Source organism: Lutispora thermophila DSM 19022, assembly GCF_900142105.1.
GTDB lineage: Bacteria > Bacillota > Clostridia > Lutisporales > Lutisporaceae > Lutispora > Lutispora thermophila.
This window is the reverse complement of record NZ_FQZS01000013.1, coordinates 1-57,671: the sequence shown is the minus strand read 5'-3', so window position 1 is coordinate 57,671 and position 57,671 is coordinate 1. Positions and strand designations below refer to the sequence as shown.

The following is a 57,671-nucleotide window of genomic DNA, read 5'->3' as shown; positions in this document are numbered from 1 at the left end:
CAGGAATCGAAGATGCTGTGAATGTTAGTGACAGAGATGCAACCTTCACAGATCCGGACCAAGCAGTAGAATTTGTTGAAAGAACAGGTGTTGATTCATTGGCCATAGCTATAGGAACCAGCCATGGTGCTTACAAGTTCAAAGGCGAGCCAAAGCTTGACTTCGAAAGGCTTGAAAAAATAAGCGACATGCTTCCCGGTTTTCCATTGGTGCTTCATGGTGCATCTACTGTACTTCCGGAGTTTGTAGAACAATGCAATACATATGGAGGTAATGTAAAAGGAGCACAAGGCGTTCCTGAAGAAATGCTTTTGAAAGCAGGAAAATATGGAGTCTGCAAGATCAATATAGACACAGATTTGAGACTGGCAATGACTGCTTCCATAAGAAAATATCTGTATGAAAACCCAAGCGAATTCGATCTTCGCAAATATTTAAGCCCAGCAAGAGAAGCCATAAAGAATATGGTTAAGCATAAGATGAGGAATGTGTTAAATTGCAGCGGAAAAGCGTAGTATTTTGCTGTGCAGCCTAGGGTATTTCTTTACTGTCCTGTCGCATGCTACGTGTAACGTGCAGCGTGAGGTCAGGATATTCCTCTGGGGTCTTTTACAAGAACACTAGAAGACATAAAAACCCACCAAATAAGACTAAATTATGTATAAATTTAAAACTAAAATAAGCATACATGCATTTGCAAAACAATGTTCACTTGCATATATGCTTATTTTAGTATGTAAAAATATTTCAAACTGAACCCTTTAGTGTATTTTAGTGTAAGCTTAGTGTCCTTTAGTGTTCTAAAAAAGACCTTTCCGTGTTAATCTGTGGTTACCACCGTGTAAATCCGTGTTCTTAAAATGGCCCAGAAGGAATACCCAAACACTAGAGACCAGAGACTGACCTTATAGCAATACCCTAGGCCATGCAATTTGGCAACGCCTTCACAAATTCCAAAAATCCTGCGCTGTCAGATGAATAATCTGGAGCATAGGGACATTCCTTTTCTAATATGCAATCAGTAACCAAATACGTTGTTATACCAATTGATTTTGCTATCATGTCTTCCAACATATCATTGCCTACCATAAGACAATTCTCTGGTTTCTTGTTGTTCAACCTTAAAATATCTTCGTAAAACTTTGGGTTAGGCTTGCAGAACTTGCATATCTCAAAATTAGTTACATAACTGAAATCATTCAAAGTAAATCCTGCCCATTGAATCCTCTTGTCTATCGCAATCTTAGGAAACAATGGATTTGTAGCTATAATTACATCATAGCCTTTCGATTTCAGTATATTTACTGCCCTTACCATATTGTCCATTCTATATGTAGCATCTTTTACCATATCAAACTCTTTTTCGTAAAATTCATCAAAACCGGTCATAAATAAATCCTTTTGATCTTCTCGTATAAGCTGATTAAATTTGTGAAAAAACAAATCCTGATTTAATCTGACACCATCAGAGCTTTTGATCATGTAGACGGTAGCCTCCCAAACTTTTTTGTACAACTCTTCCGGTGAGCAATATTTTTTGAATTTTGATCCAAGGAGATGAAAATATCTGTCTTCAAACTCTTTATAATCCATCCCCAATAAGGTTCCATCTAAATCAAACAATACTGTATCTATCATATTCAATCTTTCCTCCATTTTAGCCTAATCTTATCATAATAATAGAATATTACTCCTGTAAAAATATAATCATAAAGTAAAAAAGCAGGTTGCATTACTATAATGATCCACATGATAGGGAAATCAACATGCACATTTATTGAAAAAAACTTGGCCCATATTATATAAACAAAACCTATTGACATATTAAAGAAAAGCAATTTCATCAATATCTCTATAACTGGCCTTCTTGTCTTTTCTATATAAAACTTTAGCATTGGGTAAAGTCCGAAAAACACAACATAAGGAATTATGCTTACAGTATTTCCAAACATAACAAAAGAAAGCAAAGATGTGGCTCCATATAGCATCCAGGCCTGTCTTATCCCCAACTCAACCAATATAAGCCCGGGAATCATTCCGGCCAAAAAGTACATGGTAAGCTTCATAGAAGGCAGATACAATGCAAAGTATAGGAAAATGAGACTAAGGCCAGTAAAAATTCCTCCCAGTGCAACTTTTCTCCCCAATTTAACCACCACCTTGCTATATGCAGCTTATCAGATCCCCACCCATGCACTCACAGCAGCAGTCAGAGCAAATAAGACATTCACATATACTGCATATATCAGTTCCTCCTGAACTATATCTTCTATTATAGCTATAATTTTGATATCTGTTATTAGCAAAGGCTATTCTGTTTAAGGCATCTCTGTATTCCATATTAGAAGGATCCATATTCACTGCAGTATTTATGCTATTTACAGCCTCATTATACCAACCTTTTCTCATATAAACGAGCCCTCTTAGATAGTACCATTCTGCATTTCTTGTGGATACCTTATTCAATAAGCTCTCTGCAGCTTGAATATTTCCATTCATTATATTCATTCTGATCTGTGAAAACAAGCTTGAATCATTTCCATAACTGCTATTACTGCTATATGAACTTCTATTATTACTGTATTGATGATTGCTATTTTGAGTTCCATTTTTCTCATATTGCTTCATCAAGTAATCATAGGCCTGATTTATCTCTTTTAACTTTTCTTCTGCTAAATCGGAAAGAGGGTTATCGCGATATTGATCAGGATGATATTTTTTTACAAGTTCCTTGTAAGCTTTTTTTATCTCATCAATTGAAGCGCCTTCTCTGACGCCCAGTACTTCATATGGGTTTCTCATTTGTACTGCAGCTCCTTCCTTCTAATACACTCTTTGTTTTCTTCTCCATTCCCAAGTATATTATGTTTTCTATTATGCTTTTATTGTTCATATCCAGCAATTCAAAGGCTGAAGCAGCCTGAGCCAATGCTTGAATCAGATTAAATCCAACTTCTTCTCTTATTTTACTTTTAAATACTTCTGTATCTTCTCCGCTATAGCTATATTGAAGAAGAAGTGGATTATAGTTCTTATTCTTAATATCTTTTTCTATATCATCAAAGGCATCTATAATATAAATCCACTTGCCAATATTATATGCCATCCACTCTACAGCTTTTTTATTATTAACATTATCCCACTGACATCCTAGGCTAATAATAGATTTCACAAGTTCTGCGAAAGGATCTGCTGCTTCATCCATCGAATTGCATTTCCTTTTCTCCAAATCATGTAGCCTTGCAAGGGATTCCTTTATTCTAAGTTCCGATTCCATATTATTTTTTAATGCTCTCTTATACACTGGGATTAATGCCATCTGTCCAATCTTAGACAGAATTTTCTTCTCATCTATCCAATGATCTTGAAGCTTATAATAGGTTAAAATAATATTCATATCAGCTGAAAAATCAACACTCTTGCTGTTTTTTACTAACCATTTCTTTTTTACGGGGTTGGCAATACAACTCTCCCTCTGTAAGCTAATGGATTCTTTATTAACAGAAGAAAGAAATATACCTAGAAAAACAGAATCATAGTTAAGTCCAAGCCTACATAATGGACCAAAGTTTTTGCCCATGGATTTGCATACTCCACAATAATAGGCTCGAAATAATTCATATTCTTTAATTTTCATTTCACCCTTATCGGGTACTACATATCCAAACATTGTTAATCCTGCCTATTATACCATTTGTCTGTTTATTTTACTAAGTCTTTACATTCATCTTGTTAAAATCTTTCATAATTATAACATAACTTAACATACTTTTCAGCAAAAAACAAACACAGGCCAACAACCATACTATAGAAGTATGGTTATTAGCCTGTTCTTTTCAAAATCAATAATTATTTATTACTACATAGTAAAACTTTCTATAATCTCCAGGAATCCTTTCTTAAAAGTATGATTTTAAGAATTCAGGAACATTATTAGGATTTCGGCTCATACTTACAATAAAATCAACTTCAAATTTCTTATTTAGATTTTCCAAATTTTCAACAAACTGTTTTAGACATTCCTCTTCAGCATCAGATATAACCTTTATTCCATCAATAAATATCGTTTCTATATCAAAATTCTGAGATATAACTCCGCACAAAAAACCATAAAAAGCCTTCAAATTCTCAATCTGAAAATCTCCAGCATTGATGAATCGAAGACTTCTATCCAAATCGTACATATGATTTTTATCTCTGTCGATGTACACAACATGCCCTTTTGAAGCTTTTGAAGCCTCATTTGCCATACTGATCATCATTTTTGTCTTCCCGGTGCCCTTCTCACCTACAATAAACTTAACCATTTTAATTACCCCCTAACATATTTTTTTTAGAGATTAATTAGAGCATACTATATTCTGAAGATTATTTCAATTCCTAATTTCCCTAAAAAACAAGTATTTCACAGATTAAATAATATAATCTCCCCATTATTCGTAAAATTAAGAATATGTGCATCATTTGTCAAAAATCAAAAAATAGTCAGGATTTTGCAAAAACTGTTATGTTTTCAGAGAAATTTCACTATTTACATTATTCATCAACTTTGAGATAATAAAAATAAATCAAAATTACCTCAGAAAGGAGTTAAAAGAATGTCCAACAATACAAAACAGAAAAGGGAGGCAACTCTACTTGAAGCAATTATTCCAGTTGTTCTCACTATCGCAATCCTAATGTATAATTTAATCATTGTTGGAGGAGACGTACACATTCCTCTGGTTTTGGGTGGTGCCATAACTGCAATAATTGCAATAGTAAGACTTGGATATACCTGGTCTGAACTTGAAGAAGGAGTTATAGCTACCATCGGAAGCACCATGCAAGCTATTATAATTCTCGCAATCATAGGTATGATCATTGGTACATGGATTCTCGGTGGTATAGTGCCAACTCTTATCTATTATGGTCTACAGGTATTATCACCTTCATTCTTCCTTATTGCATCTTTAATTCTCTGCAGTATAGTATCTCTTGCAACTGGAAGTTCCTGGACCACAGCTGGAACAATAGGTATTGCCCTTATGGGTGTTGCTGCAGGTCTCGGTATCCCCGCTCCTATGGCAGCCGGTGCAATAATATCCGGTGCATATTTCGGCGATAAAATGTCACCTCTTTCAGACACAACCAACTTGGCTCCTGCCATGGCTGGTGCAAATCTTTTCGATCATATCAGACACATGATTTATACAACAGGTGTTAGTTATATTATAGCAATCATAGGTTTTGGTATAATGGGTGCCAGATTCGCAGGCAGTGATCTTGATACATCTGCAATAACTGAATTGTTGGCACTAATGAAAGATAATTTTAATATCAGTCCTTTATTGATACTGGTTCCTGTATTGGTTATAGTTATGGTAGCTATGAAGGTTCCTGCTATACCAGGACTTTTAGCCGGTACAATACTTGGAGGTATCGCTGCAATCGTATTCCAAGGCAAGTCATTTGGAGATGTTTTAGATGCTATGCAAAATGGTGTAGTTTCCGAAACAGGAAATCAAATTCTTGATGAACTTTTAACTCGAGGCGGCTTGCAGAGCATGATGTGGACCATATCCCTCATACTTTGTGCTCTAACCTTCGGTGGAATACTGCAAAAATCAGGCATGCTTGATGTAATAGCTAAGAGAATCCTTGGATTTGCAAAGAGCACAGGTTCATTGGTTGTTGCTACCATTATGACTTGTTTCTTCGTAAACTTCCTGGCAGGTGACCAGTACCTGGCAATAGTATTACCTGGCAGCATGTACAAAGAAGAATTCCATAAGAGAGGTTTAGCACCAAGAAACCTTTCCAGATGCTTGGAGGACTGTGGTACCTTAACTTCAGCACTTATTCCATGGAATACATGCGGTGCTACAATGTCAACTTACTTAGGAGTTCCTACAGTTGAATATATCCCTTACTGCTTATTAAATCTTGTTAACCCTATTGTTTCTATAATATTCGGTTACACCGGCATTACAATGATGAAGCTGGAAGATGATCCATCTGCTCCTGAATACAAAGGGAACAAGAAAGCAACCGCTAATGCTTAATTAATTGCACAAAAAACTCCGCTGAAGAATCAGCGGAGTTTTTTTTATAATCTTTTTAATGCTTTCCGTTAAAAACATTTCAAGAAAGACTTCCTTGATTGTTATAAACGATTCCAAAGGAAGCCTTTCTTATTGTGTAGCAAATTAAAGGCTTAATTGTTATGAAATTGATTCCAACATAAGACTTTCTTAACTGTTGTAGAAAATATATACAAACATATATAGCACAATTGCGTGCATACTAATACCATGAGAGATAAGTTGTTACGATTTGCAGTATATGGCTTAATAGGCTGGTGCCTTGAAATTCTCTGGACCGGTTTAGGTTCCTTGATTCATGGCAATTTAATGCTTTACAGCTTCACCTATATGTGGATGTTTTTTATCTACGGTATGGGAATATTTCTTGAACCACTCCATAATAAAATAAGAAATTGGAATATATACATGAGAGGAGGAGTTTGGGTTCTAACCATTTTCGCCATTGAATACCTATGTGGCTGGGCTTTGGATAGCATATTGGGTCATTGCCCATGGGATTATGGTGAAGGAATACTCTCCATAAATGGCTACATAAGATTGGATTTCACTGTGGCGTGGTTTTTTACAGGTTTACTTTACGAAAAAGTACACGACTTCCTTACAATGCTTCAAAACATATCAAACAATAATTACATGTCTAAAAAAGAATAAAATAGTATGGGCTGTTTCAATAGCTGCTCATGCTATTTTATTCTTGTACAATTCATGGTATCCATAAATTCTTCAATAATTTTTATATGATCCCCTAGAATTATTATGTGATGATTAGCAATAGGATTCTTAAAAAAATAATCTACACTCTCATCCAGTTTTATTTTTAATTGGGTCCTGCACATTTTTGAGTTATTCAAGTTATCTAATATTTCTCCCCTAGACAGAAAATATTTATCTAAGCCTGATCCTCCACATTTAAATAAGGTAACAGTTCCCTTCTTAATTTGCCCTTGAATTCCAATACTTTTTAGCGATTCAAAATGACTTCTTATGATATATTTTTCTGTCAAGGATGTGGCTACCGTACAGTGAGCAAAAATAACCTCATTGGTTTCATGATCAATCAGCGATGGATTTGACATAAATGGATTTTCACCTGTTAAAAGCTTTGCAAGGTACATGGTAAATACTGACTGACTATCTCCTTCACATCCTGCTATAATGCCTTCATCATTAAGCAGAGATACAGCAAGGCAACCTGATATATTATGTCTATCTAGTATATCAAAGCATTTCAATGCCAAAGCATCTATTCTGTTTTTGCTATATACTTCCTTTACCGCTAAATATACTTTTGATGCATCCACAACCTCTTCCCTTGTAGGTTCCTCTATACCTGCTGAATTGTTCACAAACTTATCGGCTATTGTTACTGCTTCATCATACGATACGGTTTTCAACATATCTGATACTTCAGATAACTCAATATTCTTATAGTTTAAGCCCCATTTCTTTTTTACTTCAGAATAGTTTACATCACTTGAAATAAGCCATGAAGATGGAAATCCTACAATACCAATGCTAGACCTTCTTATTTTGTCACTAACGCTGACAATATGACTTAAGACTTCAATTCTTTTTTTAAGGTATTCAGGCTTACCATGAAGTATTTGAGATACACCACCTACACTCTTTATCCATGACTGTATTTCCAAAGAAGCACCTAAAGAATTATGAAGCCCGTCTGTTAGCAATAGTATAGGCTGAGGAAGTTCATCATAGATGCTTCTAAACATCTCTTCTGTTCCCCCTGAAGCTATGAACACCAAAGGAATATCCACATACTCTGCTTCAGCAGGAGTAATAAACCTTACAGAAAAATTCCTCTTTAAATAGCTTATAAGTTCATAATGGGAATTTTCTATCGAAGTTAGATCATGCAAAGCCGCTACTATGGTAACTAATCCTAATTCCATGCTAATCCCCCCTTTACATTCTTCAGTAATCTTTTATGCCTATTGAAAGCTAAATAATGATAATATTATAGGAAACACCATCGAGATGATTAGCAGTATGCTCAGTATCATAGCTATCTTCTTTTTCATTTCCTTATACCAACCTTTCCTATCTCGGTAATTGAATTTGGGGTTTCTCTCTGGATTCCCTATATAATATAAATTTATTTCCTATAACTTGCACTACTTCTGCTCCAATAGCAGAAGCCAAAGCATCAGCTGCTTCCCTCACTTTCAGGGGACAATTATCCAATATCTTGATTTTTATTAGCTCCCTTGACTCCAGGCAGGCATCTATTTCTTTTTCCATTGCTGAAGTTATACCTGATTTTCCTATTTGAAAAACATCTTCCAAGTTATTTGCTAAAGCTCTTAAATAAGCTCTTTGTCTACTATTTAACATAGTACCTCCTAATTAAATATATTTTAAAAGCAGACTTTCGTCTGCTATTATGCACATTTTATAATTCTATTTCTTTTTTTATTTTTCTTCGATGAGTTTCGTAATTAGGATCTCCTTTCTTCCATCCGCTTCTGCTCTTTTCTACATTCTGCACATAATTCTCATTTATAACTATTTGATTTTTTGCTATGCAGAAATATGTTGAAGTATTCTGTTTACAATTTTCACATTGTATGCAGTCCATGATTTTAAATTGACCTCCACTTGTTAATCATAATATTCAAATTCAAGACTACCCATCTTTACAGTGTCCCCATCTCTAATACCCATGTTTTTCAACTCATCGATAATACCCCTCTTTCTGATAACCCGCTGAAAGTACTTGACAGAATCGCTATCATCCATGTTTACTGAAGCTAAAAGTCTTTCCGCTAAAGGTCCTTCAATGATATAGATATCATTTTCTTTCTTAATTGTGAAATCTTTTACATCCGCATATTTATGATACAACAAATCCTTGTCTACTTCAACAATTTCTTCTTCATCTTCAATAGTTTCTAAAATGTTGTATACCTTATCTAACATTGGTTTAATGCCCATCTTGGTTGCACCGGAAACAGGAAACACATCATATCCTTCCTTTGATAGGATATTCTTTACCCTCTCAAAGTTTTCTTCCGAACCTGGTATATCCATCTTATTGCAGGCAACTATCTGAGGTTTTGAAGCAAGCTTTTCACTATATAGCTTTAATTCGTCATTAATCTTCCTGAAGTCTTCAATGGGATCTCTGCCTTCTATTCCTGAAACATCAATCACATGAATTATCACCTTAGTTCTTTCCACGTGTCGCAAGAAATCATGACCAAGTCCAACACCTTCATGAGCCCCTTCTATCAATCCTGGAATATCAGCCATGACAAAACTTCTGTCAGAATCCAGCTCAACTACACCAAGATTAGGCGATAGGGTAGTAAAATGGTAATTAGCGATTTTAGGTTTTGCTGATGTAACTACAGACAAAAGGGTGGATTTGCCAACATTAGGGAAACCAACCAAGCCTACATCGGCTATAAGCTTCAACTCGAGCTCAATCCAAATTTCTTCTCCTTTTTCACCTGGCTGTGCAAATCTTGGAGCCTGTCTGGTAGATGTGGCAAAATGAGCATTTCCCTTGCCTCCTCTTCCACCTCTAGCCACCAATAGTTCCTGCCCGTCATGTCTTAAATCGCCTAAAGCTCTTTTAGTCTCTTCATCATATACTATAGTTCCTACAGGCACTTTTATTATTAAATCCTCTCCGCTTTTACCGTAGCAATTATTTGCTCCACCCATCTGCCCATTTTCTGCCACATGCTTTCTTTTATATCTAAAATCCATTAATGTTCTCATGCTGCTATCTGCAACAAGTATTACATTACCACCGCTGCCTCCATCCCCACCATCCGGACCACCATTAGGTATGTATTTTTCTCTTCTAAAGGATACTCTGCCATCTCCACCGTCACCGGCCTTTACATATATCTTTGCCTTATCTACAAACACAATTCTCACCCCTTATTTCATTATATTTCAGCAGTTTACAGTACTGTCATGCTATATAGTTTCGAAAGCCTCCCAAAATAAAGTCTCGTCAATATTATGGACATATGTATGAGTTTTATCCTAAAGTTCAGAGAGCGCTTTTGCTTCTCTTAATCAAGATTTGCTTAAGAAAGCCATTAGGTCAAGTTAACATTAAGGTGGAATTAAGCTTTTCTATTATTTATAACAAAAAAGGTACAGCCTTGCTGCACCTATATAAATATCTGATTGATTAAGCTACAGGATATACGCTTACTTGCTTCTTATCCTTGCCCTTTCTTTCGAATTTTACAACACCATTTATCAAAGCAAATAATGTATCATCTTTACCTATTCCAACATTGTTACCAGGATGAATCTTGGTGCCTCTTTGTCTTACAATAATGCAACCAGCATTAACTGCCTGTCCGTCAGCTCTTTTTACACCTAATCTTTTGGATTCACTGTCACGGCCGTTTCTTGAGCTTCCTACTCCTTTTTTATGAGCAAACAATTGAAGATTTATGTCAAACATAAATTACACCTCCCTTTTAACTACAATCCTTATATAAGGTGAGTAATTTTTCGATATGTTTTCCAGCCCCATAACCATTGTATCCACTATTGCCGAAGCTTTAAGACTTACATCTCTATCTTCTATATGAGGTATGGAAAATCTCAATAATCCTTTGTCTATACAGTATTTTATGTCTAACTTAGCAACATTTATAAGGCCAAGTAGGGCTGTTTGAGTTAATGCTGATACTGCACTGCACACAATATCGCTGCCAAATTCGCTATAATCAGCATGTCCTGTAACTTCTAACCCTATTACCTTATCATCTTCCGACATGAAAATATTTACTGTAATCATATTTATTATGCATTGATCTTATCAATTTGAACTTTTGTATATGGTTGTCTGTGTCCCTGTTTTCTTCTGTAATCTTTCTTTGGTTTGTACTTGAAAACAATTATTTTCTTTGCTTTTCCGTTTTTAAGTACAGTTCCTTCAACGCTAGCTCCAGATATAACAGGAGTTCCTGTCTTGATTTCACCGTCTCCTCCTACTAAAAGAACCTCGTCGAACTTAACTTTTTCTCCCTCAGCATAAGGAAGCTTTTCTACAAAGATTACATCACCTTCAGTGACTCTGTATTGTTTTCCACCTGTTCTTATTATTGCATACATTAGGCATTGCACCTCCTTTAAAATAAGTCTCGCCGGACTCAAGGTAACATTTTAAAACCCGACCCGAGCGGATATGCCTACACCGTAATATTTTAACATAGGGGTTTTTCTTTGTCAAACAAAAGTATAATCAGGTTTTTAACCTCTTTCTCTAATAGCAATTATTTTAACCATTTTACCATTTATCTATAAATATTTTTGATTGCAAATAACATCTACCGGTCCCATTTTGTGCTTCCCTGTTATTGAACTTGTTTGATGATCCGAGGCTATTATTAATTTAATCCTCCCAATACTATTGTATATTTCATTTATAAACTCTCTGTCCAATCTCTCTATAAAAAGCACTTTTCCTAATATGTCTTTCCTATGAGAAACTTCGTCAGTTCCGTTTATATGTGCGATAACTACATCATGGGTTTCTATTTCCTTTATTACCATTCTTGCTTTTTCCTTTAAATCAGTATCTATATCACCAGTTGAGTTTTTAAGGTCAGGTATATGAACTTTCATTGCTTTTCCAATTCCCTTTACTATTTCCGCATTGCATATCAAGGAACATGTTTTCCCATGTAATTCTTCAAAAGAAGGCAGCTTTACAGCTTCAGAAACACCCCACGGATAAAACATATATTCATTATTGTTAACTACAAACTTATTGTCTTCAATAAACTTGAATAATTCTTCATTTTTCAAAAGATCTTTAGTTAAATCTTCAATACTCATACCCATATTCTCGTGGGGAGGTAAATCCGGTATTTCCATAATTTCTTCCGACCTTTTTAATATTAAAAGATTCCTGTAATCGCTTATATGATAAAATCTCAAATTTTCCACTGTCTTAATATTGTGAGAAATAAAAGCCATGTCACATCTCGAAAGACCTTCACCATTAAAGGATTGAAGTTTATTATCCATTATCTTCACTAGATTGCATCTCATGGCTACTTCATCTTCATTGACAATTATGTTAGAAGAAATAGCTTCTAAATATGCTCTGTTTCTAGGTATTATACTTTCCTCAACTCCCAACATAGACAAAATGCACGTCATACTGTCTGGATCTCTTTTATCAGGACAGAATACTTTTTTTATATGCACTCCTTGATCTTTAATTTTGTCTATAGTTGGTGTAAGAGCATACTCTAAAGGGGTTAAATTGCTTAATTCACTAATTCTCTCTTCACTCAAACCATCTAATATTATCAATATTGTTTTCTTATTATCGAAGTTAATCATAACTTTTTCCTATGCCTAACATTTTCCATAATATTTATCACTGAACTTTATGCAGTGCATATGCAAATTAGCCTACCGGTAATCAATCAGTGAGCTTTACTGCCAATCTGTTTTTATTTCATACTAACCATAAAAGGTAACATTTTATAATGTCATTGGCATGCATAATGTATTTTAATCATGTACTCTAAATTCATCTTTAGGTATGGTTTCATCAGGTATAATGTTTATGTCTTTATTATATTTTTCACTCAATGACTTTATTTCATCACCATAGGTACTCATAAACTCATAACCCAATTCCGGGTGTACATATATTTCTACTTTCCTGTTATCTCTATTGAACAATGCTTTATTTATCTCGAATTCAATTTTCTTGAATATGGTTTGCTTTGACAACACTTTTCCTGTCCCTGAGCAATAAGGGCATATTGACTGCATTATATTGGTTTTTGGTTGTACAACTTTTTTTCTTGTCATTTCCACTAAACCTAGATGGGTCATACCCAAAACATTGCTTCTGTTTTTATCTTTTTTCAAAGCATTCCGCAGTACTTCCAACACCAAATTTTCGTGTTCTTGGTCATTCATATCGATGAAATCGATTATTATTATGCCACCTATATCTCTTAATCTCAATTGCTTGGCTATTTCTTTTGCAGCTTCAATATTCGTTTTCAAAACCGTATCATGAAGATCCTTGCTCCCCACATACTTGCCCGTATTCACATCTATAGCAGTAAGAGCTTCTGTTTGGTCTATGACAATATAACCCCCGCTTTTTAACCATACTTTTTTTGAAATTATCTTCTCAATTTTTTCTTCTATTTTATAGTAATCGAATATCTCATAGCATTTATCAAAATAACTAACCCTTGGTTCTAGATCAGGTGAAGTCATGGATATAATCTCTAACGCTTTTTCATAATATTCCTTATTGTTTATGGTAAGTTTGTCTATTTCTTTGGTAAACATGTCTCTTACAATTCTAAAAAATAAGCTCATATCTTTATGTATAAGTTTTGGAGCAGATGTCTTATCACTTTTGCCAAGAATATTTGCCCAGAGTGTACTTAAAAACTCTATATCTGATTTTAGGTCAGATAGTGTGCAGCCTTCACCGGCTGTTCTGACAATAACACCCATATTTGTAGGCTTTACTTCAGCAGCTAAGGCTTTAAGCCTTTCTCTTTCTGCCTCATCTTCAATCCTTCTTGATACTCCGATATAATCTGCCGTGGGCATGAGAACTGCAAATCTACCTGGCAATGTAACGTGTGTTGTAGCTCTTGCGCCCTTACTGCCAATAGGATCTTTAATAATTTGTATAAGAACCTCCTGACCTGCCTTTAAATAATCTTCTATTCGTTGTGATCTGTTGCTTTCACTACCAACAGACGATACTGCATCATAACTGGATAAATCAGGAAGTACATCTTTCACATATAAAAATGCATTCTTGCCAGTACCAATGTCTATGAAGGCGGCTCCCATGCCTGGCAAAACATTTTCAACCAAACCCTTATAAATATTACCTACAATGCTTTGCCCTTCCTGACCTTCCATGTAAATCTCAACTAATTCATTATCTTCAAGGACAGCTACCCTTGTCTGTCCAAAACTGATATCCACAACTATTTCCTTGATAATAATCGCCACCTATCCTAAGAGAATGAATCGACCCTTTAGTTATTTTCTATCCACCAGCGATAATGGCACAAGTTCATGATCAATATTTGCGTAAAGCTCCACTCTTCTAATTTCCTTTATTTCAAAAATATCGCCCATAAATTTTCTCAGAGCTTCAAGCAAAAGATGCGGTTTTAAATTTGCTTTGCTGCCGCATGCTACGATACAATCTAGTGTTACATTTAGATTTTCTTGATGCAAAACATTAATTACTCTTATCATGGGTCTTATATCTACATCAGTGGTTTCAAAATTCTTCTTAGGCTGCTCCTTCGGCACAACTATGCTATTCTGAACCATAAAATCCGCAATCATTTTCTCTGCATCTATTAAATCCTTAAAAATAAGCTCTATGGAGTATCTTGCATCAGTAACCAATGCCATGGCACTCTTTGCCCTATCACGAAGTACCACTGCATCCACAATCTTAAGTCCCTGTGGCAGAGATTCGTTCAGTTTGCCCATTAAATCCTTTTCAGACATATCTTCATCCAAAACTATATCCAGATATTCTCCAATGCTTGTCACGCCAATACCAAGAGCAGATGCAAAGGACAAACTGGGATGGGGATTAAAACCTTCTGTATAATGAATGGGTACATGAGCCCTCCTCAATGCTCTCTGAAATGTCCTCATCAAATCCAGATGTGATATATATTTTGTCTCTGGCCCTTTTATGAACTTTAGTCTCATATTTATCATTTACATACCCCACCTTCCTGAAGCAAATTAATTCCACACCCCGTGCAAGCAATCCTGCAATCTCTGGTTGTCTCTCCTTTTAAGGCTTTTTTATATTCGCTCCTTAGATACTTCTTAGTAACTCCCACATCTATGTGATTCCACGGCAATACTTCTTCCAAATCTCTTCTCCTTATGGTGTAAAAATCAGGGTCAATTCCGCAATCTTCAAATGCTTTCAGCCATGCTTCATAATTAAAGTACTGATCCCAACTGTCAAATTTGCACCCTAGCTCCCAAGCTCTTATTAAAACCTTAGAAAGCCTTCTGTCTCCTCTGGCGAAAACTGCTTCAAGATAACTTAATTCAGGATCGTGCCAGTTGTATGTCAAACCTTTTCTTCTTAGCAATTGCTGGAGATGCTTCTGTTTCTCTCTCATGGATTCTATAGTATCCTGAGGTTCCCATTGGAAAGGTGTAAAAGGTTTTGGTACAAAACAGGATGTGCTTATAGTAACATTTATCCCCTTACCTCTCTGCCCCTTTGGTACTCGGTAATATCTGTCCAAAACTTTATTACCCAAATCTGCAATTCCCTCAACATCTTCCATTGTTTCTGTGGGCAAACCGATCATAAAATACAGCTTAACACCGCTATAGCCTGAATCAAAAGCTGCACCAACAGAATTTATCAAATCTTCTTCAGTTACATTTTTATTTATTACATCTCTCAATCTTTGAGTTCCTGCTTCAGGTGCAAAAGTAAGACCGCTTTTTCTTACTTTTTGCACATCCTGCAACAGCTTCAAAGATACAGAATCAATTCTCAAGGAAGGCAATGAAAGACCAATTCTGTCCTTTTCATACTTTGACATCAGCTTTTCAACCAATTGATTGAGCTTGGAATAATCTCCTGTTGATAGAGATGACAGAGATATTTCTTCATATCCTGAACTCTCAATTAATTTCTCTGCTATTGCTTCTAATTCTTCTAATGTTCTTTCTCTGACAGGTCTGTAAATCATACCTGCCTGACAGAATCTGCAACCTCTTGTACAACCTCTGAATATCTCAAGCATTATCCTGTCATGTACAATATCTATATAAGGGACAATAACTTTATCAGGAAAGTAAGCTTTGTTTAGATCTTTAACAACTCTTTTTTTAATTTTTGCAGGTACCCCATCCCTGTTAGGCTTTATGGATTCTATTGTATTATCTGGGTTATAGGTTACATCATAAAAGGCAGGCACATAAACCCCTGGTATCTTTGATACCATATCAAGAAGCTCTTCTCTCTTAAGCCCTTGAGATTTCCACTGTCTGTAGACTTCCATAACCTCAGGCATTTGCTCTTCGCCTTCTCCAAGCATGAAAAAGTCTACTATCTCTGCCAAAGGCTCAGGATTATATGCACAAGGACCTCCTGCCACTACAAAGGGATCTCCCTCTCCTCTTTGGCTTGACAACTTGGGTATATCTGCTAAATCCAACATATTGATAATATTGGTATAACTCATTTCATACTGTAAAGTGAAACCTACAAAATCAAAATTCTTAATGTAATCTCTTGATTCTAAAGCAAAAAGTTTAATTCCTTCTTCCCTCATGACTTTTTCCATGTCTGGCCAAGGTGCAAATACTCTCTCGCAATATATATCACTTTGATCATTTAGCAAATGATATAATATTTTCATACCTAGATGGGACATTCCTACTTCATAAGAATCAGGAAAGCAAAAAGCAAATCTGATGTTTATATTCTTCGGGTCCTTATGAACACTATTCCATTCTGTTCCAATATATCTTCCGGGTTTCTCCACCTTAGGGAGAAGTTTTTCATAAATATAGTCCTTTATATTTAAATCCAAAATTAATCCTCCTGTTTTTCTTTAGTTTAGTTTTTTCATTATTAAAGTTCATCAATGAATCACTTTACTATATCCTTTATTTTACCATAGTATCCGTATTTCAGAAAGCCATCCATTATGTCTGCTTCACAAAGTTCCTTTAGCAACTCACCCTTTTCATCGTACACCATTACTTTGCAAATATTTCCAGGACTGAACTGATCAACAATGCTTCTAATGTAAGTTTCCTTCGAAGCATTTAATTGTGTTACATGCAAGTTATGAATCTTCTTCATTTTTTTATTATTTCTATTTAATAAATATATATAAGAGCAGTTTTTTTCTTCCTTAAGAGCGCCAATAAATATAAAGAATCCTGCAAACATATAGCTTAAGGCGGTTTGCCCATTAAGCATCAGCTTTATATTATATAGAATAATCAGGATTGAAAGCATTTTCCCCGATCTTGTCATTATTTTGGTAGCATATTTGTAACTATATCTTGATAATAACAGATTCCTTACTACGCTTCCTCCATCCAAAGGCAGTGCTGGAATGAGATTGAACAGCAAAAGAGCCATATTATACTTTATTATTGTGCTGCTAAAGGATCACTGCTTGCCAAAAAAATAAAAAGACATTGCTATCAGCATGCTTGTAATAGGTCCTGCTAAGGCAACAAAAAGCTCTATTTTCCCTCCATATTTCGATATATTCTCTGCATAAGCTATGCCTCCAAATGGATAAAGCTGTATCTCCAACACTTTTATATTAAAAAACTTTGCTACTATGCTATGTCCCAACTCATGAAGCAGCACGCTGAAAAAAATAATTATAGCGTTTTGCCAAAAACTAAAATATATGCTAATAAATAAAAAAAGGATAAAAGATATATTTATTTTTATCCTCACAATAAGAACCTCCCATTTAGTCAGGGATTATCTATTTTATCTAATGGATTTACCGGTTCACCATTTTCCCAAATTTCAAAATGCAGGTGGACTCCAGAAGCTAAGCCTGAATCACCCACTTCTGCAATGATATCTCCTTGTTTAATCTTTTGATTCTGCTGCGCAATAATTTTTGAGCAATGAGCATACAGAGTTCTATATTCTCCATTAACAATCCATATGTATTTCCCCAATGTAGGATCCTCTCCCACCTCAGTAACTATACCTGACATAGAAGCCTTTATTTTATCCCCGTATTGGCCTGAAATATCTATTCCATTATGTGTTCTAACAGTATTGAATACAGGATGTACTCTTTGTCCAAACTGAGAGGTTATTTCACCTTCTACGGGCATTATAAACATGCTACTGTCGCTGACAGGCAGAGTAGGAGTTTCATTCTCAAACTCATTGTCTTCCTGCAATAGCTTTGTACCTTCTATAACATCCATAACACTTTGAAGATCAACCTTCCAATTTATAACTTTCTTAATGCTTGAGGTAAAGTTCTTTGCTATATTTATGTTTATGCTGTTAATGAGCAGAACAACGGCCAATATGATAAGCGAGATAAAAATCTGGAAGAGCAACTTGTCAAAATAGTTTCTATCCTTTCCAAACCGAGGCAGGAAAATATCTCCCATCTTTCTGTATTCATTTATGTACCTTGGTCTTGGTAGATTTTCATCGTTGAAGTTAAATCTGTCGTTATCCATATTATCCTCCTCCATTGTTTTTTCTCTAATATATATGGGTCAAGGAGGATAATTATGCCTCTATCTAATATTTTCTTTCATCTTCTTTATAGGAATATTAGCCACTAAGGCAGGTATGGTAGAATTATCGTTTTCCCTCTTTGTACGTGTCAATTTAATCTCTAGTCCTGTCTCATCAATTTCAATATAATCCGTTAAAACATCCATTATTTCACCTTTTATCATTTCCAGAAATTGAGGAGACACATTGGCTCTGTCATGTATTAAAAGGAGTTGAAGCCTTTCTTTAGCTATGTCTTTGCTGTTGCTGCTTTCTCCTTTATTGAAAAGCTTGAACAAGTCCATTTATACTCCTCCATTCTATTTCTTTCTAAAACCAAAAACCTTTGCCAGCTTAGCCATGAATCCTTCATCCGTATCCAGATTCATAAATGGCACATTTTCTCCCAATATTCTCTTCACTATATTCTTATAGGCTTGTCCTGCCAGTGATTTGCTTTCTGATATTGCCGGCTCTCCACGATTGGTTGATACAACAATATACTCATCATCAGGGATTACTCCGAGAAGATCAATGGCAAGTATATCAACCATATCATCAATATTCATCATATCTCCTCTTCTTACCATATCAATTTTTACCCTGTTTATGATGAGTTGTGGATTTCTAAGTCCATTTGCTTCCAAAAGCCCTATAATCCTGTCCGCATCTCTTACTGCTGATACTTCGGGTGTTGTCACAACAATGGATCTATTTGCACCTACTATAGCGTTCTTAAAACCTTGCTCTATTCCTGCTGGACAATCTACCAGTACAAAATCATATTCTTCTGCTAATTCTTTAGTAAGCTTTAACATTTGCTCTGGTTTTACGGCATTTTTATCCTTAGTTTGAGCAGCAGGCATTAGATAAAGATTTGGATATCTTTTGTCTTTTATTAGAGCTTGCTTAATTCTGCATATCCCTTCAACTACATCAACAAGATCATATACTATCCTGTTTTCCAAGCCCATAACAACATCCAGATTTCTCAATCCAATATCTGCATCCAGGAGAACTACGCTTTTGCCTTCCAAAGCCAAGCCAGTTCCAAGGTTTGCTGTTGTAGTTGTTTTTCCAACACCACCCTTACCCGAAGTTATTACTATTACTTCGCCCATATTATTACCTCCATTGCTAATTAATTATTTCTTGACCAGATAAGGTTCCACAATAATCATACCTTGCTTGACTACTGCCATCTCAGGTACCTCTGATTTATATTTTTTTTCATCCGGTGGTCTGTTAATAATATCTCCGATTCTTAATTGCATAGGTTCCATTTTATATGCCGCTATGTATGTACTATAATCCCCTTGTGTCCCCGAATGAGCTGTACCTCTCATATTTCCCATCACAATAATGCTTCCCGTAGCTTCTAAATAGGCACCTGGATTTACATCTCCCAACACCACTATGTTTCCATCGAATTTAATCAGCTGTCCTGATCTTATAGTTCCTTTTATGAAAAGAGCCTTTTCCTCGTCTCCTAAAGGCTGCTTGACAGGCTCAGGAATTGGTTGGTCTTTTTGATCTTCCTTGGGAAATACGTCATTCCTACATAGACTTTCATAATCTCCTAAAAATTGCATTCCGTATTGATTTTGCAATATATCAACCAGTTCTTCATATTCTCCGGGAGTTAAGCTTTTTCCCTTAAAATTCACTATCTTTGCTCCTTCAAAGAAGCGCTTGGACGGTTTAATTTTATTCTCCAGTTCATGGACTATATCATCAAAGATCATTTCTTCTTTAAGTACTATATACAACCCCTCTTTAGTTCCTTTAAATACTATTGCATCGTCTTTCATCAGTATACCCCCATGAAGTTAACTATCTTATATATTTTCTTCAAATATTTTGTAATTCCTTCTTTTTCTTACGATATTTCGTATATTATTGGTTGTGTGGTCTAGGGGATTACTTTTGCGTCCTGGTTCGTGGCGCGGGGAATGCGGTGTTAGGGTATGTCTCTGGGTTTATTTTTAAGAACACTAAAAAACACAAAAGTCCACTAAAATAATAATATATAGTTATTTAAGGTTTTATAGCCAAACTAAGGGATATATAATATCGCATAAGGTATTAACTTTTGTAACTCTAATGCTCATCTAAAAGAAAATCCTAACGGCGCAAAAACGGGCATCCACGACCTACGCTCCGCATATTTGCGCCTAGCGCAGCCTCCATGCTGCTCTTACGAATTCTCTATTTTAGATTTCACGAAGAGTCACTGACAAAGTTAATAAATATGTTCTTTTATATATCCCTTAGATTTCAGTGTAGTTTACTCCGATGTGTAGCCTGTGGTATTCCTTTCCTGTCCTTTGGCATGCTACGAGTTACGAGAGTTCGAGTATTCCTCTTGGGTTTGCTTTCTTAGAGTATACTCCCGGAATAACAACTTTTATATCTTAAAAAGCTTTACTTACTAAAGAATAAGCATATGTGCAATTCTTTTATATTAATTTGCACATATGCTTATTTAATTACTGAGAGCCTATTAGTATTTAAAAAAGAATACCCTCCGTGTTAATCCTTGATTACAGCCGTGCTAATCTGTGTTCCTCAATAAGCCCCTATAGAAATACCTTAGGCAACGCGACCATCCTATGGTTGTAGTTCATTATAGGGTACAACATAGTCCTGAACATCTTCTGAAGCTAAATATTCTTCTATTATTGCTCGGGCAATCGGAGCTGCGCCGCTTCCAAATCCTCCTTGGAATACAACTGCTACCACAGCTATCTGTGGGTTTTCATAAGGAGCAAATCCTACAAACCATGAATGGTCATTATAATCAACATACAGTTTAGGATTGTTTACAGGATCAGGTCTGTATTTACCTGCTTCTGCGGTACCGGTTTTGCCAGCTACAAGTATTTTGCTATCTGCAAAGGTACTCCTTGCAGTTCCTCCTGATTCAGTAGTAACAGCCAACATTCCTCTTTTGATTGCTTCTAAGTCAGCAGGATCAATGTCCAGCTTTTGAACCACTTCCGGTTTCTTCTCTAGCTTAACAGTTCCGTCATAAGCTATGACCTTGCTTACAATATGAGGTTTATATCTTGTACCACCATTAGCTATGGTTGCTACATAACAAGCAAGCTGGAGCGGGGTCACATTATTTAAACCCTGGCCTATAGCTGCATTCAGCACATCACCTGGACGATACTTGCTTTCTGTCACATACCAGATTATCTTATCAATATGCCTGTCTTCAGTAACCCCCAGCTCTCTTATACGACCCCTCATTTCCTTGTAGAATAAATAATTTGTTTGACCTTCAGCAGGCTTTTCGTAAATCATAGCTTTTATCTTGTTCTTCGCCTCTTCATCTTGCAGCTTTACAGTATATGTTAAATAGCTATCTATATATCCTTCATATAATTTCTGCTTATGTTTAGGACCTTCCACCATTCCTTTCGCCTCAAATGGAAGTTCTATTCCTGTATATTGGCCAAAACCATATAATTCTGCATACTTTTCAAACAGTTCTCCCCCAAGTCTTCTTCCTGTTTCAAAAAAGTAATTATTACAAGATACCTTTATGGCCTTTAGGAGATTAGTAGCTCCATGTACCGCTCCATGGGAATCTGAAGGTGAAACACCCGCTACTCCTGTATATCTGCCTCTGCATATTATGGATTCATTAATACCTATTTTATTTTCTGTAAGTCCCGCTGTAGCTGTCAGCATTTTAAATGTTGATCCAGGTGGTAGGGGATAGGATATAGCATTATTTATCAATGGCTTTGGTGCATATCTGTCATCAGTGGCAGGCTGTAATGAAGCCCAATCTTTACTGCTTATTCCTGAAGCAAATAAATTGGGATCAAACTTGGGTTCGCTTGCCATAGCAAGTATTTCCCCGGTATTGACATCTATAGCTACTACAGCACCAGAATATGTCTGTGGATAAGGCTTTTTATTTCTAACATCATTTATGGTATTTTTTAGGGATTCCTCTGCCACTTTCTGAAGCTTTGATGCAATAGTTAATACAACAGTATCTCCTGGCATAGGCTCAACTTCAGCAATTGTATCTATAAGAGTACCTTTTGCATCTACTTCTATCTGCATTGAGCCATCAGTACCTTTTAAATACTCTTCCATACTATACTCTATACCCGATTTGCCTATCATATCCTGAGGGGTATAGCCCTTCTCCATTAACTCTTCCAGGTCTGAACTTATCTTTCCCAAGTATCCTAATATGTGTGACGCAAAATCTCCATTTGGATAATAACGCAAGGGCTTACTCATTATCTGAACTCCAGGTAAATATATTTTATTTTCTTCAATCATGGCTCTAGTCTCATCACTTATGTTTGTTGCAATTTCTATTGGTTCATAAGCAGGATATTTATTCTGCTTCAACAAGTATTTTACAGCCATAATCTTTCTGGCTTGTTCCACAGAATATGTAGCCAAATCAATCTTATATTTTTCTGCAAGTTTGTTGAATACATCCCATGCTGTATCATCTTCTGTAAACCCATTTTTAACTTTCCACTTTTTTTCTTCTTTCTTATAACTGTATTCATATTCATCAATTTTAAAAGGAAGTTCAACCTCATATTGGTTTTGAAGAGTGGAATAAGCTTCAATATCTATAGTATCTTTTGGAATATTATAGTCTTCTCTCAACTTTCTAAAAGCTTCTTCAGGTGTTGCATCAACAGGAATATTATATTTTTGCTTCCATTGCATTTCTTCATCTTCATAACTAAATCTAATTGGATTCATCAAAATAGGGATCTCATCTTTATACTTATCGCCATTTTGCTCAAGTATGTTTACCACTGCCAAAGCAATGTCATTAACTGTTTCATCAGGCACATTAGTTTTAAGGATGCTTAAAGAATAGCTTTGCTTATTTCCTGCCAAAAGCTTACCATATCTGTCAACTATTTTACCTCTATTTGCTGTTATATTGATGTTTCTTGTTCTAACTGTTTCAGATCTCTGCTTGTAGTAGTCTCCTTTTACTATCTGTAAATCTGCCAACTTAAATATCATCAATGCAAATATAAAGAATGTAATAAGCTTTATTATATTTAACCTGTCTTTAAAATACTTCTTTAACATCCTCTAACCACCTAAATCAGTAAATTTTATTATCCATAAATTTCTTTTCATCCAATTTAAATATTAGCCTATAGACTATTGGGCCTAATATGGCATTATATATGCTTTGAGGAATGATTATATTAAGCAGTGCATGAGTATAAGAAATCTCTGTTCTAGTAAAATACGTTATAATAAAAAATATATGTTGATATACTAAAACAGCTACAAAATTAAAAACAATCGAAGGTATATAACTGTCTTTAAATACATCATCATTAGATTGTCCAATCAGGTATCCCGTTAACATATATGAAAGACCATGGATGCCTATTGCATTACCATAAAATATATCCTGAAGCAATCCAGAAGCAAGACCAATAAAAGCTCCATAGGCACTTCCTCTCATAATTGCATAGGACGTTATCAAAAAAATTGTGAAGTCTGGTTTGATTCCAAAGACTCTTGTATATTGAAAAAGTGTAGATTCCAATATGAAATTTGTAAAAATAATAATCGCTATTACTAATATTCTCACAGTTTATCTCCTGCCAATTAAATATATAATCTCAATAACGGACGCCCAAAGGGCGCCCAATCATTCTAGTCAACCACATCAATTTTTTTAATAACAAATACTTCTTCTAATCTCTTAAAATCAACTGAAGTTTTGATCTTAACTATCTTTTGCAGCTTTCTTTCTTGTTTTTCAACACTTTCAACTTTGCCAACATACAAACCTTCCTCGAATGTACTGAAGTTAGAGGTGATTATATCATCACCCTTTACTATGTCCGATTCAAGAGGCATTATTGCAATCAATTCTGAATCTACGCTTCCAGAAACTATTCCAGTATCCCTGGTTCTATTAACTATAATACTGACAGAACTTCTTTCGTCAATAATCGCCATTACCTTAGAATAATTTGATCCTACTTCTATAACACGTCCTACTAATCCTTGTCCGGTTATTACGCTGTCATTTACTTCTACTCCATGTTTAGAACCTTTATCAATGGTAAAAATATCAAACCAATTACCCGGATCTTTCCCTGTTATGTTGGCACCTATATATTTATATTGAGGATTATTATTCTTAAATTCCAGTAAAGTTCTCAATCTGTTATTCTCTAATGCCATTTGATAAAGCTTTCTATTTTCTTCTCTCAGCTTAGTAATTTCTTCCTTGAGAGCCTTGTTTTCTGCTTTCATATTCTTAAGCTCAAAAAGCGTGCTGAAAGTATTTTTAAAAAACTCACCTGTTTTATAAAATATTTTCTGCACAGGAGTAATAGTACTTCCAATTATGGATTCAAAAGCTGTAGGTCTTGTCCTACCTTCGGCCGTCAAAGATACTGTAATTACAAGAATAAATACAGTAATTACAGTAATTACAGCCAGCTTGTTTTTTAAAAACCTCATGCGGTTCACACCCCAAAGCTATCATTTATGTTTAATACCATATAGTGAGTTGTTTATCTGCTCATATTGCTCCAAAGCTTTTCCTGCTCCCAAAACAACACAATCCAAAGGTGATTCTGCAATCTGAACAGGCATTCCGGTTTCTTTTCTTAAAAGAGCATCAATACCTCTTAAATTTGCTCCACCACCAGAAACCATTATTCCTCTATCCATTATATCAGAAGCTAACTCCGGCGGAGTCTTCTCAAGAGTGGCTTTAACCCCTTCAATAATTACACCTACAGGTTCTTTCAAAGCTTCCAATACTTCTGATGATGTTATGGTAATGGTTTTGGGAAGGCCTGTCACCAAGTCTCTTCCTCTTACTTCCATTGTCTGTTCCATTTCCATTGGGTAAGCAGAACCAATGCTTATTTTTATTTGCTCGGCAGTCCTTAGGCCAATAGCGAGATTATAGTTTCTTTTTACATAATTAACTATAGCTTCATCAAACTTATCCCCTGCAGATCTTATGGATTTGCTTGTTACAATACCACCTAAAGAAATTACAGCTATTTCTGTAGTTCCTCCACCAATATTCACTATCATGCTGCCGGTAGGTTCTCCGACAGGAAGCCCCGCTCCTATAGCAGCAGCCATAGGCTCTTCAATCACTTTCGCCACCTTTGCACCTGCCTGAAGAGCTGCTTCTTCTACTGCTCTCTTTTCCACTTCAGTAATACCCGAAGGCACGCTTACCAAAACTCTTGGTTTACCTATGGAAACATTTTTTGACACCTGTCTAATAAAATATTTTAACATACTCTGTGTAATATGAAAATCTGCAATTACACCATCTTTCATAGGCCTTATTGCCACAATATGCCCTGGTGTTCTTCCAATCATCTCTTTGGCCTCTTCACCTACTGCCTTTACAGTATTATTTTCTGTATTTATGGCCACAACTGAGGGTTCTCTTACAACAATGCCCTTACCTTTTAAATATACAAGTGTATTGGCTGTTCCTAAATCTATTGCTATATCCTTTGAAAAAGCATTAAATAAACCCATATTTTTCCTCCTTGGTCAGAAAAGATTTTTTTCCTTTAGACTAACATATACTCCATTGCCTATTATTATATGATCATAAAGTTCTATTCCAAGTATCTTACCTGCTTCACATATTCTTTTTGTCAAATCCACATCATCCTTGCTAGGTTGAGGATCACCGCTGGGATGATTATGCGCGAGTATTATTGCTGCACTGGATTTTTTTACGGCTGGGATGAAAATTTCTCTAGGATGAGCTAAAGAAGCAGTTAGACTTCCGATGGAAATTTCCTCGATGCTTATAACTTTACATTTTATATTCAACAATATTACTTTCATATGCTCCTTATTTAGATATCTCATTTCTTCCATGAGTATGTCTGCTGCATCCTTGGGACATCTTATATATGTATCATTCTCTGCACCATATTGAGATATCCTTCTTCCCAGTTCTGCGGCTGCCATAAGCTGCGTAGCTTTAGCTAATCCAATACCATCTATCTGGCTCAATTCTTCTACTGTAGTATTTGCAAGAAATTTTAACCCGTTATACTGAGATAGAATCCTATATGCTAAAGATAATGCACTTTGATTTTTTATTCCAGTCCTTAGTATTATTGCCAATAATTCCGCATTTGATAATGATTTAGGCCCCTTTTTGAACATTTTTTCTCTGGGGCGTTCACTCTCAGGCAGTTTTGATATTGTAACATTATTATTTACATAATCTATCACAAGATCAACTCCCCTTTGTGCATGCAGTTTTATTAACCGATTCACATTTTAGCTTTCTTGCTATATAAAAGCTTTAATCCAAACTTCTCCAATATTGTTGAAAGCTTATATACCGGAAGTCCAACCACATTGAAATAACATCCATCTATTTTTTCCACCAATAAGGAACCTAATCCTTGAATAGCATAAGCGCCAGCCTTATCACCAGGCTCTCCCGAATCTATATAAGCTTTTATTTCATCTTGAGACAATACTTTAAATTTCACCAGCGTTTCTTCATAGTCTGTAATAGCTATCATTTCAGGCGTCTTTATTACAGAAATTCCTGTTATTACACTGTGAGTTGTACCACTAAGCCTTGTCAGCATGACAGCTGCATCATCCTTATCTTTGGGCTTGCCCATTATTTCATCCTTATATACTATGGTATCTGCTCCTATTACAAGAGCTTCTTCATTAATATTTTTTGCAATACTCCTGGCCTTATTATGGGCAAATAACATTACCATTTTATAAGGATCTGATTCTACTTCCTTTTCATCATAATCCGATGGCTTAACTTCATATTCAACACCAAGCTGAGAAAGTATTTCCCTTCTTCTCGGCGAGTTTGAAGCAAGAATAATCCTCATATGTCTCCACCTACAATCTTCTATATACTATTATAGAAATTATTATTCCCAGTATCGAAAACATATTTATATTGAATGACAAACCGAAAGTTATTTTAAGTATTCTTAAATCATAGGTATGGGGAGTTACTCCTAAATTATATCCATATTTTAAAATAGGTATAAAATTCCCTAAAACTTCGCCTATGAATCCACCGACAATAATGCCGCATAACAGCACTAATAACAATACCCAACCATTTCCTCTTGTATTTCTCATCATAAATAACACCCCTTAGACAGACCTTTAAATTTTGATGTGTGCACATCAAAGAAGGTCTTTTATATTATACGGCATTATTCTATAAATTTGGTCAAAATCCTCCATTTCAGTTTATCACTATTGCATTATAACTTCAATGATATTATGAATATTACATAATGATGGAAAAGGTGGATACGAAAATCGCATCCACCTTTTCCATCACATATATTATCGCATTTCTATGGATTTTTTGGGGCACTTTACTGCACATTGAGCGCAACCTGTGCACTTATCTTCCAGAACTTTATGTTTCTGTTTGAGTTCTCCTTCTATAGCTTCAAATTTGCAATTCTTTTTGCATATAGTACATCCTATGCATAGTTCATCATTTATATATGCCTTTTTTCTTTTGCTAAAATCTGCATATATAGCCTTTGTGGGACATACTTCTGCACAAACCATACAATTTGTACATTTGCTGTAATCTATCTTAGCCAGGTTATTATCAAAGGTCATAGCTTCAAACTGGCAAGCTTTTACGCATTTTTGACATCCTATGCATCCAACCTTGCACACTTCAACAACTGCTTTACCTTTTTCAGTATTCTTGCACAAGACTCTTACCTGCTTAGACACAGGTACTAATTCGATTATGTGCTTAGGGCATGCTTCTATGCATTTCTTGCAGGCAGTACACTTTTCTTCATCAACAACTGCCACTCCATTTACCACATGTATGGCATCAAACGGGCATACTCTTTCACAGGTTCCAAGTCCTGTACAGCCAAATCTGCAGCTTTTGCTTCCTCCTGCCAGCATCTCTGCTGCTTTGCAATCCTGTATACCCTGATATTCATATTTCTGTTTTGCGTTATCGCAATCGCCTCCGCAGATGACTCTTGCTACCATTCTTTCAGTTTCCTCTGCGGTTACTCCCATTATTTCAGCTACCTTTTTTGCTAATTCAGCTCCTCCAACTGGGCAAGCGTTTACAGGAGCTTCACCTTTTGCTATAGCATCTGCCAGGGCATCACAACCTGCAAATCCACAACCACCGCAGTTTGCTCCGGGCAAAACAGCTCTTACTTCACCTACTTTAGGATCTGTTTCTACTGCAAATTTCTTTGAAGCATATGCGAGAACTACACCGAAGAATATTGCCAATCCTCCAAGAGTAGCTACTGGCCATAATATCTCATTTATCAAGGCAATTCACCTCTTTCTAAAGTTTACCTTATTACAGCAAGCCGCTGAAACCTAAAAATGCAATAGACATTAAGCTCGCAGTAATAAGAGCTATAGGAAATCCCTCCAAAGCCTTAGGATAAGGAGCTGTTTCAAGTCTTTCTCTTATGCCCGCAAAAAGAACGATTGCCAGAGTGAAACCCAATGCTCCTCCAATACCGTTAATCAATGTTTCAACTAAATTATAATTGCTATCAATGTTTAATATAGCGACACCCAATACAGCGCAGTTTGTTGTTATCAATGGAAGATAAACACCCAATGCCTGATATAATGTAGGGCTGGTCTTTTTTATTACCATCTCAACGAACTGTACTAGACCTGCAATAACAAGAATAAACGCTATGGTCTGCATGTATGCGATACCCAATGTATCCAATATTAATCTTTGCACTATCCAAGTCATTACAGAAGCCAACGCCATAACGAATGTAACTGCAAGACCCATTCCGACCGCAGTTTCAACTTTCTTTGAAACACCTAAAAATGGGCATATTCCTAAGAATCTGGAAAGGACAAAGTTGTTAACAAATATGGCACTTAAAAGTATTACTACTAATTTCATATTCTTGTCCCCCCTACGCTTTCTTAGCAGTTAATTTGTTCACAAGAGCGATAGTCAAACCAAATACAAGGAATCCACCTGGTGGAAGTATGAGAATCAAAGCAGGTTCGTATGAAGCTCCGAATATGGGCATTCCCAAGAATGTTCCGGCTCCAAATATTTCTCTTACTGAGCTTATGAGTAATAAAGCCAGAGTAAAACCAATTCCCATTCCTAGTCCATCCATTATTGAATTCAACGGTGGATTCTTGGATGCAAAAGATTCTGCTCTTGCAAGTATGATACAGTTAACAACTATCAAAGGAATAAATATTCCTAACGCACTGTCAAGAGCTGGAGAATAAGCTTTTATAAGCATTTGCACCGCAGTAACAAATGTAGCAATGACTACAACGTAAATAGGTATTCTTACTTCACTGGGCACAATCTTGTTTATCAATGATATGATAAGGTTGGATCCTATCAAAACAGCAGTTGCTGCTATTCCCATTCCTAGACCATTAAATACAGCAGTTGTTACAGCCAAAGTAGGACAAGTTCCTAATACCAGTCTTAATGTGGGATTTTCTTTAACAATACCATTAGTAAGATCTTTCAATAACTTCATTTTTTCACCTCCAAAATACTTAATTGCCTGATAATTCTTTTGCTAAATTAAGTGCCTGATTTACACCTTTAGTCACAGCATTTGATGTAATAGTAGCACCTGCAATGGCAACTATTTCATTATCTTTTGGAGTGCCATTTTTTATTACGCCAACACCGTCATTCCAGTTTTTGCCTACATACTGAGCTTGAAATTCTGGCTTAGTTGAGTTTTGACCTAATCCTGGTGTTTCACTGTTATTTCCTACATTAATACCAGTTACTTTACCTTCTATGTCAACTCCTACCATTACTTCTATCTCTCCACCATAACCTTTTGGAGCAGTTTTTATTGCATAGCCGATAACATTACCATCTGCCTTTGCTTCATAAACCTCTCTTATGGTATCATAGTCATCTTTTGCTAAAATCTCTGTAATCTCTTGTCCATCAAGCATTATAAACTCTTGGGCTTGAGAAAGTACGCTTTTTCGTGCATTTTCATTTGCTATAGCTGTTTGCTCTGCTATTTTATCAGCTGTAATATAGTTTGTGACTCCCAATACTACTGCTGCTACCATACAAACTATTAGAAGAACTCCTGTAAGCCTTACATAATCACGCACTTCTCTTCACCTCCCCAAACTTCTTCGGCATGGTATATCTATCGATTAAAGGAGTAGCAACATTCATCAGAAGTATTGAATAGGATACTCCTTCAGGATATGCACCATAAAATCTGATTAAAGCAGTAAGAATACCTGCTCCTAATCCCATTATAATCTGTCCTTTTGTTGTCATAGGACTTGTTGAGTAATCAGTTGCCATGAAAATAGCACCTAAAAATAATCCCCCGGCAAACATATGATAAACAGCAATATACGGATTAAAGCCACCAAGAATGAAAGAAAGAATTGCAACTGTTCCAATATATGTTACAGGTATTGTAATAGTTATAACACCTCTATAAACCAAATATATTCCGCCTATAAGCAATGCTAATGCAGATGTTTCTCCGATACATCCAGCAACATTGCCTAAAAATAAATCCATTATTGATGGCACAGTTGGAGCTGTTGCTGTCGCCGCTGTTGCCCCTGACATGCCATTTAGCATACCTGCCTGCAACGCAGCTAATGGTGTTGCGCTGCTTACTGCATCAGTTCCAGGTGTTAAGAATGCTGATGATGTCATTCTTACAGGCCATGATGCCAATAACATGGCTCTTGCGGCCAATGCAGGGTTAATAAAATTATGTCCCAAACCTCCAAAGCAATGTTTTGCTACAGCAATAGCAAATATGGCACCGATTGCTACCATACACAAAGGAGCTGTCGAGGGCACATTAAATGCCAACAAAATACCTGTTACAACTGCACTTAAATCATTTATAGTTACAGGTCTTTTCATTATTTTCTGCATTACAAACTCAGTTGCCACTGCAAAAACAACAGAAACTATAGTTACTATTAATGATCTAATTCCAAAATAATATATTCCTGCAAACAGTGCAGGCAATAATGCAATGATTACATCAAGCATTATTCTTTGAGTGGTCTCTCCTGATCTAATGTGAGGAGACGAAGTTACTCTAAACATAGTGCTATCCAACATAATACCTCCCATCACTTGGACTGCGCTTTTTTACGCTGTGCGGTAATCTCTCTCTTTGCAACCCTGATAGAATCAACCAAAGGCCTTTTTGCAGGGCAAATAAAAGAGCATGAGCCACACTCAATGCAGTCCATGGCATTCATTTCTTCCGCCTTATCAAACCTATCTAATAAGGAATAACTACTTATAAGCAACGGCATAAGGTTTATGGGACATACATTTACACATTTACCGCATCTAATGCAATTTGAGGGTTCAGGTAATTTTGCTTCTTCTTCAGTTAAAATCAATATACCGGATGTTCCTTTGATTACAGGGATATCAACTGAATACTGTGCAATACCCATCATAGGACCGCCAGCTATTACTTTCCCCACATTACCGCTAAATCCACCGCATTGCTCGATTACTTCTCTAAAGGATGTCCCAATTTTAACTAGCAGATTTTGAGGATTCTTTACGCCTTTTCCTGTTACAGTAACAATTCTCTGCACTAAAGGCATTCCCGTGTTTATTGCTTCCGCTATTGCAGCAGCAGTTCCAACATTGTTTACAACCACCCCTACATCTGCAGGCAATCCTCCGGAAGGCACTTCTCTTCCAGTACATGCATATATCAGTTGTTTCTCTGCACCTTGAGGATATTTGGTTTTAAGAGCTACAACTTCTATGCTCTTTTCATCTTTAGCCGCATTATAAACTGCTTCCAATGCATCAGGCTTATTATTTTCAATGCCTATAAATCCTTTGGAAACATTTAAAGCCTTCATTAAAGCCTTCAATCCGTAAACAACTGCTTGCGGATTTTCCACCATAAGTCTGTGGTCAGACGTCAAATAAGGTTCACATTCGGCACCATTTAGTATTACTGTATCCACAGTTTTTCCAGGAGGTAAAGCCAGTTTTACATGAGTTGGGAAAGTAGCTCCTCCCATACCCACAATTCCTGAATCTTTTATTATCTCCTTAATCTCATCTGCAGACAAAGTTTCAAGACTGCCCTTGGATTTAACAGTCTCTGATAATGTGTCCTGCATATCATTTTGAATAACTACACAGTTTACCTTTGCTCCGCCTGAATAAAGCCTGGGCTCTATTGCAATAACTTTTCCAGATACACTTGAATGTACAGGAGATGAAACAAATCCTTTTGGTTCACCAATTTTTTGCCCAACCTTCACTTCATCACCAACTTTAACAATTGGCTCGCAAGGTGCACCTATATGCTGCTGCATTGGTATAACAACAACTTCCGGTGATTTAGCCTTTACAACGGCTAATTTTTCCGTTGCTTCCTTGCTGTGTGGCGGATGAGTTCCTCCCTTAAAGGAAAGTGTTCTTATATTCATATTACTCACCCCTTATATTAATAACAATATTCTCACACCTGGTAGAATTATATGAGTTCCCCAGGATTCTAGAAGACATAATTCATAAGCTTGTATCAACTTTGCATACAATCATGGCTTCTAAGTTTATTGGTAATAAAATGCAATTTAAATGCAAAAAAATACTTTACTCACAAATAGCTACAATTCGACATTGCATTATAAAAACCTTTTCCATGATTGAAAAACACAATGTTTATTATTTAACAATGTGCATGCCTTTTAAAAGTTTCATTTTTCTTTATATTACAGTTTATAATTATAATGCTTTATCAATATAAATTCAATGTTTGTATTTTGGTAACTGCAAAGCAAAAAGCCGAAAAAAACCTAATTGGCTTTCTCGGCTCTCTCTATAATCTTTTTCTACCCTAATATGAAATTTTATCCTCTTGAAATTGCTTTAAATGGACACTTCTCTAAACAAGCCCCACACTTTATGCACTTACCTTGGTCGATAACATATGGAGTCTTAGGTTTACCTGATATTGCTGATACAGGGCATTGTTTTGCACATATACCGCAAGCTTTACATTTATCTTCAGCAATTATATATTGCAGTAAAGCTTGACATGCACCAGCTGGACATTTTTTATCTCTTATATGAGCCTCATACTCATCTCTGAAATATTGCAATGTGGACAATACTGGATTTGGTGCTGTCTGTCCCAACGCACAAAGGGCAGAAGCTTTGATATTCTTTGCAAGAGTTTCCAATCTCTCAATATCGCCTTCTTGACCTTTGCCTTTTGTAATTCTATCTAATATTTCCAGCATCCTCTTGGTTCCTTCTCTGCAAGGCGTGCACTTACCGCAGGATTCATCAACAGTAAATTCTAAGAAAAATTTGGCTATATCAACCATGCAGTTGTCCTCATCCATAACTATAAGTCCGCCAGAACCCATCATTGATCCAAGAGCTGTAAGAGTCTCATAATCAATGGGTACGTCGATCTTATCAGCAGGTATGCATCCACCTGACGGTCCACCTGTTTGAGCTGCTTTGAAGGCCTTTCCGTTCGGGCAGCCACCGCCTATTTCGTAAATTATTTCTCTCATGGTAGTTCCCATTGGTATCTCTACCAAACCTGTGTGATTGATCTTACCACCCAATGCAAATACTTTTGTACCCTTGGACTTTTCTGTTCCCATGGAAGCAAACCATTCGGGTCCGTTATTAATAATTGGGCATATATTTGCATAGGTTTCAACATTATTTAGCAAAGTAGGTTTTCCGAACAATCCTTTATTTGCTGGGAATGGTGGTCTTGGTCTCGGCATTCCTCTCTGGCCTTCTATAGAAGCTAACAGTGCAGTTTCTTCACCGCATACAAAGGCACCTGCTCCAAGTCTTAGTTCTATATCAAAATCAAACCCGGTTCCTAATATGTTCTTTCCTAACAATCCATACTCCCTTGCCTGATTAATAGCTATGCTAAGTCTTTTAACAGCTATTGGATATTCCGCTCTAACATATATGTAACCTTGGCTACCGCCTACAGCATAGCCTGCTATTGCCATTGCCTCCAATACTGAATGGGGATCTCCTTCCAAAATGCTTCTATCCATGAAGGCTCCTGGGTCACCTTCGTCTGCATTACAGCATACATATTTCATATCGCCTTGCGCTTTTGCAGTAAATTCCCATTTTAAACCTGTGGGGAATCCGGCACCGCCTCTTCCTCTTAAACCGGATCTTTTAACTATATCAATAACTTCCTCAGGTTTCAACTCGGTTAAGCATCTTGCCAATGCCTTGTAACCATCGAAGGCAATATATTCATCTATATTTTCTGGGTTGATGATACCACAATTCCTCAATGCAACTCTAACTTGCTTTTTATAGAAGTTTACCTGGTTTAAAGATTTAATTCTGTCCTCTTCAATAGTCTCAGCATACAGTAGTCTCTTTACAACTCTGCCTTTTACAAGATGTTCCTTGACGATCTCTTCTACATCTTCTGGTTTCACCAAACTGTAAAAAGCGGCTTCAGGATATACAATTACTATTGGTCCAAGGGCACATAGACCGAAGCATCCAGTTCTCTCAACTATTACTTCCTCATCTATACCATGAAGCTTTAACTGTTTTTCAAACTCCTGTGCTATTTGCTCTGAACTGGAAGATGTGCAGCCGGTTCCTCTGCATATCATGATATGGGAGCGATACATTTTCATTCCATAATACCTCCTAACTGTTTACTGGCCATTAAAAATATCTATTCTTCTGCACCTATAGTATAATCCTGTACTACTTTACCCTGCATAACATGCTCATTTACAACTCTCTTGGCCTTTGAAGGATTCATTTTTACATAAGTAACCTTTTCTTCTCCCGGCCTATACACTTCTACTATTGGTTCCAGTTTGCACATTCCAATGCATCCGGTCTGAGCTACAATAACATCTGATAAGTCATTCTTTTCTACTTCTTCCATAATTGCCAATAAAACAGGTCTGGCACCGGCAGCTATACCGCATGTAGCCATGCCTACAACTATTCTGGTACCCGATTGATCCTTTCTTAGGTTAATTGTATCTAATGTCCTTTTTCTGATTTCTTCTAAATCTTTTAATGTCTTCATATATTCGCACCTCCATATATACTATTGAAACCTTCCTTTAAATAATCCCTTATCCACGATAAAACCTGGGGCTCGTTAATTGGTACTTCACCTAAAACTTTCCTAACTTCTCTAGTGTCAAACCGCATTTCTCTTTCGTCTATAATATGCAAGTAAGTAATGTCTATATGAGGATTGCCCATAATCAAGGTCAGTATCGTATCAATCATATTCCCCAGGGGTGCTCGATCAATATGACTATGTTTAAACCAGCAAATAACCTTGGTACCTTTGCCAATCTCCGACTCTATTCTCAAGTCTCCTCCACAGCGAGTACAAGCTTCGTAAAGCAAAGGAATACCTAGACCAACTTTTCTTGTCTTTCTCCCTGTTACAAAAGGATCCTTTACTCTTTCAGTCATTTCCTCTTCCATTCCCCGGCCATTATCGGCGACTTCAATAATTAATTTATCTATCGCTAAGTTTTCGACAATTTTTATATCAATCAAATTAGCATCTGCTGCAATGGAATTTTGCACAATATCAAGTATATGGAGAGATAATTCTTTCATAACAGAATCCTTTTATCGATACTTTTTCAATATATCAGGTATATCATCAGGAACAAGCTTACCGTATACATCTTCACCTATCATCATGACAGGTGCAAGACCACAGCATCCGAGACATCTGGTAGCCTCGAGAGTAAATTTGCCATCCTCCGTTGTTCCTCCAGGTTCAACATTTAGTTCTTTCTGGAGTCTTTCGAATACTAATTGAGCATTTTTAACATAACAAGCCGTTCCCAAGCATACTCCTATTGTATATTCTCCTCTAGGTTTGAGGGTAAATCTTGAGTAAAATGTCGCTACGCCATAAATTTCTGCCAAGGGAATATTTAATTCCATTGATATTTTCTTTTGAGCTTCTTCAGGAAGATATCCAAAAAGCTCCTGAGTCTCATGTAGAACAGGCATTAAGCTACCTTGCTGGCCCTTATGATTTGCAATAATCTCGTCCAGCTTTTTCATTTTCTCTCTCATTCCAAGCTCGTTCATTAAAGAGTTCCCTCCCTAAAATACATTCTGAATATTGACAAAAATATGTCAATTATTAACCTTATTTGTTATTGTAACATAACTAATTATTTTTTTTAACTATATTTTCAATTTATTATAAATTTTTTTAATTTGGGCATAATATATTAATTAAGTTTGTAAAGCTCAAATATTCCATTTCCAGAAAATATTCTCTTTCGCTAATATCCCATAGGTAATGTGCATCTGAAGATACAATATAGTTGTACTTTTTTAAAAAGGGGTACTTGCTGATAATAGATTCAGGACTATCTTTTTTTGAAAATTCGACAGTTTTCACGTTTAATGAATTAGGTATAAATCCAAGATTTGAAGTCATGCTATATGCAGGTCTGTCTACATGAGCCGGTATGCATATTCCTCCTAACCCCCTGGTAAGTATAAAAACATCATTAACTGACAAGGAACATGAAGATATTAATAGTTTTTCTATCTTGCCAATAATCTCATCATTTGAGTTCATTATTAATTGTCTTCCGAAAACTTCCTCCTTATTGGGTATGTCCGGCAAGCAATTATATATGATTTCATCTAGTTTTAGAGCATTCTGTAAATTTTTAAAAAAGCATACTATATGTACTTCCTCTTTTGTCTGGACTTCTATGCCAGGTATTACCATAAGTCCATTCCTTTTACCTACTTCCAAAACTGCTGGCAAATTTTTTGCACTATTGTGATCTGTAACTGCGATAATATCTAATCCCTTTAACAATGCCATGTTAACTATATTATTAGGAGTCATATCTTCGTCTCCGCAGGGAGATAAAACTGAATGAATATGCAAATCATAGGCAAATTTCATATCAACTACCAATTCCTATATCAATTAAATCCTTTGCTACCATAAAAGAGCTTTTTTCTGACACAAGTAAGGGTATACCTTCTTCAATAGCTTTTTTGATCGTATCTTCCTCTACTTCTGCATCTTCTGATATTATAATTGATGAAAGCTCCAATAAAGTAGCAACTGCAATAATGTTTGTATGAGTCTGAATTGTAACCCAGACATCCCCTGCGTGAGCATGAGCCATAACCCAGCTTAATAAATCGCATATATATACTCCCTTGACCTCCTTGTCCATACCGCACTCACCTGTTAGCGATCTTAGGTTTAATCTTGCACAGATTTCTTTTACAGTCATACTCATGCACTCCTTCTACACATTTTTTCGTTTAAATCCGTATATAGTTTTTATCATGCAGACGGCTTTTTTATTTTCGCCTTTCACTATATCTTCCGCAAAGGCTCTGCATGTGGGAGACCCACATATTCCGCAATCCAATCCAGGAAGGTTTTTTAGTATTTCTGTTACAAGTTCCATCTTCTGAATTGACTTAGTTAAATCTTTATCCAAAATCATAACTGATTTCGGTTCTATTTCCTCAGTCAATCTAATAAATCCATCTTCATACATCTTAATATACTTATCCAAATCTTCTCTGGCACGCTTTCTATCTCCTATTTTCCTTGCGTACCTCATAATTCGATTCTTGGCAACAAAAGAATTCTGAATTACTAAAGGACCTCCTACACAACCTTCTGTACATGCAGAACATTCTATGAACTCAACATCCTCTAATTTGCCTAGTTCTACTTCTTCCAATACCTTAATGACATCATGGATACCATCAACATCAAGGTAGTTCTCTATTCCTAATGAAGCTGCTTGACCACCTGTTATAGACCATAATAAAGATTCCCTGGTGCTGTTGCTTATACATAGATTTTCGTTTTCTCCCAAGTTCCTAACTATTTCTCCATATATGTCCTTTATAGAAATGGCACCATCTATGTACGATTCCTTAATTCCTATAGGATTTCTGATGCTGGTAACTCTGGCTGTGCATGGTGTGATGAAGAAAACGCCAATGTCTTTAATGTTAAGCCCAGTTTTCTGCGATACTTCTGTCTTTGCAATTCTGGCAGTAATTTCTATGGGTGTTTCTATATCAATAATATTGGGAATGAGATCAGGAAATCTTATTTGTATAAGTCTTAAAATTGCAGGACAACTTGAATTGATTAGCGGGAATCTAATACCAGGCTTTTTCAGCAAATATTCCTTGATCAAATCAATAGATATATCTGCCCCCAGAGTGCCCTCTATTACTTCATCGAATCCTATTCTTTTTATGGATGTTAAGATATGATCTATACTTATATTGGAAGGAAATTGTCCGTATATTGTCAATGAAGGTATTGCTATATTATATTTAAATCTCTTCAACATGTTCAAATCATCTGTTATAGCACTTTTTGCATGATTGGGACATATCTTTATACATTCACCGCAGTCTATACATCTATCGGATATTATCTTAGCCTTCCCATCACGCACTCTTATGGCTTCAGTAGGACAAACTTTAAGGCAACTAGTGCATCCTATGCACCTGTCTTCTCTTAAGATAACTGAATGATTGTACTCATTATTCATTTAATCACCATCTTTCAGCATCATTTTCATAACAATTTTTGTGCCTTTTCCAACGACGCTTTCAATAATAAAATCATCAGAGCATTTTTTCATGTTTGGCAATCCCATTCCTGCACCAAAGCCCATCTCTCTGATTCTATCAGGTGCAGTAGAATATCCTTCTTTCATAGCCAGTTCAATGTCTTCAATACCCGGTCCATTATCTTCAGCTGTAATAATTATAGATTCAGGGTCAATGGTTATGCTGATAACACCTCCCAATGAGTGTATTACCAAGTTCATTTCTGCCTCATATGCTCCAATTGCTACTCTTCTTATTATACCTGAATCCATGCCAAGTTGTCTCAGGATTTTCTTGATTTTGCTTGAAGCCTCCCCAGCTCTTTCAAAGTCATCTTTCGCCACTGGAAACTCATATGATATATTTCCCATATGTATCTCTCCTACACCTTACTTGCTTCTATTCCTCTCAATCCACAACTATATAATATGCCAGAAGCTGTAAAAAGAGTATACTTTGTTGTAAGGATTATGATGGAACTTTCTCTAGCCAGGTCTATTACATCTTTATCAGGCACTTTTCCCCTCACAAAAATTATAGCATTTATATCTGCCATCTCTGCGGTTCTTATTACCTGTGAGTTTACCAATCCCGTCAGAAGAATTGTTCCAGTTTTCACAAATGCTAAGACATCACTCATCAAATCAGATCCAAAGGCATATAATATTTCATTTTCCAATAAATCTTCACCACATAGAACTTCTGCTTGCAAAACATCTCTTATATCCTTGATTTTCATTAACTTTCCTCCTTTTAAATATCATAAATGCATCTTTTGTATATCATATGAGAATGTATATATGTAATGTTAAAAAAGTAACAAATATCCTTAAATAATAACTCCTCTAAAGCTATTAGGGGAGTTGCTTAAACTTCTTTTCTTAATATAATGAAATCTTCATAGCAATCATTAAAATCTATATAATTTTCAATGGTCCTTATATGTTTGAAACCTGCTTTTATCCAAAAATTGATACCTTTATCATTTTTAGATATAACACCAGCATTAAATTTCTTTACATCATAGGTTTTGTTCATAAATGATATAAACGCATTTATGGTTTTATATCCTATTCCTTCATTTCTGTAGTCCTTCTTAATTATAAATGAAGTAATCCATGCTTCATCACTATGATCATAATCGATTCTTCCTTTTAGGACTCCGATCAAATTGCCAACAGAATTAGAAAAAATACCTACGAAAAACTCATGACTACTAATTAATACCTCTAAATATTTTTCCTCCATGTCATCTAAGGACAATCTGTTGCTTATTCCTGTAGCTAACATCGAATCGTCTGTTTCATTATATAATTCCAAAACCAAATTTAGTTCATCTTTTTTATATCTCTAAAAGTAAAATTCTCATACTCCATATTTAATGCTAGCATAATATCACCTTATCTGTTTTGTAGCCTATAATAACGCTATTATTCTATATTCAACTATTTATATTCTACATCAGGTATAAAAATCCTTTATTATGAAATATAATAAAGGATTCACATCAAAATTATAAACATGATAGCTATATGGATGATGCAATTAGTTAACCTATAACTCATTGTTAACAGTATATTACATAATTCTACTTTAGGTGAATCATCACTTTGTCTACTAGCGGTTTCAATACCAAATATAATAAATAACCCAAAAGTCCACCCATGGTATTTGTAATTAAATCTGTTATATCTGCTGAACGAAAACCATTAATCAGCGGTTGGATCAATTCAATACTCAAGCTAAACAAAAAAGTACAACATAAGCAATATATCATATTCTGCTTTTTTACAATAGGCAATAAAAATCCAAAGGGCATCATCATAATTACATTAAGTACAATCTGACGAACAGAATCCCCTCTACCTGCGAAATAATCATCAAAAGGTATCATATTCATAGGTTTATATGGATGATTAAAAATAAATGGTAGAGATGCAATTATCGGCATTAAAGTCACATATAGAACTAATGATATGTAGATATACATAAGCGTGTTAGCAAACAACTTGTCTTTACCTCTTGCCCTCCATTTGTTAAAAAAGACAAACGCATATAACATTGCCAGTGCTATAAAATCTATAATTAATTTCAAACTCTTCATCATAATTACACCTCAGAAAATACATATATCATTGCTTCATATCTTCAGTAAATGTGGATTTATATTCCTCCTACACAAATATAAATACATCACCATTATATCATACTTAGATAATATTTCTCCTTTAGCTGTGTTATGTATAAAGCAATTATCTCAAAAATCAAAAAGAGACACAAAAGTGTCTCTGCATTTCACTAGATAATCCAAAATACCGCTACTTCAATTTTGACACCTATCTCTCCGATAGGTGGGTGTCCGCAACAATGTTTCTATCGCCTTAAATGCCATCTAAGGGTCTCACAATAAAGTACATATCCACATTGTATATAAAACTCCCGTTCTTGTGCTGTAGGTTCAAAACAGAAGATTGGCGAATATCCCAGATCAATATGAGCTTTTATGGTGCGAGAGACGGGACTTGAACCCGTACGGTGTAACCACACGCCCCTCAAACGTGCGCGTCTGCCAGTTCCGCCACTCTCGCAATTCAATTATCAACAACTACATGGATTATTATATAATCTACATGGAACTATGTCAATAACATTTTATTGAAATTACTTTATGATTTAGGGATATACCAATGATTGATAGTTCTGAACAGATTCTCACTATCTGCAATTATTTCTCCCCTTACTTTGTTTCTCATTACTAAAGCATACTTTTTATAAAAAAGACTGATAATTGGCAGATCATCTTTAATTATCCTTTGAATCTCCTGATAATTTACATATTTATTTTCAGTACTCAAAGTTTTTTTCGACTGCTCCAGCAATAAATCCATCCTTGGATTTACATAGCCCCCGTAGTTCATCCCCCTGCTGATTTGAGAACTATGGAAGAAATTATACAAGTCTATTTCCGGCGAGAAATTTATTCCTACCAAAGCCATGTCATAGTCCTTTTTGTTTATTCTTCCCATAAGATTTTCAAAGTTCATAATTTCCACATCAATTACAAAACCAATATCTTCAAGATTATTCTTAATATCTTCTGCTGCTTTGACCCTGTAATCATTTTCTGAATTTGTAATAAGCCTCAATCTAAGCTGTTGCTTTTTCCCTTCAACTTCTCTTTCAAATATTTTGGTATCTTCATTAAGGGCAAATCCTGCATTGTTTATAGAATACTGAGCTTCAGCCTTATTATACATATATTTATCTTCGTCTTCACTGTATAACCATGAACCATGTCTTATTGGAGTATCAGTTACTACTGCATTTCCCAATAAATGCTTTTCGGTTATGGATGTTCTGTTTATACCATACATTAGAGCTCTTCTTACATTTTTATCCGACAATATCGGATTATTGAAGTTCAACGATATAAACTCATAATCTGTTGATACATATTCATAAGTATTGACATCTCTAGATTCTTTATATTTTTCCCAATCATAAGAAGAAGTATTTATCATGTCAATTTGCCCAGTCTCAAATGCAGAGTCGAATGAATCTATGTCTTTAATAAAATTTACTCGTATTTTTGATATATAGGGCATCGAGGATTGGATATTATACTCATTTGGCTCTAGTTCCATATATTTAAGCCTATTGTACTCAACGACTTTATATGGCCCTGTTCCAACAGGCATAGAGCCTGTACTATGCCTTGCAACTATAGGAAATGTAAGTGCATCCAAAGAATTATATGGAAACCCTCCAAATTTCATTTCAATCGTATAGTCATCTAAAGCTTTATAGGAAGTAATGTTCTCAAGCTTGGATTTATAAATTGAAACCCCTGCCCTTTTTATAGTATCAAGTGTATAAACTACATCATCCGAAGTCAGATACTCTCCATCGCTCCACCGTATGTTATGTTTAAGTTTTATAATAACTTTATCTCCTGCATCATTCATATTTATGCTATCTGCAAGCACAAGCACAGGTTTCAACGTCTCATCATACTCCACAAGTCCATTAAACAGAAGCTTGGAAACATCCGTATAGCTTTTGCTGTTTACTAGTAGCGGATTAAGACTCTTAGGTTCTATGCAGCCTATGTTAATTACTCCCCCTTGTGTAGGCTTTTCATCTTCTATTACTATATCAGTATCTATTTGCATCTCAGGTTCAGAACATGATACTGCAAGTATAGCAATAATTATCAATAAAGCTAACGGTATGATTTTATGTTTCATAAATACTTCTCCTCAGTATGCTATTTAAACCTAATCAACTTTTCATTCTCCACCCTTCCTGGAATTCTACCTCTTTTTGCAACAGGCTTCCCTTCAACTTCTTTGATATCCATTGTCATGTCAATGGCGGAAGCTCCTGATATGTAACTGCCTATTCCAAAAGCATCTGCACCAGCTTCGCTTAATGCTCTAATTTTCTCAGGATAAAGTCCACCAGATACAAATATTTTTACATAGTTAAATCCTTCAAGGTCAAGTCTTGCTCTCACTTCTCTCACCAATTCAGGGGTCACTCCACCTCTTTCGCTGGGTGTATCCAACCTGATGGCATAAAGATTCTTTCCAAGGGCCCTTGCTACTCTAATTGCTTCTTCCGGCTCATCCTTAAATGTGTCAATAAGCACTGTTCTCTTATGTTCTACCGGCATAGTCTTATCATAAGCAATTGCAACAGGCAATGTATCTCCGGCTATCAAGAATGATGCATGAGGTAAAGTTCCTGAAGCTTCAATGCCTAACAGCTTAGCTGCCAATACATTGCTTGCACCGCTGGCACCCCCAATGACAGCAGCTCTTTCCATTACAGGAGCCACTGAAGGATGAACATGCCTTGATCCGAACACAATAAATGGTTTACCTTGACATGCTTCCTTGCATTCCCTGGCTGCTGTTGCCCAACCACAGGAGCTGGCAAGAATACCTAATAATATAGTTTCATAAATAGCAAACTCTCTATAGGGTCCAATAATTCTCATTACAGTTTCCTTAGCATTGAAACTTTCTCCTTCTTGAAGTGCCCAAATCTCTAAGTCTTTATTTTTCAGAACATTGAAAGCCTCTTGAATGCCTGCAAAAACGCCCGGTTTTCTTGCAAATATTTCTGCAGTCACTATTTTATCTGCTATTCCCATAGAATCTAATATATCGATGGTTCTAACAAAATATATGTCTGTAGTATATCCATCCAGTATTTCTTGCTCATTGGCAGAATAAAGCTGCCTGTTGGCATCCAATTTAATTTTTTTGACATCTGCTAAACTTCTTATTTCAGCCAATCAAATTCATTCCTTTCATTCGTTAATTAGATATGCTATATATTCTCTTATATATATTATAGGCTTTACTAATCTTTTTAATATAGGTACTGGTTTCTTCAAAGGGAATATATTTCAGCGAAACTCCGTCTTCGCTGCATCTTTCATCCTTTAACCATTTATTTACATTCCCTAACCCTCCATTATAAGCAGCTAAAGCCAATTGGATATTACCATCATAGTATTTTAAGAGGTAATTCAAATACCAGCATCCCATTTTTATATTCATTTCCGGTTGGTATAGCATCTCTTCTTCAAAATCATTTATTCCAAGCTTCTCTCCTATCCACTTACCTGTGGATGCTTTTATCTGCATCAAGCCTAATGCTCCTTTATTAGATCTGGCTAAAGTATCGAAATTACTTTCAACTTTGATTATAGCAGCAATTAAATATATATCCAGTCCATATTCAACGGCATATTTGCTTATAGTATCTTCATACTTCATGGGATAAAGGGTTCTTATCAGTTTGGGGATCACTCCGCTTAATATGTATATCATAATAATTATAACTGTTACTACAATTAAAAATCTTCCTCTTCTTCTAATGATCAACAATTTCTCCCCTTTTGACATTCACTAACTATTTTAGTCCATTGCTTCTTCACTTCTTCTTCTAATTCTTCAAAAGTTCCCTTATTATCTATTATTACATCTGCAAATTGTGCTTTTTTTTCATCGCTGTATTGAGCCATTATCCTGTTATTAGCCTCTTCATAGGAATAATGATCTCTTTCCATAAGCCTATGAAGTTGGATATTTTTATCAACTTTTACCAGCCATACAATATCACATATTGAATGCAAACCCATTTCAATAAGTATAGCCGCATCTACAACCATAATCTCTATGCCCTTTGACTTGCATTCTGATATAATATCCTTTACTCTATCAATTATATGTGGATGCGTAATAGAATTCAACTTATTTAACTTATCTCTGTCGGAAAAAACAATATGCCCTAAAGCTTTTCTGTTTATTTGCCCATCAGGCAGCAATATATCTTTTCCAAAATAATCAACTATTTCATTATATGCTTTTTCTCCTTTCTCCACAACATCTCTACCTATTTCATCTACATCTATTATATAAGCCCCTAGTTTTTTCAACAATGAAGACACTGTGCTTTTCCCACTGGCTATGCCTCCTGTCAATCCAATAACCACGCTAACCTCCTCCAAAATACGTTGTATTATTTTGTCTCATACCAACTCATGCCTACATTTATGTCAACAATAAGCGGTACTTTCAAATCAAAAGCCGTTTCCATTTTTTCCTTAACGATTTTTTTCACTTCTTCAACTTCATCTTTGTGTGCTTCCACAATCAACTCGTCATGCACCTGCAATATAAGCTTGGATTTCATCTTTCTGTTTTTGAGTTCTTTATATACTCTCACCATTGCGATTTTTATAATATCTGCAGCACTACCTTGTATAGGAGTGTTCATCGCTATTCTTTCTCCAAAGCTTCTCTGCACCGCATTAGCGGATGAAAGTTCAGGTATGTATCTTATTCTGTTTAGTATTGTTGTTACATATCCTTTTTCTTTGCCTTCCTTAACAATATCATCCATATATTTTTTTACCATGGGATATCTGGCAAAATAGTTGTCGATATACAATTTCGCTTCCTTTTTCGGTATTTTAAGGTCCCTGGCAAGCCCAAAGTCGCTTATGCCATATACAATACCAAAATTAACTGCCTTTGCCCTGCTCCTCATCAAAGGACTCACCAATTCTTTATCAACTCCAAAAACTTCAGAGGCAGTTCTGGTATGTATATCCTCATTGTATATGAAAGATTGAATAAGGCTTTCATCTCCTGAAATATGAGCCAGAACTCTTAATTCTATTTGTGAATAATCGGCATCAACTAAAACATAGTCTTCATTTTTAGGAACAAATACCTTCCTGATTTCTCTGCCGTTCTCTGTTTTAACCGGAATGTTCTGAAGGTTTGGTTCTGTACTGCTGAGCCTCCCGGTAGCAGTTACTGTCTGATTGAACTTAGAATGTACCTTTCCAGTCTTTTCATTGATTATATTTATAAAACCATCTACATAGGTGGACTTTATCTTCAGTAATTGCCTGTATTCCAATATCTTATCTATGATGGGATGTTTGTCTGAAAGTTTTTCTAACACCTCCACATCTGTTGAGTATCCTGTTTTTGTCTTCTTCACAGGAGGTAATGAAAGCTTTTCAAATAGTATTACACTCAACTGCTTTGTTGAGTTGATATTAAATTCCTCTCCTGCAAGCTCATATATTTCCTGTGTCAGTTTATCAATTCTTTCTGAGTATAAGGCAGAAAGTTCACGAAGTCTATCTTTGTCTACCTTAAAACCTTCATGCTCCATGTCAGCCAACACTTCCGCCAGAGGAAGTTCTACATCTTTATAAAGACTCTCCATACCCATTTCTCTAATTTTATCCATCATGGGTTTCATCAACTCATCTATGGCTTTTAAGCTATTGCCGTAGTTTTTTACCTTATCTCCTTCTTTTGATTCATAATCATTTATGATGTTGCCAAAGAACTCATTATATATGCTTTTCAGCTTATAATCAGGCTTCGACGGATTAAGCAAATAGGCAGCTATCATACTGTCAAATATTATGCTTTCTATATTAATACCTATGGTCTTTAAAATCAATATATCCGACTTAATATCATGTCCTGCTTTTTCTATGTTTGCATTTTCCATGACATCCTTTAAGAAATCTATGGCAGCACCATTTATTGGAATATAGAAATATTGGCTTTGCACTGCAATAAATACATAATCAGGACTGCCATTATCATCTTGTGATATCTTAAATGTTATCTTTTTTTCTTGTAATATTTTGCTCATAAGCCCTTTCAATGCCATGGAATCATTTATTTCACTTACATCTATATCTGCATCTACATTTACCTGGTTATCTTGACTTTTTAAATGTACAGCTTTTATTTTTTGCAGAAATGATTTGAATTCCAGCATTTCATATAGTTGGGCTAATGACTCATAATCCGGCTCCTCATATTCGCAATCTTTAATATGTACATCTAATGGGGCATCCGTAATTATTGTGGCCAACCTCTTGGATAGCAGCGCCATATCCCTATTGTTCTCCACATTTTCTCTTATCTTATTCTTTTTAATGTTATCGGTATTTTCCAATATATTCTCAATAGTACCGAACTGTTTAAGCAATTCTAAAGCCGTTTTCTCCCCAACGCCTGGTATGCCCGGTATATTATCAGAAGCATCACCCATAAGCCCTTTAAGGTCAATGACCTGCTCTGGGCTTATGGAGTACCTCTCCAAAAGCTTATCTCTGTCGTACTCCTCCATCTCACTTATACCCTTCTTAGTCATAAGCACATGAACGTTATCGGTTATAAGCTGAAAAGCATCCCTATCACCCGTTACTATCAATGTCTTTATATTCTCTCTATCAGACATTTTAGATAGGGTCCCTATTATATCATCGGCTTCATAGCCTTCCAGTTCCAATCTTTTTATATTCATAGCATCTATAACTTTTTTTAAATAAGGTATCTGTTCTGCCATATCCTCAGACATTTTCAGCCTTTTAGCCTTATATTCTGCATATTCCTTATGTCTGAAGGTGGGTTCCTTGCGGTCGAATGCAATTGCAATATACTTTGGTTTATATAATTCAATAAGCTTATTTATCATATTTACAAATCCAAATATAACATTTGTATGCAGTCCATCCTTGTTTGTCAAAGGCGGTAAAGCGTAGAATGCTCTGTGCATCAAACTGTTGCCATCTATAATAATGATAACATCCTTTTCCATCCCACATATCCTCCAAAATTAGTTTAATCTTATTATTTCCATACATTTTTGAAAAACCCTTTATATCGAAACAAAAAAGTTTGGAGTGTATGCTTACCAAAAAGAATCAGATTCCTAAGAATCTGATTCAAAATTCTAATACTTAAACTTGATTATGCTTTGTCGCATTTCATCTGACATCCTAGCCAGAGCTTCACTGGCATCTGCAATTTCAGCTATGGCAGCAGTTTGCTCTTCTACTGATGCATATACTTCCTCTGTGGCTGCTGCATTTTCCTGTGCTATTGCCGATAAGTTCTGCATTATTTGTATTACATCATTCTTTTTAGCCTCCATAAGCTGTTCAGATTTATTTATTTCTCCAACATACTTTTTCATATCTTCTATGGAAATGGCAATGCCTGCATATTTTTCGTTGGTCACTTCAACGCTTTCGGCCTGTAGTTCTATTACTTTCCTTGCATCTTCCATTACATCAATTGCCATACCGGTTTCTGCTGTAAGCTCTCGGATGATTTCCTCAATCTCTCCAGTGAATTTATTGGATCCTTCTGCCAGTTTCCTTATTTCCTGGGCAACTACAGCAAATCCTTTTCCTGCTTTTCCAGCCCTTGCTGCCTCTATTGCAGCATTAAGAGCTAGAAGGTTAGTCTGATCCGCTATGTTTTTTATCATCTGGCTTGCAGATTGTATTTTTTTTGCTTTTTCATTGGTACTTAAAATGACACTATTAACATTTTTAACAGCTTCTCCAGAAGATTGGGTCTTTTCTACAAGATCTTTTACAACCTGCAAACCTTCTTCTTTGAGACATTTTATGGCTTCAATCGCTGAAATCAAATTGTCAACATCCCTCTTATTTCTATCAATCAAGTTCCCGAGTTCCTCAATAATTGCAGCAGTCTTTTCTGTATCAATTGCCTGCTCATTGGCTCCCTGTGATATATCTTCTATTGCTCTAACGATTTCTTCAGAAGCATTAGAAGATTGCTGGCTTGTAGCAGTCAGTCCATCGGAAGACAAGGCTACTTGCTCAGATATCTCGGATATTTGCTTAACAAGGCTTTTCAAATTTCCATTCATATTAATCAGTGAGTTGCCTATATGCCCTATTTCATCCTTTCGTTTTGCATACTTTAAAGCTCTGCTCTTTTCATCAAATCTTAAATCATAATTAGATAATCCCTCAATGATTTTTGAGTACTCAATAATAGGCTTTGATATATAACTCCCTAATAAAGCTGAAACTATGAGGCCTATTGTTATAAATACCATAGTTCCAATTATCAAAACTCTTCTTAATCTATTTAAACCTGAAAGAGCATCGCTTTCATGAGCTCCTATAGCTAATACCCAACCAGTGCTAGGTATTGGTTCAATGCCCATAATCCTTTTGCTGCCTAATAAATCATAGTTTATAATACCTCTATTTCCCATTCCTAATTTTTGCATTTCCAACCCAATATTTTTGAAGTCTCCATTTGTTTCAATATCCTTAAATATGTTTCTCTGATTTTTCACATAACTCCGATCTTTGTGAGCATACACAGTGCCATCGGAGCCCAATATGAATGCATAGCCATTGTTGCCAAAACCCATATTATCTATTACATTGCTCAATGTGATACCATCTTTCACTGCAATCAATACACCCACAACTATATTATCCCTTTCAATGGGAGCTGCAATTATATATACAGCTTCATTTGTATCACTGCTAATAAACACATCTGAAACATTACTTTGCCCTTGTAAAGCTTTTTTTATGTAATCCTCATCCCCAAGATATGCAGTGGCATCTTTTGATGCATAATAGGCTGTTCCATCATAAGTTACTACTCCCATATCCAAAAAACCTAGTCTTGAAATATTAGAGATTAAGTATTGATGCTGCATATGCCAATCCATAGTCTTTATACTTTCATGTCTGGCTAACTCTGATAGAACAGCTACATCCTTTCCAATAATTCCTTCAATAATCTCAACTCCATCATTAGCAGATATGGACAGTGCATCTTTGGTTTGATTAAGTATGGAACTTGAGCTGAGCTTTATGCCTATAGAACCCAAACCTATTGATACTGCAAGAATTAAACAGCATATTAGTAATGATATTCTTTGAGATATACTTAGTCTCATATGCTCCCCTCCTATTGCAATAACTTAATATTTAATAGCTTGATAATATAAGTGAATTGATAGCTGCATTCCTTCCTGTATATATGTGTTATAATTGATTTGAATATCTACAATTATATAAAGTAGGCAGAAAACTGTCAATAATATTCTTTATTTTCTGAATTTATTTATGAGTTAATATCTATTCAATATAACGCAAACTACTTTATTTACTGCGAAAGAACACTTTTTAAACCGTTCTCTAAGTTCACCAAGAAATTTATCCCTAAAATAATAAGTTTACTAGGAAGGCTTTCTTGAAATGCTTTACGGAAAGTATAAATTAAAAATTAATACTTTCCTAGCATTATAAAAAATCGGATTTATAGCAATCCGATTTTTTATAAATTTCTAAAACTTCCTTGATTATTATAATATATTAATTTAGAAACTTTCTTCTATTTATTTTTCCTTTTTTTCTTATTGTAAACAATATATGCTATTAGTATCAGTACAGCTAGTATAATCAGATAGGGTATAGTCGAAATAATGAGTATAAACAGTCTCTGTCCGCCTCTTAGAATAGTGTTTATAGCTCCAACAAACCCATTATATGCATTAGTCCATACCGTAGGAACATTTATGCTCTCCAACTTTCCGGCTTTTACTTCTTTGAGATTTACATATAGTGTGGATAAACTTATTTGATTATCCCATCTATTCATGTTTGTGGACATCAAATCTATTTCATTTCTGACCCGGTTAAGCTCATTCTCTATTTTCAATATTTCATCCACATTTTGTGCTTTTGAAATCAATTCTCTAAGCCTGTTTTCCTGAACTTCGAGATTGACAATCCTTGTAGCGGTGTCATAATATTGCTCGGAAATATCCACAGAATTTGTACTCTCATTTATAACTTCACCCATGGTCTTTATCTCTTCAACTGTTGAACCAAATTTAGCAGCAGGCAATCTAAGAGTCAGATTTCCTGTTTTCAACTTCTCGCTTTTGCCATCTGCTTCATAGCTTATTATATTATCCACATAGGAGCTTTCTACATAACCACCATTTCTCTCTGCCAAGTCAGCTATACTTTCCATCTTATTGTCAAAATCAGTAACTTCCAAAGAAATGCTGCCGTTAGTAATTACTTTTCTTTCATAAACCTGTGATTCAGATTGAATTGCTTTCTCCTTGGCAGTTGTAACTTCCTCAGGAGCTCCCATAGTTAAGGCATATGATGCCTTATCCGTTGCTGAAGCCATATCTAATGAGTTTGAGAATTCCATATCAATATCGTTTTGTCTTTCTTCTGCTTTTGAATTCTCAACAGCCGATGACTGAATTCCATAACCTCCAAACTCTCTTTCCATCTCTTTTGCAATGGCTTCATCTTTTTTATTGAGTCCTGCCAACCCAGGCAAAGAAGAAAACCCAATAACAACTACCAAAAATACAGCAGCAACTCCTGATACCCATCTCCAGTTGCGTTTAAAGAAGCTTTTCTTAGATTTATCAGAACCCATATCCTGGATTTTTGCCATGAGATCTTGATGGAAGGTTTCGGGTAATTCGATTTCTTCTAGATTGTTGCAATAAGCTATAGTGGATAAAAGCAAATTATACTCTTCCATGCAGTCGGAACAGCTTTCCAGATGCTTTTCAAATTCTATTCTATCTATATCATTCATATCTCTATCTATATATGAAGACATAAGACTTCTTACTAATTCGCAATCCATTCTTGTTCCCTCCCCTTTAAAAATTAGACGCTCTTTTTTTCGTAAAGTTCCAATTGGTGCTTAAGCTTGTCCTTAAGCAAATTTCGAGCCCTGTTTATTCTTGACTTTACAGTACCCAGGGAACAGTTGAGTATGGTTGCTATCTCTTCATAACCAAAGCCTTGTACATCTCTAAGTATAATTACGGTTTTATAATCTTCTGCAAGGGAAGAAATGGCGTTTTGTATCAATTCCTTTTTTTCCACTTTTTCATAGATATCTTCCGGCGTTTCTTTCTCTGCACTTAGCTCAATTATGGCTGAACCTTTATCTGTCTCTACATTCATCTCCAAAGGTATCACATTGGCTTTCTTTCTCTTTCTAAGCTCATCAAGGCATACGTTTGTTACTATTCTATAAAGCCATGTAGAAAAAGATGATTCTTCCCTGAAATTCTCGATAGATTTATATATCTTTATAAAGGCTTCTTGAGCCATATCCTTGGCATCTTCTTCATTGCCCATGATTCTATAAGCAATATTATAGGTTTTTTTCTCATAGCTGCTTATCAATTCCTCGAAAGCCTCTATATTGCCTTTCTTACTCTTAGCTACAAGAAGCTTTTCCATCTCTTCCATATATTATCCCTCCCCTATTACTCAGTAACCCCTTTAAGTTAGACTAAAAACAAGCAAAAAAAGTTTCATAGCTGATTTGATTATGTTATATATGTCCTATTATACACGTATTAAAGTAAAAAAAATATAGGTATTGAAAAATACCTATATTTCCACATTCCTTGTCCTATGATATGGATGAAATACTGAAGCCACCAGCTTAAAATTTTCATCCATTACTGCAGTGGCATGATGTAAAAAATCCTTTGCTACGTAATATCTCAAATCTATGAAGCTGTACTCATACCCGCTGTTTGTTTTCTGACATTTTATATGAAATAGGGGAGTAAACTCACTGAAAAACTTGGCAATTGGTGTATTCTTTACAGCCGTAATGAGTTTCTTGTCTTGTTCATTCATAGTATCAATAATCTTAAGTTTCCTGGGTAATAAGTTTAACTCACCGATTATCATTTTACCTTTAACTTTTATGACAAAATGCCACTTTACAAGCCCTATCATAGATGGCAAAACTCGTATAAACATTACCGGCCCTTGTTCTTTAAAATTATCCAATACATTCTTTTTCACATAAAGTTTCATGCAGTAACGGGCACACAAATACATGAAAAACACTGCTAAAGATATTACTGGGTGAATTTTGCTTCTTATATTGGGAATAACAATTGCTAGAGATACAATTATCAACATGGGGTCATAAACCAAAAGCAAATCCAGAGTAATTTTTTTCTTGTAAACAGGCCACAACACCTGGGCACCATAAGAGTTTGTAATATCCAGCAACAAATGGGATATACATCCTGATACAGCATATAGAAACAGTTTTATAAATGATGCTTCAGGATACAGAAACGACAATACAGCAGTAATAACTGTTCCATACAAAAAAATAAATGGAATGGAATGGGACATTCCCCTGTGGTTTTTGAGATAGCTGTAATCTCCCTTTAGCTGCATTATAATATCTGCATCAGGAATCACAGCTCCTAACATACTTCCCATTGCATAGGGGCTGGCAATCGATACTGTCTCTCCTGTAAAAGCTGCAATTGCCAGCCCCACGACACCGTGTGTGATTGGATCCATAGCTCTCCTCCATAATATCAGTTTTTTCTACTTTATTATATTAAATTATATCATATATGCTAGTACAAAACAGTTTTATATTTTGGAAATCAATGACAAATTATTGACAATGAACTTAATGCAAAATTACTATTGGAGCTGTTCTTTTTTCTTACAATTATTTGATGCTCTTAACGCTTCCTTAATTATGCACATTTTTACAAATATATGATATTATAAAAGATAAGTAATGGAATTAAAAACTTAATCCAAATTTTTATATTTTCTATCGACCTGTAATCCTGCAAAAAACATGGGACATCGATAGAAATAAAAATCAGCCAAAATCAAAGCATAATAACTTTAGCTGCCATAAATCAGATAATCATGATAAAATATGAATATAGTAAATATGCTATGTGCACGGGGTATATAGACTACCTATAAGGAATTGAAACTTCTTTCAGGCTGGTTTAAGCAGCCCTCCGGAGCCGGGTATATAGACTACCTATAAGGAATTGAAACACTGATTTAGGTCTGGAAGCTTCCTCGCCAGCCAGTATATAGACTACCTATAAGGAATTGAAACTAATATCTCTTTCTACTGCCCCAGTTGCTTGCTTCAAAGTATATAGACTACCTATAAGGAATTGAAACTAATCTTTGCATGATATCTATAGTTTTCTGTGACGCGTATATAGACTACCTATAAGGAATTGAAACTATTTAGGAAGATATTTGTCATCTGGTGAAAAAGGCGTATATAGACTACCTATAAGGAATTGAAACCTAATAATTCGTTTGAACAGTCCTGACATACATCTAGCGTATATAGACTACCTATAAGGAATTGAAACCATATTCAAAAGAGTATTTGCCGGATACAATCGAGGAGTATATAGACTACCTATAAGGAATTGAAACTGTAATTGGGGTGAATCAATTGGAAACAAAGCTTGGTATATAGACTACCTATAAGGAATTGAAACTCCTTCTTGATATCAATAAGTTTCTGATTGAGGATATCGTATATAGACTACCTATAAGGAATTGAAACCATATTCAAAAGAGTATTTGCCGGATACAATCGAGGAGTATATAGACTACCTATAAGGAATTGAAACTGTAATTGGGGTGAATCAATTGGAAACAAAGCTTGGTATATAGACTACCTATAAGGAATTGAAACTCCTTCTTGATATCAATAAGTTTCTGATTGAGGATATCGTATATAGACTACCTATAAGGAATTGAAACGATGAAGCGAAGGAAAATCCTTTTGAGTGTGAAGAATATATATAGACTACCTATAAGGAATTGAAACGATACTTTTTAAGATGTATCTTAGCCTTGGGACTGAGTATATAGACTACCTATAAGGAATTGAAACCTGCTTGTTGTATTGCTTCGGATAAGTCCTTGCTAGCGTATATAGACTACCCATAAGTATTTAAAGCAAATATCAGACCAAAAAGGAAAAATAAGAAAGTCTTGATTTACGCTTAAAATTTCCCCTGTCTCACTTTCAATTATTTATTTTTATGATTTAGTTACTATGACGGATCCCTAATATAAATAAAATGTCAACATGCTTTTACTCTTCCTTTCTCTACAATAAATTTGAACCACTAACAATAAATTTTTTGTTGCTTTTTATGTTTATCTGTGATATTATAAATAACGTAGCGCCGGAGTGGCGGAATTGGCAGACGCACATGACTCAAAATCTACTTCGTGCTTTCACCCGTCGGTGTGTGCAAACCCTGATAATACGGGGTTCTTGAAAACAAAATAATTGTTTTGGTTTTAATATCCCTCCTAAATGTCCCTCCTAATTCTAAAGGTGGGTCAGGGAGAGGAAAATTAAAATAAACTTGCCGAAGTGGCGGAATTGGCAGACGCGGCGGTCTCAAAAACCGTTGGGTACTCCCCATGCCGGTTCGAGTCCGGCCTTCGGCACCATAGAAACCAAAAGCTCTTAAAACGCTGTCTAGGCCGATTTGAGAGCTTTTTTCTTTAGTTTCATTTATACTTGCCTTTCGCCTCCTTGCCGTATTGGCGTTCCTCCCGCTTAAGTGGGATATACGCCGATAATTGCATTGGCCGAAGCGACCTTCGAGCTGAAATCCAGGTGGGTGTAGATATTCGATGTTGTAGAAATATCGCTGTGTCCCAACCATTCCTGAATCTCTTTCAGACTGACTCCGTTGGCGTATAATAAGCTGGCACAACTGTGTCGAAGGTCATGGAAACGTATTTTCTTCAGATTGTGGTTTTTTAAGACGATTGCAAAGTGCTGCGTAATGTATCCGGGTTTGATTCTTTCTCCAATCTCATTCACATAGATGTAGTCCAGGTAATCTTTGCAATACGCCTTGCCGCAAACCTTTTGATTTAGTTCCTGCTCAGCCTTCAGCCTGCGGAGCAATTCTTCAAATGGTGCAACCAGCGGCAGGGTGCGGTAGCTCGATTTTGTCTTTGTACGGTCTTTTGCTATGGTAGTAATTTTCCCATCCAGTGTTACCTCGGTTACCGTATGTTTAATCGTCAATGTCTTTTTTTCAAAATCAATAGCGTCCCATTTTAGCCCTACGATCTCACTCCGGCGAAGTCCATAAAACGCGCCTAAAATCACGGCCAGTTCTATCCGTTTATTTTTTACGATAGCGAATAAGGTTTCCAGTTCGCTTGCATCGTAAACACTGCCTACGAATTTTTCCTTTCTGGGCCGCTCAATCCTGTCGGCAGGATTGAAATTAATCAGTCCAATCTTGAAAGCGTACTGCAAAGCCTTGCGGATGTTTGCATGACGATGAATAACTGTGTTGGCGCTCAATCCTTTTTCATTAAGCTCATACCGGTAATAATCCTGTATGTGCTTTGGGGTCAGGTCTTTCAGTTTTATCTTTTTCCCTTCAAAATAAGGAATAATGCTGCTCTTAATACAGTAGGAATAAGACGCAAATGTAGTCATCTCAACACTGTTTTTCATCATCTCCAGCCATTCCAGCAGGAAGTCGGTAAACAATATCTGTACTTCACCAGAGGTCGGGTTCACTCTGTCCGCCGGATTATCCCGAATCAATTCAAGCTCCACAGCGTATTGCAAGGCTTCTTTGATGGCTTCATGATATTGGAGAAGGGTACTGTTTGATACACTGTTTTCTGTTTTCTCATACTGATAGTAGCTTTCTATATCCCTCGGCTTCATTTCTGATAACCTAATGGCGGTATTCTTAAAGTAAGGGATGATACAGTTTTTAACATCGTATGAGTAGAGTGCATATGTTTCAGCATCCACTTTGTTTATTACATCTTTCAGCCACTTTGATAGGAAGTCTGCAAACAAAGCGTTTTTGTCACTCATTGCAGTATCGGGGTTAAACTCTTTCCTGATTTTCAAAAGCATCGCTTCGGCACGTTTTTTGTTACCCTTTATGGGAAGTCCTGTGCTGATGGACTTTGTTTGGCGTTTTCCATAAATATCTTTATAGTTGAGGATAATATGGAAATACCCGTTTTTTTCCCGTAGATGTCCTGCTACCATAATAATTAACCTCCTTGAAAAGTAACAGTTTAAATTCACCTACCACTGACGATTAGAGTTGGACCTATGTCAATATTTTAGACACAAAAACTCGGATTTACTATGCTGATTTTCTAGCCATATCCTCACATTGCTGAGGGGTAATATACCCAATGCTACCATGGATTCTCTTTCTGTTGTACCAGGATTCTATGTATTCAAAAATTGCCAGTCTTGCAGCATTAAAATCGTAGTAGGTTACTAGGTTAACCTCTTCCTTTTTTAGGGCAGCATGAAAAGACTCAATACAGGCATTGTCATAGGGATTTCCCTTAGAACTGAATGAGTGAATGAATTTAATTTCTGATATATATTCTGAGAATCTAGAGCTTGTATACTGTGAT

60 protein-coding genes, 2 tRNA genes, 1 other RNA gene and 1 CRISPR repeat array (1 of these 64 running past the window's edge) are annotated in these 57,671 nt (G+C 35.8%); of the genes, 4 read left to right on the top strand and 59 right to left on the bottom strand.

What is annotated here, in order from left to right; translation table 11 throughout:
* On the top strand, positions 1 to 515 hold the 3' portion of the coding sequence (gene fba / locus BUB48_RS10285; protein WP_073026153.1) for a class II fructose-1,6-bisphosphate aldolase. 415 nt of this gene lie to the left of the window's left edge; 515 of the gene's 930 nt are visible here — the last part of the coding sequence; its start codon lies beyond the left edge, outside the window; the stop codon is at positions 513 to 515.
* Between the two features lie 403 nt (positions 516 to 918).
* On the opposite strand, the gene BUB48_RS10280 is transcribed toward fba, so the two are convergent.
* The 5 genes from BUB48_RS10280 to BUB48_RS10260 form a co-directional block, all read right to left on the bottom strand.
* A complete protein-coding gene (locus tag BUB48_RS10280) occupies positions 919 to 1,638 on the bottom strand; it encodes an HAD family hydrolase (protein ID WP_175548406.1) in 720 nt (239 codons plus the stop codon).
* A gap of 2 nt (positions 1,639 to 1,640) precedes the next feature.
* Positions 1,641 to 2,147 (bottom strand): hypothetical protein, encoded by a 507-nt coding sequence (locus tag BUB48_RS10275; RefSeq protein ID WP_073026151.1) that lies wholly within the window; start codon positions 2,145 to 2,147, stop codon positions 1,641 to 1,643.
* Between the two features lie 16 nt (positions 2,148 to 2,163).
* A complete protein-coding gene (locus tag BUB48_RS10270) occupies positions 2,164 to 2,802 on the bottom strand; it encodes a J domain-containing protein (RefSeq protein WP_073026150.1) in 639 nt (212 codons plus the stop codon).
* Positions 2,786 to 3,670 (bottom strand): DUF5685 family protein, encoded by an 885-nt coding sequence (locus BUB48_RS10265; protein ID WP_073026149.1) that lies wholly within the window; start codon positions 3,668 to 3,670, stop codon positions 2,786 to 2,788. Before BUB48_RS10265 ends, BUB48_RS10270 begins: the two co-directional genes overlap by 17 nt.
* Positions 3,671 to 3,899: 229 nt before the next feature.
* Positions 3,900 to 4,307 (bottom strand): ATP-binding protein, encoded by a 408-nt coding sequence (locus tag BUB48_RS10260; RefSeq protein WP_073026148.1) that lies wholly within the window; start codon positions 4,305 to 4,307, stop codon positions 3,900 to 3,902.
* Between the two features lie 291 nt (positions 4,308 to 4,598).
* Between BUB48_RS10260 and nhaC the strand changes: the two genes are divergently transcribed.
* Both nhaC and BUB48_RS10250 read left to right on the top strand, forming a co-directional pair.
* Complete coding sequence (gene nhaC, locus BUB48_RS10255) at positions 4,599 to 6,044, top strand: Na+/H+ antiporter NhaC (protein WP_073026147.1); 1,446 nt, start codon at positions 4,599 to 4,601, stop codon at positions 6,042 to 6,044.
* 261 nt (positions 6,045 to 6,305) lie between these two features.
* Complete coding sequence (locus BUB48_RS10250; protein ID WP_242944198.1) at positions 6,306 to 6,737, top strand: putative ABC transporter permease; 432 nt, start codon at positions 6,306 to 6,308, stop codon at positions 6,735 to 6,737.
* Between the two features lie 32 nt (positions 6,738 to 6,769).
* Here the strand turns inward: BUB48_RS10250 and BUB48_RS10245 are convergent, their stop codons facing one another.
* The 52 genes from BUB48_RS10245 to BUB48_RS09990 all read right to left on the bottom strand — a co-directional run bounded on the left by BUB48_RS10245 (position 6,770) and on the right by BUB48_RS09990 (position 53,762).
* The gene (locus BUB48_RS10245; RefSeq protein ID WP_073026145.1) at positions 6,770 to 7,996 is read right to left on the bottom strand and encodes a hypothetical protein; all 1,227 of its coding nucleotides are present in this window, start codon (positions 7,994 to 7,996) and stop codon (positions 6,770 to 6,772) included.
* A gap of 148 nt (positions 7,997 to 8,144) precedes the next feature.
* The gene (yhbY, locus tag BUB48_RS10240) at positions 8,145 to 8,438 is read right to left on the bottom strand and encodes a ribosome assembly RNA-binding protein YhbY (RefSeq protein ID WP_073026144.1); all 294 of its coding nucleotides are present in this window, start codon (positions 8,436 to 8,438) and stop codon (positions 8,145 to 8,147) included.
* Positions 8,439 to 8,496: 58 nt separating this feature from the next.
* Positions 8,497 to 8,682 (bottom strand): hypothetical protein, encoded by a 186-nt coding sequence (locus tag BUB48_RS10235; protein ID WP_073026143.1) that lies wholly within the window; start codon positions 8,680 to 8,682, stop codon positions 8,497 to 8,499.
* 23 nt (positions 8,683 to 8,705) lie between these two features.
* On the bottom strand, positions 8,706 to 9,983 hold the full coding sequence (obgE, locus tag BUB48_RS10230) for a GTPase ObgE (protein ID WP_073026142.1): 1,278 nt from the start codon (positions 9,981 to 9,983) through the stop codon (positions 8,706 to 8,708).
* 271 nt (positions 9,984 to 10,254) lie between these two features.
* The gene (gene rpmA / locus BUB48_RS10225; protein WP_073026141.1) at positions 10,255 to 10,536 is read right to left on the bottom strand and encodes a 50S ribosomal protein L27; all 282 of its coding nucleotides are present in this window, start codon (positions 10,534 to 10,536) and stop codon (positions 10,255 to 10,257) included.
* 3 nt (positions 10,537 to 10,539) lie between these two features.
* Positions 10,540 to 10,875, bottom strand: a complete 336-nt coding sequence (locus BUB48_RS10220; protein ID WP_073026140.1) for a ribosomal-processing cysteine protease Prp — start codon at positions 10,873 to 10,875, stop codon at positions 10,540 to 10,542.
* 5 nt (positions 10,876 to 10,880) lie between these two features.
* Positions 10,881 to 11,192 (bottom strand): 50S ribosomal protein L21, encoded by a 312-nt coding sequence (gene rplU / locus BUB48_RS10215; protein ID WP_073026139.1) that lies wholly within the window; start codon positions 11,190 to 11,192, stop codon positions 10,881 to 10,883.
* A 186-nt stretch (positions 11,193 to 11,378) separates the two neighbouring features.
* Positions 11,379 to 12,431 (bottom strand): alkaline phosphatase family protein, encoded by a 1,053-nt coding sequence (locus tag BUB48_RS10210; RefSeq protein WP_073026138.1) that lies wholly within the window; start codon positions 12,429 to 12,431, stop codon positions 11,379 to 11,381.
* A 174-nt stretch (positions 12,432 to 12,605) separates the two neighbouring features.
* Entirely contained in the window at positions 12,606 to 14,090 is a 1,485-nt protein-coding gene (locus tag BUB48_RS10205) for an Rne/Rng family ribonuclease (protein WP_139249965.1), read from the bottom strand.
* Between the two features lie 30 nt (positions 14,091 to 14,120).
* Positions 14,121 to 14,822, bottom strand: coding sequence for a TIGR03936 family radical SAM-associated protein (locus BUB48_RS10200; protein WP_073026137.1), 702 nt, complete (start codon positions 14,820 to 14,822; stop codon positions 14,121 to 14,123).
* Complete coding sequence (locus BUB48_RS10195; protein WP_073026136.1) at positions 14,819 to 16,672, bottom strand: TIGR03960 family B12-binding radical SAM protein; 1,854 nt, start codon at positions 16,670 to 16,672, stop codon at positions 14,819 to 14,821. Before BUB48_RS10195 ends, BUB48_RS10200 begins: the two co-directional genes overlap by 4 nt.
* Positions 16,673 to 16,731: 59 nt before the next feature.
* Positions 16,732 to 17,244: a site-2 protease family protein gene (locus BUB48_RS10190; protein ID WP_333782590.1), complete on the bottom strand. Its 513-nt coding sequence runs from the start codon at positions 17,242 to 17,244 to the stop codon at positions 16,732 to 16,734.
* An 18-nt stretch (positions 17,245 to 17,262) separates the two neighbouring features.
* A complete protein-coding gene (locus tag BUB48_RS10185) occupies positions 17,263 to 17,562 on the bottom strand; it encodes a M50 family metallopeptidase (RefSeq protein WP_073026134.1) in 300 nt (99 codons plus the stop codon).
* Between the two features lie 20 nt (positions 17,563 to 17,582).
* Positions 17,583 to 18,317 (bottom strand): M23 family metallopeptidase, encoded by a 735-nt coding sequence (locus tag BUB48_RS10180; protein ID WP_073026133.1) that lies wholly within the window; start codon positions 18,315 to 18,317, stop codon positions 17,583 to 17,585.
* A 60-nt stretch (positions 18,318 to 18,377) separates the two neighbouring features.
* On the bottom strand, positions 18,378 to 18,662 hold the full coding sequence (gene minE, locus BUB48_RS10175; RefSeq protein ID WP_073026132.1) for a cell division topological specificity factor MinE: 285 nt from the start codon (positions 18,660 to 18,662) through the stop codon (positions 18,378 to 18,380).
* Between the two features lie 15 nt (positions 18,663 to 18,677).
* Complete coding sequence (gene minD / locus BUB48_RS10170; protein ID WP_073026131.1) at positions 18,678 to 19,478, bottom strand: septum site-determining protein MinD; 801 nt, start codon at positions 19,476 to 19,478, stop codon at positions 18,678 to 18,680.
* A 24-nt stretch (positions 19,479 to 19,502) separates the two neighbouring features.
* On the bottom strand, positions 19,503 to 20,168 hold the full coding sequence (gene minC / locus BUB48_RS10165) for a septum site-determining protein MinC (RefSeq protein ID WP_073026130.1): 666 nt from the start codon (positions 20,166 to 20,168) through the stop codon (positions 19,503 to 19,505).
* A gap of 799 nt (positions 20,169 to 20,967) precedes the next feature.
* Positions 20,968 to 23,448 (bottom strand): penicillin-binding protein 2, encoded by a 2,481-nt coding sequence (gene mrdA / locus BUB48_RS10160; protein ID WP_073026129.1) that lies wholly within the window; start codon positions 23,446 to 23,448, stop codon positions 20,968 to 20,970.
* A gap of 16 nt (positions 23,449 to 23,464) precedes the next feature.
* Positions 23,465 to 23,965 carry a rod shape-determining protein MreD gene (mreD, locus tag BUB48_RS10155; RefSeq protein ID WP_073026128.1) on the bottom strand — a complete coding sequence of 167 codons (501 nt, stop codon included), beginning with the start codon at positions 23,963 to 23,965 and terminating at the stop codon, positions 23,465 to 23,467.
* Between the two features lie 65 nt (positions 23,966 to 24,030).
* A complete protein-coding gene (mreC, locus tag BUB48_RS10150) occupies positions 24,031 to 24,849 on the bottom strand; it encodes a rod shape-determining protein MreC (protein ID WP_073026127.1) in 819 nt (272 codons plus the stop codon).
* Between the two features lie 21 nt (positions 24,850 to 24,870).
* On the bottom strand, positions 24,871 to 25,899 hold the full coding sequence (locus tag BUB48_RS10145) for a rod shape-determining protein (RefSeq protein WP_073026126.1): 1,029 nt from the start codon (positions 25,897 to 25,899) through the stop codon (positions 24,871 to 24,873).
* 15 nt (positions 25,900 to 25,914) lie between these two features.
* Positions 25,915 to 26,613, bottom strand: coding sequence for a RadC family protein (radC, locus tag BUB48_RS10140; protein WP_278308954.1), 699 nt, complete (start codon positions 26,611 to 26,613; stop codon positions 25,915 to 25,917).
* 41 nt (positions 26,614 to 26,654) lie between these two features.
* Positions 26,655 to 27,245, bottom strand: a complete 591-nt coding sequence (locus BUB48_RS10135; protein WP_073026125.1) for a Maf family protein — start codon at positions 27,243 to 27,245, stop codon at positions 26,655 to 26,657.
* A 10-nt stretch (positions 27,246 to 27,255) separates the two neighbouring features.
* A complete protein-coding gene (locus BUB48_RS10130) occupies positions 27,256 to 27,507 on the bottom strand; it encodes a DUF4321 domain-containing protein (RefSeq protein WP_084524478.1) in 252 nt (83 codons plus the stop codon).
* Between the two features lie 210 nt (positions 27,508 to 27,717).
* Positions 27,718 to 28,692 carry an RnfABCDGE type electron transport complex subunit B gene (locus BUB48_RS10125; RefSeq protein ID WP_073026204.1) on the bottom strand — a complete coding sequence of 325 codons (975 nt, stop codon included), beginning with the start codon at positions 28,690 to 28,692 and terminating at the stop codon, positions 27,718 to 27,720.
* A gap of 34 nt (positions 28,693 to 28,726) precedes the next feature.
* Complete coding sequence (gene rsxA / locus BUB48_RS10120) at positions 28,727 to 29,299, bottom strand: electron transport complex subunit RsxA (RefSeq protein ID WP_073026124.1); 573 nt, start codon at positions 29,297 to 29,299, stop codon at positions 28,727 to 28,729.
* A 13-nt stretch (positions 29,300 to 29,312) separates the two neighbouring features.
* Positions 29,313 to 29,906: an electron transport complex subunit RsxE gene (gene rsxE / locus BUB48_RS10115; RefSeq protein ID WP_073026123.1), complete on the bottom strand. Its 594-nt coding sequence runs from the start codon at positions 29,904 to 29,906 to the stop codon at positions 29,313 to 29,315.
* Between the two features lie 19 nt (positions 29,907 to 29,925).
* A complete protein-coding gene (locus BUB48_RS10110) occupies positions 29,926 to 30,510 on the bottom strand; it encodes an RnfABCDGE type electron transport complex subunit G (protein WP_073026122.1) in 585 nt (194 codons plus the stop codon).
* Entirely contained in the window at positions 30,503 to 31,498 is a 996-nt protein-coding gene (locus BUB48_RS10105) for an RnfABCDGE type electron transport complex subunit D (protein ID WP_175548405.1), read from the bottom strand. The genes BUB48_RS10110 and BUB48_RS10105 overlap by 8 nt, the downstream gene beginning before the upstream one ends.
* An 11-nt stretch (positions 31,499 to 31,509) precedes the next feature.
* Positions 31,510 to 32,847 carry an electron transport complex subunit RsxC gene (gene rsxC / locus BUB48_RS10100; protein ID WP_073026121.1) on the bottom strand — a complete coding sequence of 446 codons (1,338 nt, stop codon included), beginning with the start codon at positions 32,845 to 32,847 and terminating at the stop codon, positions 31,510 to 31,512.
* Between the two features lie 423 nt (positions 32,848 to 33,270).
* Positions 33,271 to 35,064 (bottom strand): NADH-quinone oxidoreductase subunit NuoF, encoded by a 1,794-nt coding sequence (nuoF, locus tag BUB48_RS10095; RefSeq protein WP_073026120.1) that lies wholly within the window; start codon positions 35,062 to 35,064, stop codon positions 33,271 to 33,273.
* 41 nt (positions 35,065 to 35,105) lie between these two features.
* Entirely contained in the window at positions 35,106 to 35,471 is a 366-nt protein-coding gene (locus BUB48_RS10090; protein ID WP_073026119.1) for a (2Fe-2S) ferredoxin domain-containing protein, read from the bottom strand.
* Positions 35,468 to 36,022 (bottom strand): ATP-binding protein, encoded by a 555-nt coding sequence (locus tag BUB48_RS10085; protein ID WP_073026118.1) that lies wholly within the window; start codon positions 36,020 to 36,022, stop codon positions 35,468 to 35,470. The genes BUB48_RS10090 and BUB48_RS10085 overlap by 4 nt, the downstream gene beginning before the upstream one ends.
* A gap of 12 nt (positions 36,023 to 36,034) precedes the next feature.
* The gene (gene nuoE, locus BUB48_RS10080; RefSeq protein ID WP_073026117.1) at positions 36,035 to 36,508 is read right to left on the bottom strand and encodes an NADH-quinone oxidoreductase subunit NuoE; all 474 of its coding nucleotides are present in this window, start codon (positions 36,506 to 36,508) and stop codon (positions 36,035 to 36,037) included.
* 127 nt (positions 36,509 to 36,635) lie between these two features.
* Positions 36,636 to 37,349, bottom strand: a complete 714-nt coding sequence (locus tag BUB48_RS10075; RefSeq protein ID WP_073026116.1) for a PHP domain-containing protein — start codon at positions 37,347 to 37,349, stop codon at positions 36,636 to 36,638.
* Position 37,350: 1 nt separating this feature from the next.
* Entirely contained in the window at positions 37,351 to 37,689 is a 339-nt protein-coding gene (locus tag BUB48_RS10070; RefSeq protein WP_073026115.1) for an AraC family transcriptional regulator, read from the bottom strand.
* Between the two features lie 15 nt (positions 37,690 to 37,704).
* Positions 37,705 to 38,982: a [Fe-Fe] hydrogenase large subunit C-terminal domain-containing protein gene (locus BUB48_RS10065; protein WP_073026114.1), complete on the bottom strand. Its 1,278-nt coding sequence runs from the start codon at positions 38,980 to 38,982 to the stop codon at positions 37,705 to 37,707.
* Positions 38,983 to 39,414 (bottom strand): ATP-binding protein, encoded by a 432-nt coding sequence (locus BUB48_RS10060; protein WP_073026113.1) that lies wholly within the window; start codon positions 39,412 to 39,414, stop codon positions 38,983 to 38,985. It lies immediately after the preceding gene.
* An 11-nt stretch (positions 39,415 to 39,425) separates the two neighbouring features.
* The gene (locus BUB48_RS10055; protein WP_073026112.1) at positions 39,426 to 39,782 is read right to left on the bottom strand and encodes a DRTGG domain-containing protein; all 357 of its coding nucleotides are present in this window, start codon (positions 39,780 to 39,782) and stop codon (positions 39,426 to 39,428) included.
* Between the two features lie 128 nt (positions 39,783 to 39,910).
* Positions 39,911 to 40,369 carry a GNAT family N-acetyltransferase gene (locus tag BUB48_RS10050; RefSeq protein WP_073026111.1) on the bottom strand — a complete coding sequence of 153 codons (459 nt, stop codon included), beginning with the start codon at positions 40,367 to 40,369 and terminating at the stop codon, positions 39,911 to 39,913.
* Between the two features lie 262 nt (positions 40,370 to 40,631).
* Entirely contained in the window at positions 40,632 to 41,150 is a 519-nt protein-coding gene (locus tag BUB48_RS10045) for a VanZ family protein (protein ID WP_084524477.1), read from the bottom strand.
* A gap of 193 nt (positions 41,151 to 41,343) precedes the next feature.
* A non-coding RNA gene (ssrS, locus tag BUB48_RS10040) (6S RNA) lies at positions 41,344 to 41,536 on the bottom strand.
* An 11-nt stretch (positions 41,537 to 41,547) separates the two neighbouring features.
* Positions 41,548 to 41,631, bottom strand: a tRNA-Leu gene (locus BUB48_RS10035).
* 78 nt (positions 41,632 to 41,709) lie between these two features.
* Positions 41,710 to 43,290 (bottom strand): peptide ABC transporter substrate-binding protein, encoded by a 1,581-nt coding sequence (locus BUB48_RS10030; protein ID WP_073026109.1) that lies wholly within the window; start codon positions 43,288 to 43,290, stop codon positions 41,710 to 41,712.
* Between the two features lie 20 nt (positions 43,291 to 43,310).
* Complete coding sequence (locus tag BUB48_RS10025; protein ID WP_073026108.1) at positions 43,311 to 44,345, bottom strand: nicotinate phosphoribosyltransferase; 1,035 nt, start codon at positions 44,343 to 44,345, stop codon at positions 43,311 to 43,313.
* Positions 44,346 to 44,367: 22 nt separating this feature from the next.
* Entirely contained in the window at positions 44,368 to 44,886 is a 519-nt protein-coding gene (locus BUB48_RS10020) for a lytic transglycosylase domain-containing protein (RefSeq protein ID WP_408631048.1), read from the bottom strand.
* A 50-nt stretch (positions 44,887 to 44,936) separates the two neighbouring features.
* On the bottom strand, positions 44,937 to 45,551 hold the full coding sequence (gene coaE / locus BUB48_RS10015) for a dephospho-CoA kinase (protein ID WP_073026107.1): 615 nt from the start codon (positions 45,549 to 45,551) through the stop codon (positions 44,937 to 44,939).
* A gap of 26 nt (positions 45,552 to 45,577) precedes the next feature.
* Positions 45,578 to 48,196 carry a DNA polymerase I gene (gene polA, locus BUB48_RS10010; protein ID WP_073026106.1) on the bottom strand — a complete coding sequence of 873 codons (2,619 nt, stop codon included), beginning with the start codon at positions 48,194 to 48,196 and terminating at the stop codon, positions 45,578 to 45,580.
* 135 nt (positions 48,197 to 48,331) lie between these two features.
* Positions 48,332 to 50,335, bottom strand: coding sequence for a methyl-accepting chemotaxis protein (locus BUB48_RS10005; protein ID WP_073026105.1), 2,004 nt, complete (start codon positions 50,333 to 50,335; stop codon positions 48,332 to 48,334).
* 437 nt (positions 50,336 to 50,772) lie between these two features.
* A complete protein-coding gene (locus BUB48_RS10000) occupies positions 50,773 to 52,059 on the bottom strand; it encodes a DUF4349 domain-containing protein (RefSeq protein ID WP_073026104.1) in 1,287 nt (428 codons plus the stop codon).
* Positions 52,060 to 52,082: 23 nt separating this feature from the next.
* A complete protein-coding gene (locus BUB48_RS09995; protein ID WP_073026103.1) occupies positions 52,083 to 52,676 on the bottom strand; it encodes an RNA polymerase sigma factor in 594 nt (197 codons plus the stop codon).
* A gap of 144 nt (positions 52,677 to 52,820) precedes the next feature.
* Positions 52,821 to 53,762: a metal-dependent hydrolase gene (locus BUB48_RS09990; protein WP_073026102.1), complete on the bottom strand. Its 942-nt coding sequence runs from the start codon at positions 53,760 to 53,762 to the stop codon at positions 52,821 to 52,823.
* Between the two features lie 407 nt (positions 53,763 to 54,169).
* Positions 54,170 to 55,198: direct repeats of the CRISPR family, unit length 30 nt; unit sequence GTATATAGACTACCTATAAGGAATTGAAAC.
* Between the two features lie 419 nt (positions 55,199 to 55,617).
* Here BUB48_RS09990 and BUB48_RS09985 point away from each other — a divergent pair.
* Positions 55,618 to 55,703, top strand: a tRNA-Leu gene (locus tag BUB48_RS09985).
* A 109-nt stretch (positions 55,704 to 55,812) separates the two neighbouring features.
* On the opposite strand, the gene BUB48_RS09980 is transcribed toward BUB48_RS09985, so the two are convergent.
* Positions 55,813 to 57,288 carry a tyrosine-type recombinase/integrase gene (locus BUB48_RS09980; protein ID WP_073026101.1) on the bottom strand — a complete coding sequence of 492 codons (1,476 nt, stop codon included), beginning with the start codon at positions 57,286 to 57,288 and terminating at the stop codon, positions 55,813 to 55,815.
* Positions 57,289 to 57,388: 100 nt separating this feature from the next.
* Positions 57,389 to 57,671 (bottom strand): integrase core domain-containing protein (locus tag BUB48_RS09975; protein ID WP_139249963.1); only part of this gene is annotated, 283 nt, incomplete at its 5' end.

Coding starts and splice junctions, on each gene's coding strand:
- BUB48_RS10280 (WP_175548406.1), bottom strand. CDS start 1,638: ATGATAGATACAGTATTGTTTGATTTAGATGGAACCTTATTGGGGATG.
- BUB48_RS10270 (WP_073026150.1), bottom strand. CDS start 2,802: ATGAGAAACCCATATGAAGTACTGGGCGTCAGAGAAGGCGCTTCAATT.
- BUB48_RS10265 (WP_073026149.1), bottom strand. CDS start 3,670: ATGTTTGGATATGTAGTACCCGATAAGGGTGAAATGAAAATTAAAGAA.
- BUB48_RS10260 (WP_073026148.1), bottom strand. CDS start 4,307: ATGGTTAAGTTTATTGTAGGTGAGAAGGGCACCGGGAAGACAAAAATG.
- nhaC (WP_073026147.1), top strand. CDS start 4,599: ATGTCCAACAATACAAAACAGAAAAGGGAGGCAACTCTACTTGAAGCA.
- BUB48_RS10245 (WP_073026145.1), bottom strand. CDS start 7,996: ATGGAATTAGGATTAGTTACCATAGTAGCGGCTTTGCATGATCTAACT.
- yhbY (WP_073026144.1), bottom strand. CDS start 8,438: ATGTTAAATAGTAGACAAAGAGCTTATTTAAGAGCTTTAGCAAATAAC.
- BUB48_RS10235 (WP_073026143.1), bottom strand. CDS start 8,682: ATGGACTGCATACAATGTGAAAATTGTAAACAGAATACTTCAACATAT.
- rpmA (WP_073026141.1), bottom strand. CDS start 10,536: ATGTTTGACATAAATCTTCAATTGTTTGCTCATAAAAAAGGAGTAGGA.
- BUB48_RS10220 (WP_073026140.1), bottom strand. CDS start 10,875: ATGATTACAGTAAATATTTTCATGTCGGAAGATGATAAGGTAATAGGG.
- rplU (WP_073026139.1), bottom strand. CDS start 11,192: ATGTATGCAATAATAAGAACAGGTGGAAAACAATACAGAGTCACTGAA.
- BUB48_RS10210 (WP_073026138.1), bottom strand. CDS start 12,431: ATGATTAACTTCGATAATAAGAAAACAATATTGATAATATTAGATGGT.
- BUB48_RS10200 (WP_073026137.1), bottom strand. CDS start 14,822: ATGATAAATATGAGACTAAAGTTCATAAAAGGGCCAGAGACAAAATAT.
- BUB48_RS10180 (WP_073026133.1), bottom strand. CDS start 18,317: ATGGATAACGACAGATTTAACTTCAACGATGAAAATCTACCAAGACCA.
- minE (WP_073026132.1), bottom strand. CDS start 18,662: ATGGACTTGTTCAAGCTTTTCAATAAAGGAGAAAGCAGCAACAGCAAA.
- minD (WP_073026131.1), bottom strand. CDS start 19,478: ATGGGCGAAGTAATAGTAATAACTTCGGGTAAGGGTGGTGTTGGAAAA.
- minC (WP_073026130.1), bottom strand. CDS start 20,168: ATGAAAGACGATGCAATAGTATTTAAAGGAACTAAAGAGGGGTTGTAT.
- mrdA (WP_073026129.1), bottom strand. CDS start 23,448: ATGTTAAAGAAGTATTTTAAAGACAGGTTAAATATAATAAAGCTTATT.
- mreC (WP_073026127.1), bottom strand. CDS start 24,849: ATGAGGTTTTTAAAAAACAAGCTGGCTGTAATTACTGTAATTACTGTA.
- BUB48_RS10145 (WP_073026126.1), bottom strand. CDS start 25,899: ATGGGTTTATTTAATGCTTTTTCAAAGGATATAGCAATAGATTTAGGA.
- BUB48_RS10135 (WP_073026125.1), bottom strand. CDS start 27,245: ATGAGGATTATTCTTGCTTCAAACTCGCCGAGAAGAAGGGAAATACTT.
- BUB48_RS10130 (WP_084524478.1), bottom strand. CDS start 27,507: ATGATGAGAAATACAAGAGGAAATGGTTGGGTATTGTTATTAGTGCTG.
- rsxA (WP_073026124.1), bottom strand. CDS start 29,299: ATGAAATTAGTAGTAATACTTTTAAGTGCCATATTTGTTAACAACTTT.
- rsxE (WP_073026123.1), bottom strand. CDS start 29,906: ATGAAGTTATTGAAAGATCTTACTAATGGTATTGTTAAAGAAAATCCC.
- BUB48_RS10105 (WP_175548405.1), bottom strand. CDS start 31,498: ATGTTGGATAGCACTATGTTTAGAGTAACTTCGTCTCCTCACATTAGA.
- rsxC (WP_073026121.1), bottom strand. CDS start 32,847: ATGAATATAAGAACACTTTCCTTTAAGGGAGGAACTCATCCGCCACAC.
- nuoF (WP_073026120.1), bottom strand. CDS start 35,064: ATGAAAATGTATCGCTCCCATATCATGATATGCAGAGGAACCGGCTGC.
- BUB48_RS10090 (WP_073026119.1), bottom strand. CDS start 35,471: ATGAAGACATTAAAAGATTTAGAAGAAATCAGAAAAAGGACATTAGAT.
- BUB48_RS10085 (WP_073026118.1), bottom strand. CDS start 36,022: ATGAAAGAATTATCTCTCCATATACTTGATATTGTGCAAAATTCCATT.
- nuoE (WP_073026117.1), bottom strand. CDS start 36,508: ATGAACGAGCTTGGAATGAGAGAGAAAATGAAAAAGCTGGACGAGATT.
- BUB48_RS10075 (WP_073026116.1), bottom strand. CDS start 37,349: ATGAAATTTGCCTATGATTTGCATATTCATTCAGTTTTATCTCCCTGC.
- BUB48_RS10070 (WP_073026115.1), bottom strand. CDS start 37,689: ATGACTGTAAAAGAAATCTGTGCAAGATTAAACCTAAGATCGCTAACA.
- BUB48_RS10065 (WP_073026114.1), bottom strand. CDS start 38,982: ATGAATAATGAGTACAATCATTCAGTTATCTTAAGAGAAGACAGGTGC.
- BUB48_RS10060 (WP_073026113.1), bottom strand. CDS start 39,414: ATGGGAAATATATCATATGAGTTTCCAGTGGCGAAAGATGACTTTGAA.
- BUB48_RS10055 (WP_073026112.1), bottom strand. CDS start 39,782: ATGAAAATCAAGGATATAAGAGATGTTTTGCAAGCAGAAGTTCTATGT.
- BUB48_RS10045 (WP_084524477.1), bottom strand. CDS start 41,150: ATGATGAAGAGTTTGAAATTAATTATAGATTTTATAGCACTGGCAATG.
- BUB48_RS10030 (WP_073026109.1), bottom strand. CDS start 43,290: ATGAAACATAAAATCATACCGTTAGCTTTATTGATAATTATTGCTATA.
- BUB48_RS10020 (WP_408631048.1), bottom strand. CDS start 44,886: ATGATATACATATTAAGCGGAGTGATCCCCAAACTGATAAGAACCCTT.
- polA (WP_073026106.1), bottom strand. CDS start 48,196: ATGGAAAAGGATGTTATCATTATTATAGATGGCAACAGTTTGATGCAC.
- BUB48_RS10005 (WP_073026105.1), bottom strand. CDS start 50,335: ATGAGACTAAGTATATCTCAAAGAATATCATTACTAATATGCTGTTTA.
- BUB48_RS10000 (WP_073026104.1), bottom strand. CDS start 52,059: ATGGATTGCGAATTAGTAAGAAGTCTTATGTCTTCATATATAGATAGA.
- BUB48_RS09995 (WP_073026103.1), bottom strand. CDS start 52,676: ATGGAAGAGATGGAAAAGCTTCTTGTAGCTAAGAGTAAGAAAGGCAAT.
- BUB48_RS09990 (WP_073026102.1), bottom strand. CDS start 53,762: ATGGATCCAATCACACACGGTGTCGTGGGGCTGGCAATTGCAGCTTTT.
- BUB48_RS09980 (WP_073026101.1), bottom strand. CDS start 57,288: ATGGTAGCAGGACATCTACGGGAAAAAAACGGGTATTTCCATATTATC.